Consider the following 55,694-nt stretch of genomic DNA (forward strand, 5'->3'; position numbering starts at 1 on the left):
CGATGACCGAAGTGCTGTCGGGCAATCTTCAGCCCGGTGCGCAGGTCATCACCGGCCAGTTGGCGCGCGGCGGCGACGACGCCAAGCGCAGCGGCGGTGCACGTCGCGCAGGGAGCGCCAGCAAGGGTGGGGGCGGTGGCCAGTAACGCGCCGCTCATCGCCGAGCCGCTCATCTCCTTGCGCGGCGTCACCAAGACGTACGGGCAGGGCGCGACGATGTTCCAGGCGCTCAAGGGCGTCGACCTCGACATCGCGGCGGGCGATTTCGTCGCGGTGATGGGGCCGTCGGGCTCGGGCAAATCGACGACGATGAACATCCTCGGCTGTCTCGACGTGCCGAGCGACGGCACCTTCCTGTTCCGCGGCCACCACGTCGAAACGCTCGACCGGGACCAGCGCGCGCTGCTGCGGCGAAAATATCTCGGCTTCGTGTTCCAGGGCTTCAATCTCCTCTCGCGCACATCTGCGCTGGAGAATGTCGAACTCCCCTTGCTCTACCGCGGCGACGAAAAGCGCGCGCGCCGGGACGCAGCGATGGCGAGCCTCGACACGGTCGGACTCGCGGACTGGTGGGATCACACCCCGGCGGAACTGTCCGGCGGCCAGCAACAGCGCGTCGCCATCGCCCGCGCGCTGGTCACGAGTCCCGACGTGCTGCTCGCCGACGAACCCACCGGCAACCTCGACAGCGAACGCTCCGTCGAGATCATGCAACTCCTCACGCGGCTGAACGCGGAAAAGAACATCACGGTATTGATGGTCACGCACGAACCCGACATGGCCGCCTTCGCCAGGACGGTGGTCCACTTCAAGGACGGCCTCGTGGAACGCATCGAAAGCCAGCACCGCCAAGGTGAAAAGGTGGACTCGTGAGCGCCCTTTCTTCCCCCCTCCCGCAAGCGGGAGGGGCCGGGGGTGGGCACGCGCTCACCTCGAACGCAACGCCAGCCGTAGCTCCAGCGCGCATCGCGACGGCAGCAACCATCAGTAGCGCGAGCCCACCCCCCAACCCCCTCCCGCAAGCGGGCGGGGGGGCAGAAAAGTAATGTTCGGCACAACCCTCGTCCTCGCGCTCCGCTCGATCCGCCGCCACCTCCTGCGGTCGTTCCTCACCATCCTCGGCATCGTCATCGGTGTCGGCGCGGTCGTGACGATGGTCACGCTCGGCAAGGCCACCACCGCCGCCGTGCAGCAGTCGATCTCCGCGCTCGGCACCAACATCCTCCAGGTCCGCCCCGGCCAGGGCTTCGGTCGCGGCGGCGGCGGCCCGCGCCCGCCCGACTTCAAGCCCGAGGACGTCGCCGCGATCGCCAACCAGATCGCCGGCGTCACCGCGGTCGCGCCGCAAGCCAGCGCCACCGCCACCGCGATCTACGAAGGCGCCAACTGGTCGACCACGATCAACGGCACCACCGACGCCATCTTCCAGGTCCAGCCATGGCCGCTCGCCTCGGGCCGCCGCTGGACGCCGGTCGAGGAAAGCGCCGGTGCCGCGGTCTGCATCATCGGCAATACCGTCTCTAAAAACCTGTTCCCCGGCGGCGATCCGGTCGGCCACCGTTTCCGTATCGGACCGATCAGCTGCGACGTGATCGGCGTGCTGACCACGCGCGGCCAGGCCGGGTTCGGCGGCGATCAGGACGACACCGTGGTCATGCCGATCAAGGCGGTCCAGCGGCGCTTCACGGGCAACCGCGATATCCGCCTGATGCTGGTCGGCGTCGACGAGCGCTTCTCCACCAGCACGGTGCAGGCCGGGATCACCGACCTGCTCCGCGAACGCCGTACCATCACCGGCGACAAGCCCGACGACTTCAACATCTTCGACACCAAGCAGATTTCGGACACGCTGACCGGCACCACGACGCTGCTCACCGGCATCGTCGCCGCGGTCGCCGGGATCAGCCTGGTGGTCGGCGGGATCGGCATCATGAACATCATGCTGGTGTCGGTGACCGAGCGCACGCGCGAGATCGGCATCCGTCTCGCGATCGGCGCGGTCGCGCGCGAGGTGCTGTTGCAGTTCCTCGTCGAGGCGATCGCGCTATCGTGCCTCGGCGGCGTCACCGGGCTGATCGTCGCACAGGCGGCGATCGCGATCATCGCGCCGCTGATCAAGGTTCAGTGGCTGTTCGTGCCCGAGATCAACATCTTCGCGTTCGCGATCTCCGCGGTGATCGGCGTCGTCTTCGGCTATTTCCCGGCACGGCGCGCCGCGGCGATGAACCCTATCGACGCGTTAAGGCACGAGTGATCGCGGCCTTGGGATCGCGGACCAGCGCTTGCAGCCGGTCGAGATCCTCGGGCGTATCGATGTCGATCAGCTCGGCGGGCGCAGTCACGACATGCCGCCCCGCCTTCACCAGGTCACGAGCGCCCGCATCGCCGTCCAGCGTCAGCAGGAAGTCGAACCGCTCGCGCCCGAACAGGGCAGGGGGGCTCGGCTTCTCGCCATCGCTCGACGCGACCACCGCATCCGCGCTGTCGGCGGCATCGAGCATCCGGTAGATATGCGCCGCAGTCACGCGCGGCATGTCGGCGAGCGCGATCAGCACCGCCTCCGCGCCCTCGTCCTTCGCGCACTGCACGCCGAGCTTCACGGATTGCGACATGCCGGACGACGGATCGTCGTTATGCACCACCTCGAAATGGTGGCTGATGAAGTCGAGCTTGCAGCCGTCGGTGACCACCAGCCGGCGCTTGAACGGAATGTTCTCGAATGCGGTGACGACATGCATCCCGAGTGGTTTGTTGAGGAACGGCACCTCGAGCTTGTTGGGAATGCCGAACCGCTCCGAGCGCCCGGCCGCGAGGAGGATGAGGAAGACGTTTTCAGCGGCGATCATTGAACGCTCCTATCATCGCCGCCGCGACCGACAGCGCGATTTCCGATGGTCCGATCGCGCCGATATCGAGCCCGACTGGCGCATCGATCCGGTCGATGTTCTCCGCCGTAACGCCCTCCGAAGCAAGCCGCTCGCGCCGCGCCGCATGGCTCTTGCGGCTGCCAAGCGCACCGACATAGGCGGCATCGGACGCGAGCGCCGCGATCAGCGCAGGGTCGTCGATCTTGATGTCGTGGCTCAGCGTCACGACCGCGGTCGAAGGGCCGGGGCGGAGCGCGGCGATCGCCTCGTCGGGCCAGCGATCGTCGAGCGTCACGCCCGGAAACCGCTCCTCGGTCAGGAAGCGCGCGCGGGGGTCGATCACGATCGTCTCGATCCCGAGTTCGCGCGCGAGCCCGGCCAAGGCCTGCGCGATCTGCACCGCGCCGACGATCAGCAGCCGGCGTGGCGGATCGTAGCGGTTGACGAACACCTCGCCCGTCTCCAGCGGCCGCGCATCGCTGTGCCCGGTCGCAAGGTCGGTGGTCACGGTCAGCGCATCGCCCTGGTCGCGCGCATCGGCGATCCGGTCGAACAGCTCGGGATCGAACCCTTCGGCGGACACCGGCTGCACCATCACTGCGATCTCGCCGCCGCACGGCAGCCCGACTTCCCACGCCGCCGCATCCGCCACGCCGTAGTTGCGCACCTGGAACGGCGCCCCGGCGATCACCTCTGCGGCGGTGGCCAGGATGTCGCTCTCGACGCACCCGCCCGACACCGATCCCTCGAACCGCCCATCCGCATGGACGAGCATATGGCTTCCCTTGGGTCGCGGCGCGGATCCCCAAGTCGAGACGACCGTGGCGATCGCCATCTTCTCGCCCTTCCAGGTTTTCGCAGCAGCGAGCACGCTATCGTTTTCGGCCATGTCTCGTTCTCTTTCTAATCCTCCCCGCACGCGGGGAGGGGGACCAGCGCAGCTGGTGGAGGGGGCCAGCCGCAGACGTTACGCTTGGGGTCGCCCCCCTCCACCACGCCGAGGGGCACGGTCCCCCTCCCCGTGCCGGGGAGGATCAGACCGCCGGCAAACCCTCGAGCAGCTTGTCGAGCGTCACCGGAAAGTCCCGAACCCTCACCCCCGTCGCGTTGTAGATGGCATTCGCCACCGCAGCCCCCGCGCCGGAGATCCCAAGCTCCCCAACGCCCTTCGCCCCAACCGGATTCGCGGAATCGTCGATCTCCTCGATGAAATGCACCTCAAGCTGCGGAATATCGGCATTCACCGCGACGTGATATTCGCCGAAATCGGGGTTCACGAACGCCCCCGTCCGCGTATCGACGATGCCCTCTTCGCTGAGGGCATAGGCGATCCCCCACGCCATCCCGCCGGTGATCTGGCTCGTCGCGGTCTTGCGATTTAGCACCCGCCCGACGTCAAACACGCCGAGCATCCGCCGCACGCGCGTCTCGCCCGTCACCGCGTTCACCGCGACTTCGACGAAGTGCGCGCCGTGACTCGCCTGGCTGGTGCGCTTGCTTTCGGCACCCGGCCCGGTCTTGCCCATCGCCACGATCGGTTCGCCGCGGACCAGATCGGCGAGCTTCACCGACCGACCACCAGCGCTAATGCAGCCATCGTGCAGGCTCAGATCCTCGGGCGCAGCGTTCATCCGCAACGCCAGTTCGCCGAGGATATCCTCGCACGCCAGCACCACCGCCGAACACGCGCTGCCAGCGCCGAACGACCCGCCCGACCCAGCACTCGGCGGGAAGTCGGTATCGCCGAGCCGCACATTCACCTCGGCGACCGGGAGCCCAAGCATCTCGCCCGCGGTCTGCGCCAGGATGGTGTACGTCCCCGTACCGATATCCGTCATGTCGCATTCGACCGTCGCGCGGCCATCCGCCTCCAGTCGCACGCGCGCCTGCGCCTCGACGGTGAAGTTTCCGCGCAGGCTCGCCGCCATGCCGATCCCGACCAGCCATTCGCCCTTGCGGACGGAGCCCGGCGCCGGCACCTTGGCAGGCCAGCCGAACCGCTCGGCGCCTTGCGTATAACAATCGAGCATCCGCCGCGTGGAGAACGGCTTGCCGCTCACCGGATCGGTCTCGGGCTCGTTGCGCCGCCGCAGTTCGATCGGGTCGATCCCGAGCTGCTCGGCCAGTTCGTCCATCGCGCACTCGACCCCGAACGTCCCGACCGCCTCGCCCGGCGCACGGACCGCACCGCTCGCAGGCAGGTCGACGCGCACCAAGTCGGTCTTGAACCGCCGCGCGTCGCCCCGGTACAGCGGCAGCGTCCCGAACGGCACCGGTTCGAGAAACTCGCCATCGTCGTTCTGCGCGACGACGCTCTCATGCCCCATGCCCAGGATCACGCCGTTCGCGTCGGCCGCGATCCGGATACGCTGCGTCGTGTGCGAGCGGTGATGCACCATATACGCAGTCTGGCGACGGGGCAGCGCGACCTTCACCGGCCGGCCGACGACCTCCGCCGCGATCGCCGCGAGGATCGCCTCCGCGCCGACGCCGGTCTTGCCGCCGAACCCGCCGCCGACGTACGGCGCCAGCACACGCACCTTGTCCACATCGATCTTCAGCGCCTTGGCGATCGTCTTGCGCGCGCCGCCGATCACCTGGTTGCTGGTGCGCACGGTGAGCTTGCCGCCCTCCCACCACGCGGTGGTCGCGTGCGGCTCCAGCGCGGCGGGGAAGTGCACGGGCGTCGTGTAGGTCCGGTCGAACGTCACCGCCGCATCCGCCATCACCGCGTCGAGATCGCCATTGTCGATCGGCGGCAGGAAGCCGATTTTCGGCGCGGTGTCGACTGGCTGCGCCTCGACGTCGAACCGGTCCTCGCCCGCCTGGGTGTGGACCACGACCAGCGCCGCGGCGTCGCGCGCGATGGCCTGGTCCTCTGCGACGACGATCGCGACCGGCTGTCCCAGGTGGAGAATGACGTCGGTATCGAACAGCGGCATCGCCCGGGAGTTCGACTCGCCGGCCGGCATGCGCGCGTCGTTGTGAATCACGGCGATGACACCGGGGAGAGCTTCGGCGGCGCTCACGTCGATGCCGAGGATGCGCCCGCTACCAACCGGCGTGCCGACGATCGCGGCGTAGGCGATGCCGTCGGGCGTGCCCTCATACGCATAGTCCGCAACGCCGGTGACCTTAGCCGGCCCCTCGATCCGGTCGAGCCCGAGCCCGAGAACGCCCTGCTTCGCGCGGTCGAGACCACCCGGCCGAAACGCCGCATCCATCACGTGTTCGTTCATTCTGCGGTCCTCGGGTGGAGGGAAGGATATGGGGAGGGCGGGGGCGTTTGACGAGGCGCCACGCATCCCCCAATACCCCCCCGGCGAAGGCCGGGGCCCAATTGGGGAACGAAAGTAACGGAGGACAATCTTCCGTTATCAAAGCCTTCCCAATTGGGCCCCGGCCTCCGCCGGGGGGGGGGGGTAATTGTTACAGGAGGCGAGCTTTACTCAGCTTCCCCCTCAAACAGCCGGCAACTGATCCAGCAACTTGTCCAGCGTAATCGGGAACTCGCGCACCCGAATCCCCGTCGCATTAAACACCGCGTTCGACACCGCAGCACCCGCGCCCGAAATCCCCAGCTCGCCGATCCCCTTCGCGTGGATCGGGTTCGCATGGATGTCGCGCTCGTCGACGAAGTGGACGTCCATCTGCGGAATATCCGCATTGGCCGGCACGTGATATTCCGCCAGATCGTGGTTCACCAGCTTGCCGGTCCGCGTGTCGTGGATCAGGTCCTCGGTCAGCGCCGCGCCGATCCCGAAGGTCATCCCGCCCAGGCACTGCGACCGCGCGGTCTTCGCGTTGAGCACACGCCCCGCCGCGAACGACCCGAGCATCCGCCGCACCCGCGTCTCGCCGGTAACCACATTGACCGCGACCTCGGCAAAGTGCGCACCGAACCCGGCCTGCGTCGTCTCCTTCTCCTGCTTGCCCGGCTTGATATGCCCGGTAGCCTCGAGACCCTTGCCGACCAGCTCGCCGATCGGCGTCGAGCGATTGTCGCCGATCGCCTTGCCGTCCTTCAGCGTCAAACCGTCCTCGTCGACGCCAGCCGCCTTGGCCAGCTTCCCGCGCAACATTTCGCACGCGAGATACACCGCGGTCCCCGAAGACGCCGCACCCCACGAACCGCCCGAACCCGCCGCCGGAGGATCGTTGGTATCGCCCAGCGACATCGTGATGTTCTCGACCGGAATGCCGAGAATCTCCGACGCGATCTGCGCCAGGATCGTGTAGCTTCCGGTGCCGATATCGGTCATCGCCGACGACACCGTCGCCGAGCCGTCCGGGTGGATCTCGACCTTGGCGGACGATTCCATCATCATGTTGCCGCGCACCGCCGAGGCGACGCCCATGCCGATCAGCCACTCGCCCTCGCGGCGCGTGCCGGCCTTCTGCCGCTTGTCCCAACCGAACTTCTTCGCACCCTCGTCGAGCGCACGCGTCAGATTGCGCGACGAATAGGGCACGTCCTTCTCGGGATCGATCTTCGGATCGTTGCGCTTGCGCAGCTCGATCGGATCCATCTCGAGCTTCTCGGCAAGCTCGTCCATCGCGCCTTCCAGCGCGAGCATCCCGACGGCCTCGCCCGGCGCGCGCATCGAGCCCGACAGCACGAAGTTCAGATCGACCACCTCATGCGTGATCAGCCGGTTCTCGCCGCCATACAGCATGTGCGTGCCGATCCCCGCCGGCTCGAAATAATCCTCGGTCGACTGGTTCGACGTCAGCGTCTCATGACCGATCGCCGACAGCTTGCCGTCCGTATCCGCCGCCAGCCGCACGCGCTGCTCGGTATTCGACCGCCGCACGGTCGCCTCGAACACCTGCGGCCGCGACATCACCGCCTTGACCGGACGGCCAAGCTGCTTCGCCGCGATCGCTGCCGCGACGCTCTCGGGCGCGATGCCGAGCTTCGACCCGAACCCGCCGCCGATATAGCGCGCGATGATCCGTACCTTCTTCTCCGACAGCCCCAGCGACTTCGCCAGCTGCTGCGCATCCGAGGTCGGCATCTGGTACGCGCCGTACAGCGACAGCGACCCGTCCTCTTCCCACACCGCGGTCGAAGCATGCGGCTCCATCGCCGCCGAATTCTGGCTCGGCGTGACATAGGTCGAATCGATCGTCACCGCCGCCTCGGCCATCGCCTTGTCGACGTCGCCCTGCTTGAAATGCGCGGGCGTCGCGTCGTCCGGCGGCGTCCGCGTTTCGTCGCGGTGCGCGGCGAAGTCGTACTGACCCTCGGCCTCGTCATATTCGATCGGCAGGCGAGCGGCGGCATCGCGCGCGACCTCGAAGCTCTCGGCGAGCACGATCGCGACGATCTGGCCGAAGAACGCGATGTCCTTCACGCCCTGCGTCGGTGCATCGGTCGCGCCGCCCTGCGCCGAGACGCGGATGAACTGGTCGAAGTCGGTAACAACGTCGATCACACCGGGGATCGCCTTCACCGCATCGACGTCGATCGAGACGACCTTGCCCGCCGAGATCTTCGTGCCGACCAGCACGCCATACGCCATGTTCGCGAACTGGTATTCCGCGGCATAGGTTGCCGTTCCGGTGACCTTCAGCGGCCCGTCGATCCGGTTGAGCGGCTTGCCGATGACGCCCTGGACGCCCGTATCCAGAAGACTGTCCGGATGCGGCTTGTCCATCGTCAGGCTATTCGTAGTGCCAAGACCAAACATGCTTATGCTCCCGTGACGTTGCGCAGCGTCGCGATCAGCGTGCGACGGGCGAGGGGAATCTTGAAGTCGTTCGAGCCATAGCCCTTGGCATCGGCCAGCAGCGCGGTCGCCGCAGCCTCGAACACGGCATCGGACGGCGCCTTGCCGACCAGTGCCGCCTCGACCGCCGGGTTGCGCCACGGCATCGGCCCAAGGCCACCGAACGCGAGCGAGGCCGACGCGATCACGCCGTCCTGCACGTCGACGATCGCCGCCACCGAGACGAGCGCGAAGGCATAGGACGCACGATCGCGGACCTTGCGGTATTCCTGCTTGCCCTTGACCGGTGCCGGCAGCTCGATGTGTGTGATGAGTTCACCCGCTTCGAGCGCGTTCTCGATATGCGGCGTATCGCCCGGCAGGCGATAGAAGTCGTGGATCGAGATCCGCCGACGATCGCCATCCGCCTTCAGCGTCACGATCGTCGCGTCGAGCGCACGCATCGCCACCGCCATGTCGCTTGGGTGCGTCGCGATGCAATGCTCGCTCGTCCCCAGCACGGCGAGGATGCGGTTGAACCCGCCGATCGCCGAACAGCCGCTGCCCGGCTCGCGCTTGTTGCACGCTGCTGCGGTGTCGTAGAAATAATAGCACCGCGTGCGCTGGAGCAGATTGCCCCCGGTCGACGCCTTGTTGCGCAGCTGCCCCGATGCGCCGGCGAGCAATGCGCGGCTCAGTACCTCGTATTTGGCGACGACGCGACGGTCTGCGGCGAGATCGCTGTTCGGCACCAGCGCACCGATCGTCAGCCCGCCATCCTCACGCTCCTCGATCTTCGCGAGATCGAGCCGCGAGATGTCGACCAGCTTGTCCGGCGTCTCGACCTGCAACTTCATCAGGTCGAGCAGGTTGGTGCCGCCCGCGATGAACTTCGCACCAACGGTATCGATATCCTTGACCGCGGCCTCGGGCGTCGCGGCCTTCTCATAGGTGAAGGTCTTCATGCCACCAGCTCCCCGCGCGCATTGGCTTCCATCGCGGCGTCCTTCTCGTCCGCGGTCCGGCCCGCAGGCTCGGCGCCACCGACTTCGCGGATCGCATCGACGATGTTCGGATACGCGGCGCACCGGCACAGATTGCCGCTCATCCGCTCGGAAATCTCGGCATCGTCGAACTTCGGATCGGTCAGGTCGCCCGACGCATGGCTGGCCCAGCCCTTCTTGACCTCGTCGAGCATGCCTACCGCCGAACAGATCTGCCCGGGCGTGCAGTAGCCGCACTGATACCCGTCATGCCGCACGAACGCGTCCTGCAGCGCATGGAGGTTACCCGGCTGGCCGATGCCCTCGATCGTCGTGATCTCGTCGTCCTGGTGCATCACCGCGAGCGTCAGGCAGGAATTGACCCGACGCCCGTTGATCAGCACCGTGCACGCGCCGCACTGGCCATGGTCGCAGCCCTTCTTCGAGCCCGTCAGCCCGAGATGCTCGCGGCACAGGTCGAGCACCGACGTACGAATATCGGGCTCGGCGTCATATGATTGACCATTGATCGTGAAATGCATGGCGGTGCCCCTGGTTGAATGTGCCGGGAATGTACGGATTTCGAGGACTCAACGCCGATGCGACCGATCGTTTCCTATTGCGACAAGCTCTCACACATCGGCGCGCTGGCGCTCGTCGCGGCAAGCGGGCAAGCTGCGGCGATGACGCCAGCTTCTCCCCGATTATCGCCCCTTATCGTGATCGCCCACCGTGGCGCGAGCGGGCTCCGGCCCGAGCATACGCTAGCGGCCTATTCGCTCGCGATCGACCAGGGCGCGGATTTCATCGAGCCCGATCTGGTGCCGACCAAGGACGACGTCCTCGTCGCGCGCCACGAGAACAATATCGCCGAGACGACCAACGTCGCCGATCACCCCGAGTTCGCCAGCCGGAAAACCACCAAGACGATCGACGGCCAGACGATGACCGGCTGGTTCGTCGAGGACTTCACGCTCGCCGAACTGAAGACGCTGCGCGCGAAGGAGCGCCTGCCAAAGCTCCGCCCCGCGAACACGGCGTATGACGGCCAGTTCCAGATCCCGACGCTCGCCGAGATCATCGCGCTCGCCAAACGCCGTACGGCCGAGACGGGCCGGACGATCGGCATCTATCCCGAGACCAAGCATCCGACCTATTTCGCCGAGATCGGCCACCCGACCGACGCGAAGCTGGTCGCCGAACTGCGCGAGGCCGGCTGGGATTCGGCCAAAGCGCCGGTCTTCATCCAGTCGTTCGAGGTCGCCAACCTCCAGCGCCTCCACAAGATGACGAAGGTCCGCCTGATCCAGCTCATGGACGGGGAGGGCGGTCCCGCCGACGGCGCCCAGCCGAGCTACAAGGCGATGATCACGCCCGAGGGTTTGAAGGCGGTCGCCGCCTACGCCTACGGCATCGGCCCGAACAAGAGCATGCTCTGGACCGACGCGACCCCCACCACGCTGGTCGCCGACGCGCACGCCGCGGGGCTGCGCGTCCACCCCTGGACCTACCGCGCCGAAAACTATTTCGAACCGACCCGCTTCCGCCGCGGCACCGACCCCGCCGCGCACGGCGACATCGCCGCGGAGATCGACGCCGGCCTTGCACAAGGTATCGACGGTTTCTTCACCGACTTTCCGCTATACGGAGCCCAAGCGCGCGACCGAGCCCAGGGAACCGCGCGTGCAGGAGTAAAGTAAATGCGTAAGGTTCTTCCCGTACTCGCGGTGCTGCCGTTCCTCGTAAGTGGCTGCATCAGCACCGCAACCTCGATCGTGAAGGCACCCTTCCAGGTCGCCGGCAAGGCGGTCGACTGGACCACCACCAGCCAAGAAGAGTCGGACCGCAACTACGGCAAGAAGATGCGCAAGCAGGAAGCCGAAGAAGGCAAACAGCGCAAGGAACTCGCGAAGCGCTGCAAGCGCGATCCGCAGCGTTCGGAATGCGGGCAGTACCAGGGCTATCGCGCGGGGAACTGAGCGCGCCCCAAGCACCACCCGGGCGAAGGCCGGGGCCCAGTTGGGCGAACCGAAGTAACGTCGCGCTGCCCCCTGTCAGCAACGTTCCCCAACTGGACCCCTGCCTCTGCTGGGGAGGTGGCCTAGTCCGCCAAAGCCTTCGCCACCGCGATCAGCATCGCCGGTTTCAGCTGCACGCCGAGATGCCCGCTCCGAACCTCCACGGCACGCCCCGCCGCGTCGTGGCATATGAAACCGTTGACCAACCCGTCCGACCTGCTCCAGATCGCGGTCGACCGTATCGGCAGCGGCGCGGCAATCGCTGCACTGCGGGCGATTACCGCCGGATCATCGAGCCGCTCGCCCGTCACCCATTCAAACGCTCGCCAGACGTTGGTCGCCTTGGCAGAGCCCGCAAAAGGCGAGCTGACCGTGATCACGGCCCGAACCAGATCGGGACGCCGGTGCGCGACCAGCCGCGCCATGATCCCTCCAAGGCTCACACCGACGAGCGTGACCGGCCCGGCTTGCGCTGCCAACGCCTCGATCCGCGCTATCAAATGCTCGGCCTCCACGCCGACCGTCCGGACGCCGAGATTGCGCCCCAATCCCCAGCCGGTCGCGCGGTAGCCGAGCCGTTTCAAATAGCCCCGCATCACGAAGTTCGAGCGGTCGGTGTTGAACAGCCCGGGAAGCACCATCACCGCGCTCCCGTCACCGGGAGGCACCGCAGCCAGCGCCGGACGATGGCGCCACCATGTTACAACCGTCCACGCCGCGCGCGGCAACTCTGCCGCCCAAAGCGCTTTTGACGGCGGCTTCAAAACCACCCCATCACAGTAACCGGAAACGGCGTCCAAGCTCCAACCTTCACCCCCGCAAACCGAAGCGCATCACCCGTCCAGCTGTTACACGTCCGCACCGCGCTATAGCGCCCGTTGGCATCATAAAACGCATCATACCCTGCATACCCCGGATACCGCGCACCCCCGTCGCGAAAGCTAGCCCGGATATACACCGCCAACCGCCGATACTGCGCGGGCGTCACCACGATCTCCCGAGCCCCATCCCCCGCCCGCGGCCTCGGCATATGATCGACATGCATCAACGTTCGCGTACTGCCGAACGCCGCGCCGACCACGGTCCGCAGCTTCACGTCAGCCCAGGTCGGCGTCTCCAGATAAAACGTCTTCTCCCCCCACCCGAACGCCACATGATCGAACGCCCCATACCGCGGATCGCGCAGATCCTCCGCCCGCGCCACCCCGCGCCAGTCCACCCCGGCGGCCAACTTCGGCACGATGATCCCGGTATGCACGCCGTTGCTCTCGACGAAGATATGAACCCCCTCGGCCGGCGCCCGCCAGTCGCTATTGCTCGGGATCGACCCGCCGACCAGCCCCGCCACCGTATAGCTCGCAATCACCCCAAACACCGCCGCGATCGCCCGTAAAATCCATGTAACCCAACGCGTTTCCGTCTTCATTCCGTCATGCTAGACCAGCCGCATGGCCAATGACACACATGTGCTGAGCACACCGCCCGAAGGCGCGCCCGACTGGACGATCCCGCAGAACTGGGCGGATTACACCGCGGAGGATCACGCGACCTGGGACACGCTGTTCGCGCGCCAGTCGAAGCTGCTCCCCGGCCGCGCCTCGAACGCCTGGCTGCGCGGGCTCGACGTGCTGAAGCTGTCGAAGCCCGGCATCCCCGATTTCGAGGAACTGTCCGAGCGCCTGACCAAGCTCACCGGCTGGTCGGTCGTCGCGGTGCCCGGCCTCGTCCCCGACGATGTGTTCTTCGACCACATGGCGAACCGCCGCTTCGTCGCGGGCAACTTCATCCGCCGCCCCGACCAGCTCGACTACCTTCAGGAACCCGACGTCTTCCACGACGTGTTCGGCCACGTCCCGATGCTCGCCGACCCGGTCTTCGCGGACTATCTCGCCGCCTACGGCCGCGGCGGCCAGCGCGCGCTGGGGCTCGACGCGCTGAAGTATCTAGGCCGGCTCTACTGGTACACGGTCGAGTTCGGCCTGATCGCCGAACCCGAAGGCCTGCGCATCTACGGCTCGGGGATCGTCTCCAGCTATGCGGAAACGCGGTTTGCCTTGGACGACCCAAGCCCCAACCGCATCGCGCTCGATCTCGCCCGGGTCATGCGGACCGAATACCGGATCGACGATTTCCAGCAGAACTACTTCGTCATCCCGAGCTTCGAGGAGTTGCTGCGGCTGACGGTAGAGACAGACTTCGCGCCGTTGTACGAGGAACTGAAGGCGCTTCCGGATATTCCCGTCGCGCGGATCGAGCCGGGGGATGTGGTGCTGACCGAGGGTACGCAGGACTACGCGAACGCGAAGGCGTCCGTTGAGACCGCTTAAGCATCCTCTAGAAGCCACCACCCCGGCGAAGGCCGGGGCCCAATTGGGATGGCGGAGCGATTCATCTCGAAGGTTCGCCCAATTGGGCCCCGGCCTCCGCCGGGGTGGAGCCAGAAGTGAGGTGAGGGCGGCACCCTCTTGTTCCCCCGCGAAGGCGGGGGCCCAGACTGGACCCCCGCCTTCGCGGGGGAACAACCTGCTGGGGCAGGGCAGCCCTCAGAAATCCGCAGCGCTCAAATATCCAACGCCCACCCATCACGCCCCTTGGGATCAAACGGCCCCTCCGCCACAAACCTCTCCGCCCCAGCGCGCAACCGAAGCACACTCCAATCCCCCCGCCGGTCGACCGCCTCGAGCGAACACCCGCAAGCCTCATACGCCGCGACAACCCCGGCGCGCTGCGTCTCCAGCAACCCGGCAAGAACAATCGTCGCCCCGACATCCGAAATCGAAGCAATCTCCGGCGCCATCGACACCAGCGGCCCCGCCAGAATATTCGCGATCACCAGATCATACGGCGCGCGAGCCACGATCGCATCGTCCAGCGTACCGTCCGCTACAACCAGATCGATCCCCTCGACCCCGTTGAGCGCCGTATTCTCCGCCGTCACATCGATCGAGACCGGATCGATATCCGTCCCCATCACCTTGGCCCCAGGCCAAAGATGCGCCGCCGCAAACGCCAGCAACCCGGTCCCCGTCCCGATATCGATCACGTTGGCAAACGAAGCATCCGCCAACCCGTCGAGCATCGCCAGACACCCGCTGGTCGTCTCGTGATGCCCCGTCCCGAACGCCCGGCTAGCCTCGATCAGGAACGCCCGCTTATCCGCCGGCACCGCGCCCGCATGCGCCCCGGTATGCACGAAGAATCGCCCGACCGACAAAGGCTCGAGCCCGGCCTGGCTCATCGTCACCCAGTCCGCATCGCCCAACCGCTCGACCGCGATCTCGGCCCCCGCCGCACTCGGCACCAGCGCGCGCACCGCCGCGACCGTGTCGGCCGCCGGCTCATGCTCGAAATACGCATCAAGCCGCCACGATTCGACGTCGTCCTCGATCTCCTCGGTGGTCATCAACACGCCGTCGATCGTCAGATCGTCGCTCGCATCGATCGCCTCCGCCTCCGCGCGCGTGCAGGGGAGGGTGAGCTTCCAACTATCGGACATAGCTTGCCCCGTTCACGTCGATCACCGACCCCGTCATCGAAGCCGGCGCCTCCAGCGCCAGAAACTTCGCCGCCGCCGCGATCTCTTCCGGTGCAGCAACCCGCCCAAGCGGAATATCCGCCAGCAAAGCATCGCCGCCACGGCTCGACAGATACTCCTCCGCCATCCCGGTCATCGTGAACCCGGGGCACACCGCGAATGCGAGAATTCTCTCCCGAGCATACCCCCGGGCGATCGTCTTGGTCATCGCCACCATCCCCGCCTTCGACGCGGCATAATGCCAGTGCGCCGGCGAATCCCCGCGATACGCCGCCCGGCTGGCGATATTGACGATCCGCCCACCGACACCGCGCGATTGCCAATGCAGCACCGCCAACCGGCAAAGCTCTGCCGAAGCGGTCAGGTTGATCCGCATCGTCCGCTCCCACTGCGCGGTCCAGTCGTTATCGGCGAGCGGTGCCGCCTCGAACACGCCAGCATTGTTGATCAGCACATCGATCGCGCCGCCAGCCTGCTCCAACGCAGCGTTCCACAACGCAGTCGGTCCCTTAAGATCGCTAAAGTCAGCCGGGATACCGCTGGCGGTCCCATGCCCGATCACGGAGGCGCCCGCGTCGGTCAGCGCCGCATGAATAGCTGCGCCGATACCGCGACTGGAGCCGGTTAGAAGAATAGTCATGTCAGCGCTCTAGCGCCGCAGGCCGTATCCGTCACCAAGCCGAAGAAGGATTGGTTCACGCGGAGACGCGGAGGCGCGGAGAGAGTGCGTGTCGATCAGGCGAAGCGCTCCCCAACGAAAGTTTTGAAGAACCTACGGTTCCACCAGACCCTCCGCGTCTCCGCGCCTCCGCGTGAACCACCCTACGCTTTCTCCTTAGACCGCCCTCAAGCCACGCTAGCCGAAAACCCGTCCGCCGCACCGCGCAGCACGCCCAGCTGGTCGTCCACCTCGCCGAACGCGTGACCCAGCCGGTCGATCTCGATCGCCACCGCCTCCGTATCAGCCCGGATCGTCGCGATCGTGGACGACATCGTGTCCGCTGCCAGCGCGGTCTCGTCGACGGCCGCGGTGATCGCGGTCACGGTGTGCGCCTGTGCCTCCATCGCATGGCGTATGCGGTCTGCGCTGTCCCTTACCTCGCCGACGGTCGCCTTGATCCCCGCATTGGTCGCGACCGTCGCCGCCGTTGCCGCCTGGATCGCGGCGATCTTCGCCGCAATGTCGTCGGTCGCCCGCGCGGTCTGGCTAGCGAGCGACTTCACCTCCTGCGCCACCACCGCAAACCCGCGCCCGGCATCGCCCGCGCGCGCCGCTTCGATCGTCGCGTTCAGTGCCAGAAGGTTGGTCTGCCCGGCGATGCTGCGGATAAGCCCAAGGATCGACTCGATCGACTTCGCATGCTCGCTGAGCGCCGCCGACATGCCGACCGCCTCACCGGTTTGTGCACAGGCGCGATCGGCGATCCCGGCCGCCACCTCGACTTCGCTGCGAGCGGTTTCGATGGCGTGGATCAGGCCCGCGGAGGTCTGTGCCGCCTCGCGCATCGCCAGTGCGGACTGTTCCGCCGCCGCCGCGACCTCGCTCGCCTTGCAGAGGATACCGCGGGTCGAGGACCCTGCACTCGCCGCCTGGACGTGGATGCGCGCACCCAAGAGCGCGGTATGCTCGATCGACTCGGCAATACTGCCGCGAAAGTCCGATGCGCGCGTTCGGCGCTCCGCCTGCGCCGCCGCCGCATCGGTCGCGCTCAGGTGCGAGACCATGATGTCCGCCTCGATCAGCGCGATCCGCTGCACCACGTCGGCAACAATCCGCATCGTCGCGGCATCGGTGCCGGCGCGATCGACGATCAGGTGGAGCGTCGCGCTATGCGCGAACGCCGCCGCCGACAGCAGCGCAGGCAACGGTATTCCCGACCGTCGCGATTCGTCGGCATAGGCGATCGCCATCGCTTCCCACGTCTGGTCGTAGGGCGACAGGTACCGCATCCGCGCATAGGTAGCGCTCTGGGCGATCCGACGTTCGAGCCGCTCGGGCGTGACCTGCGATGCAATGTGGCGGACCGCGTCCAGAGACAGATAGTGTCGCCAGAACATCTCGCCGATCCGCCGGTGATCGTCTTCGTCCAACAGCGCGCTCAGCGTCGCGCACGCCGGCTCGATCAACCCATCCCAGTCATAATCGCGAACCCGGTCGCGCAGCGTTCGGCCCCGCGCAGGCATGGCCACAACGTTAGTCACACTCGTCATCGCTCGATCGCCTATGCGGCGACTTTGGCGACGAAATCGCCCGCGCTGTTCTTCAAATTGCTGAGCCGCCCGTCGAGCACGTCGAACCCGCGACCCACCCCGTCGATCTCGGTCGCGACCGTCTCGGTATCCTCGCGGATCGCGGCGATCGTGTTGGACATCGAATCCGCCGCCAGCGCGGTCTCGTCCACCGCCGCGGTGATCGCGGTCACCGTCTGCGCCTGCGCTTCCATCGCATAGCGGATGCGGTCGGCGCTTTCCTGCACCTCCGCCACCGTCGACTTGATCGACGCATTCGTCTCCACGGTCGAGCGCGTCGCCGACTGGATCGCGGCGATTTTCGCGGCGATGTCGTCGGTCGCGCGTGCGGTCTGGTTGGCGAGGCTCTTCACCTCCTGTGCCACCACCGCGAAGCCGCGCCCGGCATCGCCCGCGCGCGCCGCCTCGATCGTCGCGTTCAGCGCGAGCAGGTTGGTCTGCCCGGCAATGTCGCGGATCAGCCCCAGGATCGACTCGATCGACTTCGCATGATCGCTCAGCGTTTCCGACATGCCGACCGCCTGGCCAGCCTGCGCCGATGCCCGATTGGCGATCTCGGCCGCAGCCTCCACCTCGGTCCGTGCGTCCTCGATCGCGCGGATCAGGCCGGCGGCGGTCTGTGCGGCTTCGCGCATCGCCACCGCGGACTGCTCTGCGGCGGCCGCGACTTCGCTCGCCTTGCCAAGCACCGCGCGGGTCGAGGCGGAACTCCGCAGCGCCTGTTCGCGCAGCATATGCCCCTCGTCGGTCGCGGTCTCGACCATCGCCGCGATGCCGTCGCGGAACTCAGCCGCCAGCGTATCGCGCGCGACCTGCGCGGTATGCATCTGGTAGCGGTTATAGATCGCGACCGTGATCTCGCCCTCCAGCGCCGACAGCCGCATCAGCGTGTCGATGAATACCGGCAGCTTCGGATCCGACCGATCGACCCGCCGCATCAGCACGTCCAGTGCGGCGCGGTCGCTCGCGCTGATCATCGACAGCAGCGCCATCGGCGATACGTCGGCGACATAGGCTGTCGCGACCGACCGCTCGATCGATTCGATCCAGGCGCGTCCACTCGTGTCCAGGAAGCGATTGCGCAGGAATGTGCAGCCGATCTCGATCATCTGGTCGGTTTCGTGCGGCGCCCATATCCGTTCGTCGGAAAAACACTGCAGCCATTGTTCCCAGAACGCCCTGGATACATGCGTGATCTCGGGCGCCAGCGCGGCCCAGACTTCGCGGCTCGCGCCGGTCAGCGATCCGTCGAAGTCGAACACCCGCAGCCGCGCCATCAGGTCGACGGAAGCCGCGATCGAGCCGGGGGCCGGCAGGTCGTTGGTGGTCAAGACGGTGAACTCCGGATCGAATGTACGACGCCATCGCTACACGCCATGTCTTAAGGGCTGGTTAGGGATCGACGTCACGTCACGTGCGTGGCCATCGTGTCCCGCACGGCATCACGCGCGCGGTGTCATGGGTTATCGGACCGGCCCCAATGGGTTGCATCGCAGCACGCGGTGGCTAATAGGTCGCCCAATCTCTATATTCTGGACCAAGCTGTTCTTGGTTCGTCATCTTCTGGTTCGAGGACTCCGCCCTTGGCATCGCGCAACCCGGCACGCCCGCTTTCTCCCCATCTGCAGGTCTATAAATGGGGCCCGCACATGCTGGTCTCGATCCTGCACCGCGTGACCGGCAGCGGGATGGCGACCGTCGGCAGCATCCTGCTCGTCTGGTGGCTCGCCGCGATCGCCGCGGGCGATCAGGCCTATGCGACCTTCGTCGACGTGTTCACGACCAGCACCGGCCGTCTCAACATCCTCGGCTACATCGTCGCGGTCGGGCTGACGCTGTCGCTGTTCCAGCACATGATGACTGGCATCCGCCACATGGTGCTCGATATCGGCGCCGGCTACGAACTGAAGCGGAACAAGATAGGTGCGATCGCGACGATGGTCGCCTCCGTCGCGCTGACGATCGTGTTCTGGCTCTACATGGGGATCAAGTAATGGGTTCGGGTACGGCAATCGGTCGCGTCCGCGGCCTGGGCAGCGCCAAGCACGGCGCGCATCATTGGTGGCAGCAGCGCCTGACGGCGGGCTCGAACCTGTTCCTCATGCTGTGGCTGATGATCTCGGTCGCGCGGATGCCCGGCTATGATTACGCCGCGGTCCATCTGTGGCTGCAATCGGCCTGGGTCGCGGTGCCGATGGCGCTGCTGATCCTGTCGGTGTTCTATCACTTCCGTCTCGGTCTTCAGGTCGTGATCGAGGATTACCAGCATGGCGAGAGCCGTGTCGTGACGATGATCCTCCTCAACCTGTTCACCTTCACGCTGGGCGGCATCGCCCTGTTCGCGATCCTGAAGGTCGCCTTCTCCGGAGCCCCTGCGTAATGTCAGCTGCCTACAAGATCATCGATCATACCTATGATGCGGTCGTCGTCGGTGCCGGCGGCTCCGGCCTGCGTGCTACGATGGGCATCGCCGAGAGCGGCCTGAAGACTGCGTGCATTACCAAGGTCTTCCCGACCCGCAGCCACACCGTCGCCGCACAGGGCGGCATCGCCGCCAGCCTTGGCAACAACTCGCCGGATCACTGGACCTGGCACATGTTCGACACCGTCAAGGGCTCCGACTGGCTCGGCGACCAGGACGCGATCGAGTATCTCTGCCGCGAGGCCCCGCAGGCGGTCTACGAGCTCGAACATGCCGGCATGCCGTTCAGCCGTAACGAGAACGGCACGATCTATCAGCGTCCGTTCGGCGGCCACATGCAGAACATGGGCGAGGGGCCTCCGGTCCAGCGCACCGCCGCCGCCGCCGACCGCACCGGCCACGCGATGCTCCACGCGCTGTATCAGCAGAGCCTGAAGTACAACACGGACTTCTTCGTCGAGTATTTCGCGCTCGACCTGATCATGGAGAACGGCGTCTGCCGCGGCGTCATCGCGCTGTGCATGGAAGACGGCTCGATCCACCGCTTCCGCAGCCACCAGACCGTGCTCGCCACCGGCGGCTATGGCCGTGTCTATTTCTCGGCGACCTCGGCGCACACCTGCACCGGTGACGGTAACGCGATGGTGCTCCGCGCCGGCCTGCCGCTCCAGGACATGGAGTTCGTCCAGTTCCACCCGACCGGCATCTACGGCGCGGGCGTTCTCATCACCGAGGGCGCACGCGGTGAGGGCGGGTATCTGACCAACTCCGAGGGCGAGCGCTTCATGGAGCGCTATGCCCCGTCGGCGAAGGACCTCGCCTCGCGCGACGTCGTCAGCCGCTCGATGGCGCTCGAAATGCGCGAAGGTCGCGGCGTCGGCAAGAACGGCGACCACATCTTCCTGCATCTCGATCACATCGATCCGAAGGTGCTGGCCGAGCGCCTGCCGGGCATCACCGAGACCGGCAAGGTCTTCGCCGGCGTCGACCTCACGCGCCAGCCGCTGCCCGTCACGCCGACCGTGCACTACAACATGGGCGGCATCCCGACCAACTTCCACGGCGAGGTCGTCAACCTCGTCGACGGCAACCCCGATGCGGTCGTCCCCGGCCTGTTCGCGGTCGGCGAGGCTGCGTGCGTCTCGGTCCACGGCGCCAACCGCCTCGGCTCGAACAGCCTGATCGATCTCGTGGTGTTCGGCCGCGCGACCGGCCTGCGGATCAAGGACACGCTGAAGCCTGGCACCGCACACGCGCCGCTGCCCAAGGGTTCGGAAGACTTGGCCCTCACGCGTCTCGACCATTTCCGCAACGCAAGCGGCGGTTCGCCGACCGCGCAGATCCGTCTCGACATGCAGCAGACCATGCAGAAGCATTGCGCGGTGTTCCGCGACACCGAGCTGCTGAACCAGGGCGTCGAGAAGATGGCCGGGATCTATAGCCGGATGACCGACGTCGCCGTGAAGGATCGCAGCATGATCTGGAACACCGATCTGGTCGAGACGATGGAGCTCGACAATTTGATCGGCCAGGCGGTCGTGACGATGAACTCGGCGGCGAACCGCACCGAGTCGCGTGGCGCACACATGCACGAGGATTTCCCCGAGCGCGACGACGCGAACTGGATGAAGCACACCATCACCACCTTCAACGGCTGGGGCGGCAAGGGCGGCGAGACCAAGATCGATTTCCGCCCGGTCCACGACTACACGCTCACCGACGACATCGACTACATCAAGCCCAAGAAGCGGGTATACTAATGACCTGGGCCATCATCGCGATCGGGTTCCTGGTGCCCGTCGCGGTGGGGCTGCTGACGCGCTTCCAACCGATGATCGCCGGCTTCCTGTGGCCGGTGGTCGTCGCGCTACTGACCGCGATCTACGTCTTCGCCATCGAGCCCCGTGGCGTGGGCGAAGAACCCCAGAAGATAGCGATCACCTTCTACGCGCTCTTCTCGCTAGTAGGCGGCGTCCCCGGCGGCTTGGTAGGCTGGATCCTCCAGTACAAGCGCTCGACTAACGCTAGTTGAACCCACGCCCGTTCTCCTGCGAACGCAGGAGTCCAGGATCACAAATGCCGCGTTCCGTAACCCTGGACTCCTGCGTTCGCAGGAGAACGGGCGTGGACACTTCAGACCGCGAACATCTCCCCAAGCACCTCCAGCACCGCGCGCAGAGTCTGCGCATCGATCCGCCCCATCCGCTTGATCAACCGCCCCCGATCGATCGTCCGCATCTGATCCGGAAGTACCAGCCCGCTCGTCCCCTTGAACGTCACCGCGACCCGAAACAGCGCCGGATGGCTCCCCGTCGTCAACGGCGCGACGATCGCGGTCCGCAGATGATCGTTCATCTCGTCCGGTGAAACGACAAGGCACGGTCGTGTCTTCTGGATCTCGCTCCCCACCGTGGGATCGAGCGCCGCCAGCCAGATCTCACCCCGCTTCATGCGTCCCTCACCACGTCAGTGTCGCGTCATCAGCCACGCCCGCGCCAAGCCACTCTTGTTCCTCACCTGTCATGGCAAGCCCCGCCGCAGCCTCCGCCCAACCGCCCCGAGGGACACGCTCGGCTGGAGTCGCGATCAGCTTCCCATCTTCTACGCGCAGATCCATTGCCGCGCCGGTGGTCACGCCGATCGCCCCCAGGATCGACCGCGGTACGATCATCCCCGTCGAATTGCCCATTTTCCGTAACGACGTCCGCATCGCACATCCTCTTCGCCACACCGATACCACCGATGATGTGTACTAACAATGTTACCACGAAACCGCGAGTATGCTGATATGCCGCAACCCATCCGGAACCCACTCCTCCCGAAAAAGTTTGCCGCGGCATGACCGACACATCCCCCGCCTCGAACGCCCGCAACTACCCCTTGCTGGCCGCCCCCCATATCCACCTCCATGGCCCCGTCGACGACGCGATGTACGACAATTTCAAGTCGCAACTCGTCGCAGCCCCCACCGAAGGCCCGCTGGTCGTCTCCATCACCACGCTCGGCGGCGACCCCGAAGTCGCGCGTGCGATGGGCGACAACATCCGCCTCCTCCGCGAATATACCGGCCGCGAGACGCTCTTCCTCGGCAAGGTCGCGGTCTACTCAGCCGGCGCGACCTTCATGTCCGCCTTCCCGGTCGACAGCCGCTTCCTCACGCGCAACAGCCGCATCATGATCCACGAGCGCCAGATGCAGAGCACGATCGAACTCAACGGCCCGCTCAACACGCTCTCCTATACGCTGAAGGCGAAGCTCCACGAGATCGAGGACTCGATCAAGATCCAGGAGGAAGGCTTCCGCGCGATCGTCGAGGGTTCGAAAGTATCGCTCGATGAGTTGAAGAAGAGGGCGCCCTCCAACTGGTACATCGAAGCCGAGGAAGCGCGCGACCTGGGGCTCGTCCTCGACATCATCTGACCCGGCACCTGCCGCTAACGCGACAGCGGGTGTGACGCATGTTGCACCCGCGAAGCTAAGGATTTGCGGGGAGGGCCCCTGTCATGTATCGGCTCTGACAACCTATAATCACACCACGGACGGACCGCTCGCAATGGCCGAATTCTCGCTCCCGAAAAACAGCGTCGTCAAGAAGGGCGTCAAGCACGCCTCGACCAGCCAGGGTTCGGGGGACAGCAAGCGTCTGAAATCGTTCAAGGTCTACCGCTACGATCCCGACAGCGGCGAGAACCCGCGCTACGACACGTTTGCGCTCGATCTCGACGACACCGGCCCGATGGTGCTCGACGCGCTGATCAAGATGAAGAGCGAGCAGGATTCCTCGCTCACCTTCCGCCGCTCGTGCCGCGAGGGCATTTGCGGCTCGTGCTCGATGAACATCAACGGCAAGAACGGCCTCGCATGCACGACCGCGATCGAGGATTGCAAGGGCGAGGTCCAGATCACGCCGCTGCCGCACATGGACGTGATCAAGGACCTGGTCCCCGACTTCACGCATTTCTACGCGCAATATTCGTCGATCAAGCCGTGGCTGCAGACCGTCACCCCGCCGCCCTCGGGCAAGGAGCGCCTCCAGTCGCCGGAAGACCGCTCGAAGCTCGACGGCCTGTACGAGTGCATCCTGTGCGCCTGCTGCTCGACCTCGTGCCCGAGCTACTGGTGGAACGCGGACAAGTTCCTCGGCCCCGCAATCCTGTTGCAGGCCTATCGCTGGCTCGCCGACAGCCGCGACGAGATGACCGGCGAGCGTCTCGACGAACTCGAGGATCCGTTCCGCCTGTACCGCTGCCACACCATCATGAACTGCGCGAACGCGTGCCCGAAGGGCTTGAACCCCGCCAAGGCGATCGCCGAGATCAAGAAAATGGAAGCCGAACGGATCGTCTGATCCCTTCGATACGGGCCTTCGACTTCGCTCAGTCCCTACTCAGCACGAACGGGGGGTATAAATTTCCGTTCGTCCTGAGTAGCTGCTGAGCTTGTCGAAGCGGCGTATCGAAGGACAGGTTGTTGACTACCCCCCATTTCATCGAAGCCGAAGACCCCTCCAACCCAGGCTGGCGCAGCTGGTCACTCTCCGACCCTACCCGCTTCAACACCCTGCTCGGCCCCATGCTCTACCGCGTCGACGGCCACACCGTCCGCGTCCGCATCACCCCCGAGCATCGCCACTCCAACCTCCAGAACAACGTCCACGGCGGCGCGCTCCTCGCGTTCATCGACGTCGCGCTGTTCGCAGCCGCCAGAGGCTTCGGTCTGATCACCGCCGGCACCGCGGTGACGCTCGATCTCAACACGCAGTTCATCGGCGGCGGCCGCGTTGGCGAGCCGATCGAGGCGCAGGTCGAAGTCCTCAAGGAAACCGGCCGCCTCTTGTTCCTGCGGGGCCTCGTGGTGCAAGGGGACGACGAAACCAAGATCGCCGCCTTCTCGGCCACGATCCGCAAGCCGTCGCCTAAGCCGCCAAAGGGCTGACCCCGGCCGCTATCACCACCCCGGCGAAGGCCGGGGCCCAATTGGGAAACGATCAGTGTTGAAGCGCCCCGCTCCGTTATCGAAACCTTTCATATTCGGCTCCGGCCTCTGCCGGGGTGGCGGAGAGGTGGCGGCGTGACCGTCCTCAAGGCCTATGAGGCGCTGGTCGCATCCGGCGAACTCCGACACGACCACGAACAGGCCGCCGCCGCCGCGCGCCTCAACACCCTCGCCACCGAACTCGCCACCCCCAAATCCACCGGCTTCTTCGCCCGCTTCTCCAAGAAACCGGACCCCCGCGGCGTCTACCTCTGGGGCGGTGTCGGCCGCGGCAAGTCGATGCTGATGGACCTGTTCTTCGCCAACGCCCCAGTCGACAAAAAACGCCGCGTCCACTTCGGCGAGTTCATGCTCGAGGTCCACGCGCGCATCGCCGCCGAGCGTCGCAAGGAAGTCGGCGACCCGATCGTCCCCGTCGCCACCGCGATCGCCGACGAGACGCGGTTGCTCGCGTTCGACGAGATGATGGTCACCAACAGCCCCGACGCGATGATCCTGTCGCGGCTGGTGACCTCGCTGCTCGATTCCGGCGTGACGATCGTCACCACCTCGAACCGCCCGCCCGCCGATCTCTACAAGAACGGCCTCAACCGCGAGCATTTCCTGCCCTTCATCGCGACCATCGAGCACCGCCTTGACGTCCTCCCGCTCAACGGCCCGGTCGACTATCGCCGCGACCGGCTCGGCAGCCAGGATACGTGGCTCGTCCCCAACGGCCCCGAGGCCACCGCTCAATTGTCGGCCGCATTCTTCCGCCTCACCGACTTCTCGACCGACGACAGCGAGCACGTTCCCGCCGAAGACCTGATCGTCCAGGGCCGCACGCTGCGGGTGCCCAAATCGCTCAAGGGCGTCGCCGTGTTCAGCTTCAAGAAGCTGTGCGGAGAGGCGAGGGGCGTGGCCGACTACCTCGCCATCGCGCGGAAATTTCACACCGTCATCCTCGTCGGCATCCCCAAGCTCGGCCCCGAGAACCGCAACGAGGCGGCGCGCTTCGTCGCGCTGATCGACGCGCTGTACGAGCACAAGGTGAAGCTCCTCGCCGCCGCCGATGCGCAGCCGAGTGACCTCTACGAAAGCGGCGACGGCAGGTTCGAATTCGACCGCACGATCAGCCGCCTCGAAGAGATGCGGTCCGAGGACTATCTCGCCGAGGGTCACCTTTGACCGTCCAAAATACCACGCCGGCGAAGGCCGGGGCCCAATTGGAAAGGTCGCAGTAACAGCGTCCAGTGCTCAGTTAGCAGCGTTCCCCAATTGGGCCCCGGCCTTCGCCGGGGTGGTTCGGTTTAAGTGACCACACCTTATTGCGCATGCGAACCACTCGCAATAACAACCCGCTTTTGTCCTTTTAGCGGTTGCCGTAGCGGGATAATGCGCGTAACCGGCGTCACCAATCACCCCGCACATCAGACGGAGACGGATTGGAATGGCTCGCAAGAAGATCGCGCTGATCGGCGCCGGTAACATCGGCGGTACGCTCGCGCACCTCGCAGCACTCAAGGGCCTTGGCGATATCGTCCTGTTCGACGTCGCCGAGGGCATCCCCCAGGGCAAGGCACTTGACCTGTCGCAGTGCGGCCCGGTCGAAGGCTTCGACTCGCAGATCACCGGCTCGAACGACTATGCCGACATCGCCGGCGCGGACGTCATCATCGTCACCGCCGGTGTCGCGCGCAAGCCCGGCATGAGCCGCGACGACCTGCTCGGCATCAACCTGAAGGTCATGAAGGCCGTTGGCGAGGGCATCAAGGCCAACGCCCCCGACGCATTCGTGATCTGCATCACCAACCCGCTCGACGCCATGGTGTGGGCGCTCCGCGAATTCTCGGGCCTGCCGCACCACATGGTCGTCGGCATGGCCGGCGTACTCGACTCGGCACGCTTCAGCCACTTCCTTGCCGACGAGTTCAAGGTCTCGGTCAAGGACGTCACCAGCTTCGTGCTCGGCGGCCACGGCGACACGATGGTCCCGGTCATCAGCTACTCGACCGTGTCGGGCATCCCGGTTCCCGACCTCATCGCGATGGGCATGTCGAGCCAGGAAAAGATCGACGCGATCGTCAAGCGCACGCGCGGCGGCGGCGGCGAGATCGTCGCGCTGCTGAAGACCGGCTCGGCATACTACGCGCCGGCGACCAGCGGCATCGCGATGGCCGAGGCGTATCTGTACGACCAGAAGCGCGTGCTGCCGGCGGCGGCGTATGTTTCGGGCGAGTACGGCCTTACCGATCTGTACGTCGGCGTGCCGGTGGTGATCGGGGCTGGCGGCGTCGAGAAGATCGTCGAGATCAAGCTGGACGACGAAGCCAAGCAGAACCTCACCGTGTCGGTCGATGCGGTGAAGGAGTTGATCGTGGCCTGCAAGGGCATCGACGGTTCGCTGAGCTGATTTGAGGTGAGGTAAGGATCGCACCACCCCGGCGAAGGCCGGGGCCCATTGGGAAGGCCCCGCTGATGGAAGAACAAGCGTTCGTCTACATCATGGCAAGTGGGTTTAACGGTACGATCTACCTCGGCTCGACGCTGAACCTGGCGAAGCGCGTGTGGGAACACCGCAACGCCGTCGTCGCCGGGTTCACGAAGAAATACGACTGCAAGCTGCTCGTCTGGTATGAGTTAGCCGGTAGTTGGGAAGCCGCCCGGCAGCGCGAGCTGCACATGAAGGAGTGGAAGCGAGGCTGGAAACTGCGTGAGATCAACGGTTTCAATCCCCCTTGGGACGACCTTTACGATCGCATCGCACGACCATGACCGCTTTCCCAATTGGGCCCCGGCCTTCGCCGGGGTGGTAAGGAACGAGACAAGATGAGCATCCTCGTCGACAAGAACACCAAGGTCATCACCCAGGGCATGACCGGCGAAACCGGCAGCTTCCACACCAAGATGGCGCTGGAATACGGCACGCAGATGGTTGGCGGCGTCACGCCCGGCAAGGGTGGTACGACCCACCTCGACCTGCCCGTCTACAACACCGTCGCCGAAGCCAAGGCGATGACCGGCGCGACCGCGTCGGTCATCTACGTGCCGCCCCCCTTCGCCGCCGATTCGATCCTCGAGGCGATCGATGCCGAGATCGAGCTTATCGTCGCGATCACCGAGGGCATTCCCGTGCTCGACATGGTCAAGGTCAAGCGCGCGCTGTCGGGCTCCAAGTCGCGCCTGATCGGCCCGAACTGCCCCGGCGTGCTGACCCCCGGCGAGTGCAAGATCGGCATTATGCCCGGCTCGATCTTCAAGAAGGGCTCGGTCGGCGTTGTCAGCCGTTCAGGCACGCTCACCTATGAGGCGGTGTTCCAGACGTCGAACGCAGGCCTTGGTCAGACGACCGCGGTCGGCATCGGTGGCGATCCGGTCAACGGCACGAACTTCATCGACGTGCTCGAGCTGTTCCTCGCCGACGACGAGACCCAGTCGATCATCATGATCGGCGAAATCGGCGGCGACGCCGAGGAGCAGGCGGCACAGTTCCTCCGCGACGAAGCCAAGCGCGGTCGGTCGAAGCCTATGGCAGGCTTCATCGCCGGTCGTACGGCGCCTCCGGGCCGTCGCATGGGCCATGCCGGCGCGATCGTGTCGGGCGGCAAGGGCGACGCGGAGAGCAAGATCGCGGCGATGGAAGCTGCCGGGATCCGCGTTTCGGAAAGCCCCAGCCTGCTCGGCGAGACGCTGCTGAGCGTGTTGAAGGGTTGAACGAACTACCCCTCTCCCTTCGGGGAGAGGGAAGGAGCTGCCTCTTGGCAGCGGAAGGGTGAGGGCACGTGACCGCCCGTGCCCTCACCCTCCCACCCGCAAGTGCGGGCGGGCCCCTCCCTCTCCCTCGCGGGGAGAGGGACACTGAGGACGAGAACGATGGGCTACGAAGGCCAGGATTTCAGCGATATCGCAGCCGGCGTCAGCCCGGCGTTCGTGGAGACGCTCTACGCCAAGTTCAACGCGGACCCGGCTTCGGTCGAGTCCGGTTGGCGTGCGTTCTTCGAGGGTCTCGAAGGCTCCGCGCAGGGCCCGAGCTGGGAGAGCGCCCGCTGGCCGCTCACCACCACGGACGACCTGACCGCAGCGCTCGATCCGACCCAGATGGAGCCCGCGCCCAAGCCCGCCAAGGGCGGCAAGCCCGCCCCCGCCGCAGCAGCGCCCGCCCCCGTCTCGAAGGAAGAGATCGCCAAGGCCGCCGCCGACGCGATCCGCGCGCAGCTGCTCGTCCGCACCTACCGCGTCCGCGGTCACCTCGCCGCGAACCTCGATCCGCTCGGCCTGTCGAAGCGCGAGATGCCCGAGGACCTGAAGACCGAATATCACGGCTTCTCCGACGGCGACATCGACCGGAAGGTCTATCTCGGTGGCACGATGGGCTTCGAATGGGTCTCGATCCGCGAGCTCGTCGACACGTTGCGCAAGAATTACTGCGGCAATGTCGGCCTCGAATACATGCACATCTCCGACGTCGAGGAGCGCCGCTTCCTCCAGGAGCGCATGGAGGGCCAGGACAAGGCGATCGAATTCTCCACCGACGGCAAGAAGGCGATCCTTACCAAGGTGATCCAGGCCGAGCAGTGGGAGAAATTCCTCGGCAAGAAGTATGTCGGCACGAAGCGCTTCGGGCTCGACGGCGGCGAATCGATGATCCCCGCGCTTGAGAGCGTCATCAAATATGGCGGCCAGATGGGCGTGCGCGAGCTCGTCATCGGCATGGCGCATCGTGGTCGTCTCAACGTGCTGGCGAACGTGATGGCGAAGCCGTTGCGCGTCATCTTCCACGAATTCGCCGGCGGTTCGGCCAACCCCGACGACATCGGCGGTTCGGGCGATGTGAAGTATCACCTCGGCACCAGCACCGATCGCGAGTTCGACGGCCACAAGGTTCACATGAGCCTCGTCGCCAACCCGTCGCATCTCGAAGCGGCCGATCCGGTCGTGCTCGGCAAGACGCGCGCGATCCAGACGCTCAACAACGATCTCAAGGACCACGTCGCCTCGCTCCCCGTGCTGATCCACGGCGACGCGGCGTTCGCGGGGCAGGGGATCGTCTGGGAGTGTCTCGGCTTCTCCGGCATCCGCGGCTACAACACCGGCGGCTGCGTCCACTTCATCATCAACAACCAGGTCGGCTTCACGACCTCGCCGCAGTTCGCGCGCTCGTCGCCTTACCCGTCTGACGTCGCCAAGGGCGTCCAGGCGCCGGTCTTCCACGTCAATGGCGACGATCCCGAGGCGGTCACCTTCGCCACCAAGATGGCGATGGAATTCCGCCAGAAGTTCCACCGCGACATCGTCATCGACATGTGGTGCTATCGCCGCTTCGGTCACAACGAAGGCGACGAGCCGTCCTTCACGCAGCCGCTGATGTACGACATCATCCGCAAGCACCCCGGCGTCTCGTCGGTGTACGGCGATCGCCTGATCCAGGAAGGCGTGATCGACCAGCCCTGGATCGACGAGAACGTGAAGCAGTTCACGCTCCGTCTCGAGGGTGAGTTCGAAGCCGGGTCGTCGTACAAGCCGAACAAGGCCGACTGGTTCGGTGGTCGCTGGACCGGCCTCAGCGCGCCGACGGATGGCGGTTCCGCCCGTCGCAACGTCGAGACGGGTCTCAGCACGAAGCTGTTCGATTCGCTCGGCCGCACGCTGACGACGATCCCGGACAGCGTGAAGATCCACAAGACGCTCAACCGCGTGATCGATGCCAAGCGCGAGATGTTCAAGTCGGGCAAGGGCTTCGACTGGGCGACCGGCGAAGCGCTAGCGTTCGGCGGCCTGCTCTCGGAAGGCTATGGCGTCCGCCTGTCCGGCCAGGATTCGGGCCGCGGCACCTTCTCGCAGCGCCACGCCGTCTGGGTCGACCAGACCGACGAGCACAAGTACGTGCCGTTGCAGGAAATCGAACACGGCCGCTTTGAAGTGCTCGACAGCCCGCTCAGCGAATACGGCGTGCTCGGGTTCGAATATGGCTACGCGCTCGCCGACCCGAAGACTTTGGTCCTCTGGGAGGCGCAGTTCGGCGATTTCGTCAACGGCGCGCAGATCATGATCGATCAGTTCATTACGTCGGGCGAGTCGAAGTGGCTTCGCGCCAACGGCCTCGTGATGCTGCTCCCGCATGGTTACGAAGGGCAGGGGCCTGAGCATAGCTCGGCACGTCCCGAGCGCTTCCTGCAATCGTGCGCGGACGACAACATCCAGGTCGCGAACTGCACCAGCCCGGCGAACTATTTCCACCTGTTGCGCCGGCAGATGCACCGCAACTTCCGCAAGCCGTTGATCGTGATGACGCCGAAGTCGTTGCTGCGGCACAAGCTGGCGGTGTCGAACGCCGAGGATTTCCAGGGCGACAGCCACTTCCGCCGCCTGCTGTCGGATACCAATCCGGCCGCCGACGTCGACACGAAGCGTCTGGTCCTGTGCACTGGCAAGGTCGCGTACGACCTGATCGAGGCACGCGACGCGGCGGGCGACACCGACACGCAGATCGTCCGCGTCGAACAGCTCTATCCCTTCCCCGGCAACCCGATCGCCGAGCGCGTCGCGCGGATGCCGAACCTGGAAGAGATCGTCTGGGCGCAGGAAGAGCCGAAGAACAACGGCTATTGGTTCTTCGTCGAGCCGCTGATCGAGGAGGCGCTGGCAACGGTCGATTCCCGCGTGAAGCGCGCGCGCTATGCGGGCCGCAACGCCTCGGCATCGCCCGCGACCGGCCTGATGAAGCGTCACCAGGCCGAACAGGGCGCGCTCGTCGCCGACGCGCTCGGCCACTCCGTCCGCGACGAAATCCGCCGCACCCGCGCAAACTGATTGAACCCGCTCCCTGTTTTCCTGCGAAAGCAGGAAGCCAGGGTCCGGCAGAGTAACCCTAGGCCCCTGCGTCCGCAGGAGCACAAAAGGTAGAAGCAAACATGGCAACCGAAGTCACCGTCCCCGTCCTGGGTGAATCGATCACCGAAGCCACCCTCGGCGAGTGGCTGAAGCAGCCCGGCGACCCCGTCGCGGTCGACGAGCCGATCGCCAGCCTCGAGACCGACAAGGTCTCGGTCGAGGTCCCGTCGCCGGTCGCCGGCGTCATGGGCCAGCACGCCGTCGCCGTCGGCGACACCGTGCAGGTCGGCGCGATGCTCGCCACGATCGACTCGGGTGACGGCGCCGCCGCTGCTCCGGCCAAGGCTCCCGAGCCCGCCGCGACCGCAACGCCGTCCGCACCCGCCAAGGACGAGTCTGGCGCAGGCTATGGCGACCAGCCCGGTGCCGGCACCAGCGATTCCCCCGCCGCGCTCTCCCCGTCGGTCCGCCGCGCGGTACTCGAGCACGGCGTCGATCCCGGCACCGTCAAGGGCACTGGCCGCGACGGTCGCATCACCAAGGAAGACGTGACCGCCGCCGCGTCGAGCAAGCCAGCGCCTGCGCCCGCCGCAGCGCCCGCTCCGGCCGCAGCCCCCGCCGCCGCTTCGGGTCGCGGCGAGGAGCGCGTGCGCATGACGCGCCTCCGCCAGACGATCGCCAAGCGCCTCAAGGAAGCACAGAACACCGCCGCGATGCTGACGACGTTCAACGACGTCGACATGACCGCGGTGATCGAGGCACGCGCCAAGTACAAGGACCTGTTCGAGAAGAAGCACGGCGTCCGGTTGGGCTTCATGGGCTTCTTCGTGAAGGCCGCGACGATGGCATTGCGCGACATCCCGTCGGTCAACGCATCGATCGACGGCGACGACATCGTCTATCACGACTATGCCGACATCTCGGTCGCGGTCTCGTCGCCGGGCGGCCTCGTCGTCCCCGTGATCCGCGATGCCGACCAGATGTCCGTCGCGACGATCGAGAAGACGATCGGCGACTTCGGCAAGCGTGCCAAGGAAGGCGCGCTCAAGATGGACGAGATGAAGGGCGGCACCTTCACGATCTCGAACGGCGGCGTGTTCGGCTCGCTGATGTCGACCCCGATCATCAACCCGCCGCAGTCCGCCGTGCTCGGTCTTCACCGCATCGAGGAACGCCCGGTCGTCGTCAACGGCCAGATCGTCATCCGCCCGATGATGTACCTCGCGCTCAGCTACGACCACCGCCTGATCGACGGCCGCGAAGCCGTGACGTTCCTGGTGGCGCTGAAAAATGCTATCGAGGATCCGACGCGGATTCTTATCGACCTGTGAGGTAGCAATGGACTGGCGCGACCATATTCATTCGGACCCTGAAATTCTGGGCGGCAAGCCCGTGGTGAAGGGTACGCGGATATCGGTCGAGCTGATCCTCGAATATTTCGAAGACGGTGCGAGCATCACCGATGTTCTCGCCGCCTTTGACCATATCACCGAGGAAGATGTCCGTGCGGCAATCGCGTTCGCGCGAGACCTGCTGGTCGACTCGACGGTCGCGGCGCAGCGCAAAGGGGCCTGACGGGTGCATCTGCTCGCCGACGAAAACCAGCATCCGGTTGTCGTCGCGCGGTTGCGCAGTGCTGGTCACGCCGTCGAATGGATCCGGGAAACATCGCGCGGCGCCAAGGACCCGGAGATACTGGCGCGCGACGACATCGGGGCACTGATATTGGTCACCGACGACCGTGACTTCGTCGACCTGATCTTCAACCGTGGTTACCCCGCGCCCCGCGCGATACTATATAACCGACTGAACCGCGTGCATCCGGATGCCATCGCCGACCGCCTGATCGCAGTATTGGCCGGTGGTGGCTTCGAAGGCCACATCACAACCATAACCAAGGACGGCGAACGCAGTAAGCCGTTCCCCGCTGGAGCATAACATGGCTGACTACGACTATGACGTCCTCGTGATCGGTGCGGGCCCCGGCGGTTACGTCGCGGCAATCCGTGCAGCGCAGCTCGGCCTGCGCACCGCTTGCGCCGAGTCCCGCGAGACGCTCGGCGGCACCTGCCTCAACGTCGGCTGCATCCCGTCGAAGGCGCTGCTCCATGCGTCGGAAATCTACGAGGAGGCCAAGGGCGGTCACCTCACCAAGTTCGGCATCGACTTCCAGGGCGTCACCCTGAACCTCGACCAGATGCACGCCGAGAAGGCCAAGGCCGTCAAGGAACTGACCGGCGGCGTCGAATTCCTGTTCAAGAAGAACAAGGTGACCTGGCTCAAGGGCAAGGCCGCGTTCCAGGACGCGCACACGGTCGACGTAGCGGGCCAGAAGGTCACCGCGAAGAACATCGTCATCGCCACCGGCTCGTCGGTGATGCCGCTCCCCGGCGTCGAGGTCGACCAGAAGACCGTCGTCGACAGCACCGGCGCGCTCGCATTGCCGAAGGTCCCCGAGCACATGGTCGTCATCGGCGGCGGCGTGATCGGCCTCGAACTCGGCTCCGTCTGGCGTCGTCTCGGTGCGAAGGTCACGGTCGTCGAGTTCGTCGACCAGATCCTCCCCGGCTTCGACGGCGAAGTCCGCCGCGAGACCGCCAAGCTCTTCAAGAAGCAGGGCATGGAGCTGAAGCTCTCGACCAAGGTCACCGGCGTGACGGTTGCCGACGGCGTCGCGACCGTCACCGTCGAGCCCGCCGCGGGTGGCGCATCCGAGACGCTGACCGCCGATGCGGTGCTCGTCTCGATCGGGCGGAAAGCGAACGTCGACGGCCTCAACCTCGAAGCCATCGGCCTTGAGCTCAACAAGCGCGGCCAGATCGAAACCGACCACTCGTTCCGCACCAAGGTCGACGGCGTCTGGGCGATCGGCGACTGCATCCCCGGCCTGATGCTCGCGCACAAGGCCGAGGACGAGGGCGTCGCGGTCGCGGAAAACATCGCCGGCCAGACCGGTATCGTCAACGAGGACGTCATCCCGAGCGTCGTCTACACGATGCCCGAGATCGCCGGCGTCGGCCTCACGGAAGAGGCGGCGCGCGACAAGACCGAGATCAAGGTCGGCAAGTTCCCGTTCGCCGCGAACAGCCGCGCCAAGACCAACCGCGACACCGACGGCTTCGTGAAGATCATCGCCGACGCCAAGACCGACCGCGTCCTCGGCGTCTGGATCGTTTCTTCGCTGGCGGGAACGCTGATCGCCGAAGCCGCCATTGCAATGGAATTCGGCGCGACCAGCGAGGACATCGCCTACACCTGCCATGCGCATCCCACGCATGCCGAGGCGATCAAGGAAGCCGCGATGGCGGTGCAAGGCAAGCCCATCCATATCTAGCAATTGCTAGATATGGATCGAAAGGGCTTGCCCGGCCGGCGGCGCTCCAGCGCCGTCCGACGACAGGGGCTTTGCCCCTGTCCGGCCAAGCAAGGCGCAGCTTCCGCGAGTGAAGTAAGTTCGAGAGGGCGTCGGTGGCAATCCACCGGCGCCCTCTCTGCGTTTGCAGCGCGAGAGTTGAAGGTGCAGCGCGAGGGCGGCGAAGGCGAAGGCAAGGGGGCAAAGGTTGAGTTCGATCGGGGGGATGGATGTTGCCGCAGTTCGCCAGTTCGCCAGTTCGCCAGTTCGCCAGTTCGCCAGTTCGCCAGTTCGCCAGTTCGCCAGTTCGCCCACGCCCCGTCCACCCGCAAACCCCAACTCACCCCCTCCCGTCATCCCGGCGAACGCCGGGACCCACGGTTACGGTGGACCCAATGATATCCCCCCATCACTATCCGGTCCGCGACCATGGGTCCCGGCGTCCGCCGGGATGACGGGGGGTAGGAGGGGTAGGGGAAGGAGGTTAGGGGGCAGGGGCGCGATCAAGTGGCAACGTTAACCGCCGCAAGCTCACGATCTGCAAGGTCTTTGACGGCATCACCCACACCAGGCCCTAAGCTCCGGTTTCCTTTAAAACTCACCCACCTACACCCCCTTCCGTCATCCCGGCGAACGCCGGGACCCACGGTTACGGCGGACCCAGCGATATCGCCCCACCATCGCCCGGTCCGCGACCATGGGTCCCGGCGTCCGCCGGGATGACGGGGAAGAGGAACGCAATAACCGAGCGCGATCAGAGTGGCGCGCAACGCGCGGCGAGGCCCGTCAAGGCAAACCCACCCCAAACCCAAAACCCGCAAACTTCAGCCCGCCCCCCCCAACCGGAACCAATCCTTAGCAAAGCCAACCTATTAGTCGGCGCAACGAACGAACAAGCAGGTCTCCGTGGCGCTCGATCTCTCCACTCTTTACGTCGTCGCAGGCCTCGGCATGCTGGTCGCCGGGTTCATCCACCTTATCCCCCTCGCGACCGGCCGGTTCGGATCATGGGCAGGGCTATGGGGCGCCGGCCACCTGATCGCGGGTTGCGGCGCGCTGATGGCGGTGCTCAACGATCGGATCGGCCTCCCCTGGGCGCCCAGCATCGGCAACCCCGCGGTGGTGATGGGCTATGCGCTGATCGCCGGCGCGGTCGTGAAGTTCAGCCGTCCCGACGCGCGCCTGACGTCGTTGCTCGCGATCGCCGCGATCCTTGGCCTGCCCCTCTGGTTCACGCACGACCCGGCGCATTTCCACCTCCGCGTCGCCTATCTCAGCGTCATCCGCGCCGGGTTCGACCTCGTCGTGGTGATCGTCGCCATTCGTCTCGCGCGCCGTGACTCGCTACAGACCGGCTGGATCGTCGCCGCGCTGTTCGCGGTCACCATACCGATGTTCCTCGGCCGCGCCTGGCTCGCTTACGGCGACCGCATCGGCACGCAGCTGACCGGTCGTCACGACGACTTCGGCGCATGGCTCGCGGCCGGCCAGATCGCCTTCATCATCTTCCGCGCCTTCTCGCTGCTGATCCTCCAGGCCGAGCGTGGCCAGAACCTGCTGCTAGATCAGATGGAGCGCGACTGGCTCACCGGCGCGTTCAACCGCGCTGGCCTGGACCGCATCGCGCAGACCTTCGCCGGTCGCCATGCGCCGCGCACGCTGACGGTGATGATGCTCGATCTCGATCGCTTCAAGACGCTCAACGACACGCTCGGCCACGCCGCCGGCGACGCCGCACTCCGCAGCTTTGCAGAGATCGCCCACGACGCCGTCGGCCGACAAGGTCACCTGATCCGTTGGGGCGGCGACGAGTTCGTCTGCGTGCTGCCCGACATCCCGGCGGCGCAGGCCAGCATGATCGGCAACCGTATCGCCACCCGGTTCGCGCAGGCCATGGAACCGCGCATGGCCACGCATGGCACGCTCGGCGTCAGCATCGGTGTCGTCGAGGGCGACCCCGACACGCCGATCGTCGACCTCATCGCCGGCGCCGACCGCGCGATGTACCTCGCAAAGGGCGACCGCCGCCAACCGGCCATCTACATAAAGGCAGCCTGAGCCGCAGGACCGCAACGCCACGCACGGCGTCGCGGCCCTGCACACTTAAGCGGCAGGCGGGTCCTTCTTCGCGGTCGGCTTGCCGAACCCTACGAACAACCGCTCCAGCCCTACCGTGACCGAGTCCAGCACCTTCGCGAACTCCGGCGGCAGCGCGTTCGTCTCGCTCCGCGGTGGCTCCGGCGTCTCCCCGGCAAACGGACCCTTGCCGTGCGGCTTGGTCGACTCCGTCGCCACGTCCGGCTCGACCTTCGACGCTGCAGGCTCAGCCTGCGCCGAGGACGAGGCAGGGGAAGGCGGGGCAGGGGGCGTCGGCGGCGTAGGCCGGGCGCTCGACTTCGCGTCATGCTTCGAGATCGCCGTCGCCGCGGCCATCAGCCCCGCCGCGATCATCTGCCGCCCGACCGGCGTCCCCATCTGCCGCGCGATGGTAGCAGCGATCCCCGCGAACGGCGCGCCGCCTTCATGCCTGCGACCCTCGTGCTTCCGGCCCTCATGCCTGTGCGCGTCATGCTTGTGCGCGTCATGCGCATGGCCCTCATGGCCCTCATGCCGATCACCCGAGTGCCCCTGAGCCGCCGCCATCTCGGCCTCGCGCTCGCGCCGCTTCCGCTCGTCCTTCTTCTTGCCCATGTCGTCCTCTGTGCCATTCCGCGTCTGTGTGTACGAACAAGATAATACACCGATACCGGAGTGCAACCCCGGCGCCTTCGCCCCGTCCAGCCGTGACGGTCGCTCAGCTGCCGGACCACGCGCCCGGCAATCGCCACGTCACCTTTTGCGTCGCGTGGCTGACCATCGGCTTGCCGTCGAAGCCAAGCGCGGGCGTATAGCGTGCATGCCGCATGATCGCGCTGCAGGCCGCCTTGTCGAGTTCGACCTCACCGCTCGTCATCACGGGCCGGCAATCGGCAACCCGCCCATCGAGGCCGATCGTCCACAGGACCGTCGACGTCCCTTGCGCACCCTTGCCGACGATCGTCCTCGGGTAATCGTCGGGCCCGATCCAGTATTCGGGCCGCGTCGTCGCCTTGGCAGGCTGGGCGATCTTCGCGCGCTCGGTCGGGTCGATCCCCCACTGCTTGGCCGTCGAATCATTGCATTTGGCCAGGGCCTCGAACGCCGCCTTGGCATTCGGCATCGCGAACGCCCAGCCCGACATCTTGTCCGGGGTGATGCGCAGCACGGCATCGGCGGGCAGCGTTTCGAACAGCGTGGCATCGACCTGCATGCGCGTCATCCGCTTGTCCGAAGCCTGCGTCGGATAACTCTCGTACCGGCTGTCATCCGATCCCCCTCCGACTATGCCGATCTTCGCCTGCCCCAGCCGCATCGTTACGCTACGATCATTGGTGTAGACCATCAGCTCGAGCGTCGACGCCAGCGGCAGCCGACGCAGCGCGAGAATCGTCTCCGCCTTGCCGGTGCCATAGGTGCGGCCGAGCATGCAGGCGGTCGCGCCATAATCGACGTTCCACTTGCCCGCCGGCGTCAGCGGCGCGGCCGCGGTCGGCTCGGCCAGCGCCGCGGCGGCGGCCAGCGCCAGCATCAGCGGCATCCAAAAATACTCGTCATCGCACCATCCCCTTGCACCCCGTCACGTCCGCCGGTTCTCCAAAATACGCCGCCGGGTTGCAAGCCGCGTCGACGCCTCGATCGCCCGTCGCGCAATCGGTCGCGCAATCGATCATCGCCGATGAACTGGCACCCGGCCTCATGCATTCCTATCTCTCCCACTAGTCTCCCGATCAGAACAGAAGTAGAACCAGCCTCATGCTGACAAAGATTTCCGTACGCGGCGCGCGCGAGCACAACCTCAAGGACGTCGACATCGACATCCCCCGCGACACGCTCACGGTGATCACCGGCCTCTCCGGCTCGGGCAAGTCGAGCTTGGCGTTCGACACGATCTACGCCGAGGGCCAGCGCCGCTACGTCGAGAGCCTGTCCGCCTACGCCCGCCAGTTCCTCGAACTGATGCAGAAGCCCGACGTCGACCACATCGAGGGCCTCAGCCCCGCAATCTCGATCGAGCAGAAGACGACGTCGCGCAACCCGCGCTCGACCGTCGCCACCGTCACCGAGATCTACGATTACATGCGCCTGCTTTGGGCGCGCGTCGGCATCCCGTACTCGCCCGCGACCGGCGAGCCCATTGCGGCGCAGACCGTCAGCCAGATGGTCGACCGCGTCATGGCGCTCCCCGAGGGTACGCGCCTGTACCTGCTCGCCCCCGTCGTCCGCGGCCGCAAGGGTGAGTACCGCAAGGAACTCGCCGAGTGGCAGAAGGCCGGCTTCGCGCGCGTGCGCATCGACGGCACGATCCACGACATCGACGAAGCCCCCGCGCTCGACAAGAAGTACAAGCACGACATCGAAGTCGTCGTCGACCGTTTGGTGGTAGGCGGCGAGATCGCCACGCGCCTCGCGGAGTCGTTCGAAACCGCGCTGAAACTCGCCGACGGCCTCGCCTATGTCGACCCCGCCGACCCGGTCGAGCCGCACACCCCCAAGTCGGAGATCCTCGGCAACAACGCCCCCGATGGTCGCATCGTCTTCTCCGAGAAATTCGCCTGCCCGGTCAGCGGCTTCACCATCTCCGAGATCGAGCCACGCCTGTTCTCGTTCAACGCCCCGCAAGGCGCATGCCCGGCCTGCGACGGCCTCGGCGAGAAACTGCTGTTCGACGAAGACCTCGTCGTCCCCAACCACATGCTCAGCATCAAGAAGGGCGCGGTCGTCCCCTGGGCGAAATCCAACCCGCCGTCGCCCTATTACATGCAGGTCCTCGGCAGCCTCGCGCGCGAATTCAAGTTCGACATCGAGACCCCCTGGTCCGACCTCCCGCCGGAGGTCCAGAGCACCATCCTGCACGGCTCGAAGGGCAAGCCCGTCACGCTCACCTTCATCGACGGCAAGAAGAAATACGACGTCTCCAAGCCGTTCGAGGGCGTCATCGGCAACCTCAACCGCCGCATGCTCCAGACCGATTCCGCCTGGATGCGCGAGGAGCTGAGCAAGTACCAGTCCGCCGCCCCCTGCGAAGTCTGCGGCGGCGCGCGCCTGAAGCCCGAGGCGCTCGCGGTCAAGATCGCGATGAAGGACATCTCCTACGCCACGCATCTCTCGGTGGTCGACGCGCTCCAGTTCTTCACCGACATGCCGCAGCATCTCGGCGACCAGCAGAACGCGATCGCCGAACGCATCCTCAAGGAGATCGTCGAGCGGTTGGGCTTCCTCAACAATGTCGGCCTCGACTACCTCAACCTCGACCGCACCAGCGGCACGCTCAGCGGCGGCGAAAGCCAGCGCATCCGCCTCGCGTCGCAGATCGGCAGCGGCCTGTCCGGCGTGCTCTACGTCCTCGACGAGCCCTCGATCGGCCTGCACCAGCGCGACAACGACATGCTCCTCAAGACGCTCCGCCGTCTGCGCGATCTCGGCAACACCGTGCTCGTCGTCGAGCATGACGAGGACGCGATCCGCACCGCCGACTACATCATCGACATGGGCCCCGGCGCCGGCGTCCGCGGCGGTCAGGTCGTCGCGCAGGGCACGCTGAAGCAGATCCTCAAGTCGAAGGGCAGCATCACCGCCGACTATCTCAACGGCACGCGCGAGGTGCCGGTCCCAACCACGCGACGGAAAGGCAACGGCAAGAAGCTCACCGTCCACAACGCGGTCGCCAACAATCTGCGCGGCGTCACCGCCAGCCTCCCGCTCGGCACCTTCACCTGCATCACCGGCGTCTCCGGCTCGGGCAAGTCGAGCTTCACGATCGACACGCTCTACGCCGCCGCCGCACGCGAGCTGAACGGCGCGCGCATCGTCCAGGGCAAGCACGACAAGATCACCGGCCTCCAGTATCTCGACAAGGTCATCGACATCGACCAGTCGCCGATCGGCCGCACCCCGCGCAGCAACCCCGCCACCTACACCGGCAGCTTCACGCAGATCCGCGACTGGTTCGCCGGCCTGCCGGAATCGCAGGCGCGCGGCTACAAGCCTGGCCGCTTCAGCTTCAACGTCAAGGGCGGCCGCTGCGAGGCGTGCCAGGGCGACGGCGTGCTCAAGATCGAGATGCACTTCCTCCCCGACGTCTACGTCACCTGCGACGTCTGCCACGGCGCGCGCTACAATCGCGAGACGCTCGAGGTGAAGTTCAAGGGCCATTCGATCGCCGACGTGCTCGACATGACGGTCGAGGACGCCGCCGAGTTCTTCAAGGCGGTCCCCCCGATCCGCGACAAGATGGCGATGCTGGTCGAGGTCGGCCTCGGCTACGTCAAGGTCGGCCAGCAGGCGACGACGCTCTCGGGCGGCGAAGCGCAACGCGTCAAGCTCGCCAAGGAACTCTCGCGCCGCGCCACCGGCAACACGCTGTATATTCTAGACGAACCCACCACCGGCCTCCATTTCGAGGACGTGCGGAAATTGTTGGAAGTCCTCCACGCGCTGGTCGAGCAAGGCAACACGGTCGTCGTGATCGAACACAATCTGGACGTCATCAAGACCGCCGACTGGGTGCTCGACCTGGGGCCAGAGGGCGGGGTCAAGGGCGGCGAGATCGTCGCCGAAGGCACGCCGGAGAAGGTCGCGAAGGCCAAGGGCAGCTTCACGGGGAAGTATTTGGCGCCGTTGCTGGAGAAGCGGGTGCCCGAAAAGGTGCAAAAGGCTTCGGCGGGGTGAGCCCCTATCGCCCGGAATTTATCGCCGCTCTGGAGCTTTTCGCTATCGTCAGCGAGGTTGTGGAGCGGAGAGGGTTCTTGCGGCCTGTCCTAGTGGGTGGCGCAGCAGTGGAACTCTACTCGGCCAGTGACATCGCGACGGGCGATTTTGACCTTGTCACCGCTCGGCAGGATATTTTTGAGCAGGCATTACAGGCTAATGGTTTCGTCAAGCCACCTGGTCCCGGTAAGCTGACGCGCGGCTGGATACATCCCGAGTTGAAGCTTGGCTTCGAGGTCGTTGGCTCGGTTCTGATGGATGGCAGGGCGGAACGGGATCGCGTGAAGCTTATCGACACCTCAGCAGGCGATCAGTTCGCCGTGATTTCGGTTGAGGACTTGATTGCCGATCGGATGGGGCAATATGCTTCTGGGTCAGCCCCTGACATGCTGGGACAGGCACAAGTGTTATTCAGCCTTTATCAAGGCGAAGATAGTAGCTATCTGGATCGTAGGATTCGCGAGGAAACCGATACCAAATATGGCGTTGCAGACCTCCAATAGCCCTCGAGGCATGTCGCTCGCCAGTTTTGGGCAGAGCGTGGCACGTCGGCGCGAGATGCTCGGTGATATCGCGATGCCGCGCAATTCCGGTCTACGCCGTACGGACAGCAAGATCGCGTTGCTCGCTGCGATTGAGAATGTTGGTGGCTCTTGGTAACTGTCAGCCGAATTCGCTGAGCAACAGGCGCCATTCTCGTAGGACGCTTGAATAGCGGTGACGGAAAATCGCTTCCTCGTCTCCTTGTAGAGGATGCCGATCGACAGAAAAGGTTTCTCCTCGAATGACATCGAGAATTCGCATGTCATCGATGCCGTGATTTGGCAGTGCTCTACTCATAGCCCACAGGCCTATCCGCGCAGCTTCCTCGGACAAGGTAGGTCTGTCGGAAAAATAGGGATAGATCAGCCGCGTCTTGTCGGTTCCGACTTTTAACGACATGAGATTGTCGACCCGGACTATTCCTTCGATGTCTGCAAAACCGCACGTCCCGCTGATCGAATTCGGGAACTCCTCAATATCCTCATTGATCCAGCGCCGTGTTTCGTTCCACCAGTGTAGAAATCCGTCACGCAGTTTAGGGTACAGGTTTTTCCGATGCCAATCTCGTTCGATTTGCCGGTCGGTCGACTCGGTGAGATCGCTCTTTCCTGCCGTATGACTTTTTGCATCCGCCCAGAACGGGTAGTGAAAATGCCGGGCTAGTGACTTCTGCCCGGATCGCCTTGCAAGTTCGTCCTTCGCCTCACGCTTTAGTTTGGTAGAACGGATCGAATCCTTCAAATAGAACAGATGTAGCGCTTTCCTGAGGGCGATGGTGTCAATCGACATTCGGTTCCCTTGATGGATATGCTGGGAGAATCATTGCAGGTGCCCGACCCAATGCTCTTCCGACACGATCGTGATCGGTACGCCTTCGGCTCGCATATCGGCTGCTTTGAGGATTTTGTTGCCGAACGAAGAATGCTTCCAGGATTCAGTCGCGTACAAACCGATGACCAGTACGTCGGTCTTCTGCGTCAAGCTGCCGCACCGGCCCCCGCGCTCGCTTACGGCGGCTTCGCAGGCTTTGCGCTGTCCGAAATTAAACGTGCCCGTGAAGCAATAGCTGCGGCCACCGAAGGTTAGATTCGGCGCGGGGTCACATAGCGGCAACGTAGTTGCCTTGAGTACCTCGCCTAGCTCAAAGTCACGGCTTGAAAATGCATTTAGAGTTTCCAGCAGGTCACGGCATTCCTCCTCGTCGGCTATGCCGTCTGCCAACACCGCGTTCACGCGATCGTACAGTGTTTGGATAACTGGCTGACCACTGATGCCCACGCTGGCAGCCAGCCACTTTTGCAAAAATTCGACTTCGCTTTGATTGAGCGTGCCATCAGCGGCGATGCCACGCGTGATGCCGATCAACTCGTCTATCTGTCGCGATGAAATGCGATCATTATTCACTAGTGCCAAGAAAGTCTCATTATTCATCTTCGTCTCCGACTAAATTTATGCTGGCTCAAATGGATGATGCAAAGCAAGGGGGTCGCTGTCCGAATTGTAGCGATCTCCTCAAAGCTGGAACATGGCAGCAGGCCAATTCGTTCAACTGTGCAAATCAACAGCATTGGACGATTGTTATGACCAAACCCGACCACCGCCCGCATAAGCCAGCCAAGCCCAAAACGTTCGGCATCAACGCGCTGTCGATCGGGGCCGCGGCGATCGGTCTCGGGGGTGCGTTGCTGGCCGTGTTCCTGCGATCGAAGGCCAACCCCGCCGAGCATGCCGCGCCCGATCTCGCGCTCGACAAGCCCCGCCCGGGCGCGACCGATCGCGCGCCAGACGCCTTCCGCCCCGATCCCACCGCGGTCCCCACCAAGGCCGAGCGCGAGTCGCTCCGCCCCGCCACCGGCCCGGCCCCGTCGTTCGCCGCGGATCGCGGTTCGACGCTCGGCTGACGCGCCTTCCTGATCCTCCCCCGCTAGGGGGAGGTGGCTGGCGCTTGCCAGACGGAGGGGGAGGGGGCGATTACCCCTGTTGCGTGTCCTCCCCCTCCGTCACCTACCGTGCCACCTCCCCCTGGCGGGGAGGATCAAAAAGCTTGACGATCGATGCTGATCCGACGGTGCCACCCCCGCTCCGTCACCCCGGACCGGTTCCGGGGTCCACGGTCCCACGAACTCGATAGCGGCGGTGTGCGGAACGGTGGATACCGGAACAAGTCCGGTATGACGGGAGAGGGGCCATCATTTCCCAAGTGTTCTCCTGCGGACGCAGGAGCCCAGGACCAGGCAGGACAGCACTCGTGGCTCCTGGACCCCCGCGTGCGGGGGGGAACAAGGCAGCAGCTCCAACCCGCCACGTCATCCCGCACCCACCCCATAAAACCGCTGTCCTACACACCCCGATCCGGCATACCTGATCGGTCCTCTCCGCAACGAGGATCGATCATGGCGAACGCACCCACCCCGGCCGACCCGCCCCCGTGCTACATCGCAACGCGCGCTCTCCCCGCCCCCAGGCCGCGCTACGAACCGCCGATCCCCGATCATCTCCCCGACGCGGTCCGCCACGTCATGGCCTGGCAAGCGCATGTCGACGCCGGCCGGATCGGCACCCGCATCCCCGTCTCGCCAGACATCGCCGCCAACCGCGATCGCTGGACCGCGCTCGCCCGGACCATGCGCAAGTGACCGCCGCTCTCCATGAACAGGATGTCGAGGCGCGGCCCATCGACTCCTTAACGCAGCAAAATCGCCAGCGCATCGACGGCTGGTCCCCCGAGCGCCAACGCGGTTTTCTCGAACGCATCGCCGAGGGTGCCACCGTCGACGAGGCGACCGCCAGCGTCGGCCTGTCGCCCCGCGCCGCGTACAGCCTGCGCCGCCGCGCAGCGGGCGCGGCGTTCGCGCTCGGCTGGGACGCCGCCAAGCTCGTCGCGCGGCCGATCGTCGCCGAGGCGCTGTTCTGTCGCGCGATGGTCGGACAGATCGAGCGTCTCACGAAGCCCGACGGCGACGTGATCGAACGCCACCGCTTCGACAACCGCCTCGCCATGTCGCTGCTCGCCCGGCTCGATCGCCATGCCGAGGAAAGCGAGACCACCAACGCCGCCGCGCGCCTGATCGCGACCGAGTTCGACGCATTCCTCGACCTCGTCGAGCGCGATGCCGGCCCGGCGCGCGCCGGCCTGTTCCTCGGCGAGCGTGTCCGATCTTCCGACGCAGGGGAGGGGATGGCGCCGATCGTGGCGCTGGCCCGCGCGGACCGCTGGCTTCGCAGCAACGCCGGCCTCGCGTCGGAGATCGACGTTGCCGATCTCGATCCCGCCGCCCGCGCAGGCTGGACCGCCGAGCAATGGGCGCGCGCCGAGGCCGCCGGGCTGCTCAGTCTCGCACCCGAACCCGCCCCGAAGCCCGTGCCCCCGAAACCTGCGCCCGCAAATCCTGCGCCAGCGTCTGCACTTTCTGCACTTCCGGCCGTCAAACCGGGCGGACCCGACGGCGAATGCCCGGTCTGGTGGGACGAGTTCACCAGTGCCTGGCGCACCCGCTTCCCGCCGCTGAGCGACTTCGACGAAGGCAATGGCGGCACTTTCGGCGACGACGGTTACAGCCGCGAATGTTCCCGGGAGGAGGCGATCATCCTCGATGCGCCGTACGACCGCGAGACCGCCGAGCGCGTCGTCGTCGAGGGCGCCGACCGCGACAGCTGGTTCATCGGCTATGCGGTGAGCTGCGGGCTTATCGAGGATGACGCGGTCGATGCGGTCGCCGCGACCGATATCGCGCGCGTCGCTGCGCTGGCCCGTGATTTCGATCCGGATCGCCCGAGAAAGCCTGACCCCGAACCCGGTAACGCCGCTTCGTCCGGCGCCGGTCCCGGCCAGTCGCCCGGCCAGTCGCCCGGCCAGCCACCCGGCCAATCGCACGCAGCACCCAATCCGGCGCCGACGCCTGCGGACGCTGCACCCAAATCCGCCACCGGGCGTTCTCCCGCCATACGCATAATCAACGGAGTACCCCCATGAGCATCTTCAGCAAGATCAAGTCCGCCATCTTCGGTGAGCACGGCCCGCTCGGCAGCGGCCATTTCGGCACGCCCAAGGCTGCGCCCGCCCCGGTGCCCGCGCCGCAGACCACGACCGCCCAGCCCGCACCGACGCCCGCCGCCCCGACTCCGCAGGCCGCGCCTGCCGCGCCCGCCCAGGCCGTCGATGTCGAGGCCGTCCTCTCGGGCATCGCGTCGAAGAAGGGTTCCGACCTCAACTGGCGCACCTCGATCGTCGACCTGATGAAGCTGCTCGACCTCGATTCGAGCCTCGACAACCGCAAGGAGCTTGCCACCGAGCTCGGCTATACCGGTGCGAAGGACGGCAGCGCGGAGATGAACATGTGGCTGATCAAGGCCGTGATGCGCGAGCTTGAGAAGAACGGCGGCACCGTGCCCGCCAACCTCAAGGATTGATGTAAGATAGGCGCCGGCAACCAAATGTCGGCGCCGATCATTACGCCTTCAGTATCAACCCACTGAAAGGACACGAAATGCGCGTTGCGATGCTGGGCCTGTTGGCCGCCTCCACCATGGTCGCCGGTTGCGTTGGCGACGGGGGCAGCCGCTACGGCGTCGACCCGCGCTATCGTTCCTACGACTATAACCGCGTCGATCCCGCATACGGCGGCTACGATGCCGGTCGCTATTACCGCGACGATGCGCGGTATCGCGAGCGTCGCCTGTCGCGCAACGACCGCGTCTATCGTGGCAATGACGGCCGATATTATTGCCGCCGCAACGACGGCACCACCGGCCTGATCGTTGGCGGAGTCGCTGGCGGCGTGCTCGGCAACGTCATCGCCCCAGGCGGCTCGGGCCTGCTCGGTACCGTCCTCGGTGCGGCCGGCGGCGCGCTCGCAGGGCGTGCGGTAGATCGCTCCAGCAACGACACGCGCTGCCGTTAAATCCCTCGACCGGCGTCGAAATATCGGCGCCGGTCGTTTTAAATCATCGTCGTGGATGGCGGGCCGCGCGAAAATAAAATCTGCGTAAATCGACGCAGTTCTTGACCCATTTTACCGGCAAGATTTGCAATTCGGGCGGTCTTGGCCCATATAGCGCTCAGCTACAGTCGCATATCGACGGTTCTTGGCGCTTTGCGGCACCTTTCTCCTTCTTTCCCTGCTCCGCGGCACGGGTCGCCCGAACGTCGGGTTACTCTCTACTAAGAAGGAGCCACTTCATGGCTATCACCGGAACCGTCAAGTTTTTCAACGCCGACAAGGGCTATGGCTTCATCGCGCCGGATGGCGGCGGCAACGATGCATTCGTGCACATCACCGCGGTTGAGCGCGCCGGCATGCCGACGCTGAACCAGAACCAGCGCGTCACCTACGAGCTCGAGCCCGACAAGCGTGGCAAGCAGTCGGCCGTGAACCTCCAGCCAGCCGATTGATCTCGCTGGCGGATTACGGTCCGCCAACCTGATCTCGGTTGCGATGCGGCGGCCATCATGGTCGCCGCATCACCCCTTTGAAATTTCCCGCAGGAGCGCACCAGCATGGCCGATAATCCAGAATTTTACCGGGCCCGCGCTGATGAAGAGCGTCGCAATGGCGATGCCGCCCTCCTCGACAACGTCCGCGATCGCTGCCGCCGCGCCGAAAAGGCCTGGGACGACATGGCCTCACGCGCCGAACGCACCCAGATCCTCCGCGCCGCCCGCGAAGCCGCCCCTCCCGGCGGCGAACGCATGATGATCGGCACCCCGTCGATGGTCCCCGCCGAATAGGCCGGATCTCCGAGGTTCGATTTGTTTGAAGAAAATCCAGATGCAGCGATGCACCCGGGTTTTTCTTTGTGTCTTTGTGCGAAACAACTTCTGAGGAACGTCAACTCCGAGGCCGCTTACGCAGCACCGTGGAAGGTTGCCGCAACTTACTTCAGTGGCTTACCCGAATCCTTCCACCGGTCGAGGATCTGCGACTCTGGCGGTAGCATGTCGGAAGCAGCCGGTATTGCGGGTGTCTGAGTAGCAGGCTTGGCCTGCGCAACAGTCGCTACCACCGTAGCCGGCACTGGGACGGAGACAGCTCCAGCCGTGGCAGCTGCGATCATCTGCGGTGTGGGCGGCGCAATCGGTTGCACTGACATATGTGGCCCAGGCACCGGTTCACCACCGGCGTAACGCTGGCTAAACGCGGCCGAAGTACCCCAATACCCCTTCCACCGATGAAAGAAATGCGCACCGACGACATCGGTCATCACCATGCTCCGGTTCCACGCAGGCGTCACAGCATAGGTATGATAGTGCGTCGCCAACCCAATCGGTGCGTAGACATAGCCGGCCAGCGCCATACCTGCCGCGCGCGCTGCGCGGACCCACGCCCCGCGCGCCGGCACCCGAGTCATCGCGCCGTCGCACGCGAAGCTAAACTGGCACCCTGCGTGTTCGGAGCCTTGGTAAACCACGCCGCACACCGTTCCCGGGAAGGCAGGATGCCGCGCACGATTGAGGACGACTTGCGCGACCGCCTGCTGGCCCACATCGGGTTCCGACGCCGCTTCGTAATAGATCGCCGCGGTGAGGCATTGCAGCGCGCGGTCGCGGTCCAGCGCCGATGCGCCTGCCATCGAGAAAGGCCGTGCGGGGACGATGCCCGCGTCGAGCGTCGCACCGGCCGGGATTGGCAAATCCGGGAGGTCGATGGTCCCCGTAACACCAGCCGCAGGAGCGGCGATCTCCTGCTCGGCCAGCGTAGCGGCGGGGGCCGTGACCTGTACCGGAGAGGCGACGCTGGCGCGGTCGTTCGCCGCGTTCCGGGCCGATATCGCCCGGAGTGCGGCGTGGGCAGAGATTCCGGCACCTATGATCAACAACGTGACGACCATCGCCGCCCAGATGCGTTTCATCAACCGAACCGTCTGCAACCGAACGCGCAATCGCTTTCCTCGTACTTGCCTGTCGAGCCGGGCATAGCCGATTTGGCCGGACCGATCGCGCACGGATTCAGTCCGTCCCACCGCGGGACGGACGGTCACCGTAGCAGCAAGCGCTTACCGTAAGGTTGCGGTGTCGAGCTTGAGCGCGGCTTCGGGGATGACCTCGACGTTCGGATAGGCTTTGCGCAGCGGTTCGATGAACTGCTTGGCATCGCCGACCACGACGATGCTCGCTGCCTTCGGGTCGAGCAGCGCGACCGCCGCGGCTTGTACCGCCGCCGGATCGACGGCACCCACCGCGCCGGTGTAGCGCTGGAGTTCGCCGAGCGGCACGCCGTTCTGGACATAGGCGCCCAAAATCCCGGCAACCCCCGACGTCGTCTCGATCCCGCGCCCGAAATTGCCGACGAGTACGGCCTTGCGCGTGTCGAGTTCCGCGGCGGGCACGGGTGACGCCCCCATCCGCGTCATCTCGGCAGCGATCAGCGTAACCACCTCGGCAGCGGTCGGGTTCTTGGTCTGCGTCCGCGCCGCGACCGTGCCCTGCGTCTTCCCCGCGTCGAGCCCGCTGCCCGCGCCGTACGCAAGCCCGCGCTTGATCCGAATTTCCTGGTTCAACCGCGACGAGAAGCCGCCGCCAAGGACGGTATTGCCAACTGCTAACGGATAATAGCGTGCATCCGACCGCGCGATCGCAGGACGTGCAACCACGACGCCCGCCTGACCCGCTTCCGGCATGTCGACGACGATGACACGAGGTTTCGGGTACGTGACCTGCGGCGCGCTCGCGGTTGCCGTGCTGGTCGATTTCCAAGAACCGAACTGCGCCTCCGCCAAAGCCTTGGCACGCGCCGCGGTGACGTCGCCGACCATGATCAGCGTTGCCTGGCCCGGCTGGAAACTCCGCGCATACGCCGCCGTGATATCGGCGCGCGTGATCGCCTTCAACGACAGCGGCGTGCCCCCGTTAGGCGCACCATAGGGCGATGCCCCCAGCACCGCGCGATCCGCAACTAGACCTGCGACCTGCGCCGGATCCTTCAACGCCAGCGTCACCGCGTCGACCTGCTGCGTTCGCGCGCGCTCGATCTCCTCGGGCGCAAACGCCGGGTTGATCGCGACATCCGCGAGGATCGCCATCGCCGGCGCGAGCTGGTCCGACTTCACCGTCACATCGACCGCTGCGCCATCGCTGCCAGCCGAGCTGCCGATCGACCCGCCGAGCCCCTCGACCGCGCGCGCGATCTGTGTCGCCGACCGCGTTTTCGTGCCCTTGGTGAGCAGGTCCGCCGACAGGCTGCTGACACCCGCACGATTTGCCGGATCGGTCGCTGCACCACCGGCGGTCACCAGATACGCCGTGACGATCGGCAGGTCGTGCCGCTCCGCCGTCACCAGTCGCATGCCGTTCGCTAGACGCGTTTCGACCGGCTGAGGGATCGTCGGCGATACCGGTGCGCTCGGCGCAGGTGGCTGGACCCGCTGCCCTTCCGGCGCAGGCGTTACGATCTCGATATTCGCCGGCGCCTTCAGGTCGGCAACCTGCACCGTCGGCGCAACCGTGATCGTATCCGCGACACCGCCCGCAGGCTTGGCCGAAAGCGGCATGTACCGGATCGTCGCCGACTGGGTGTCGCCGAGGTATTTCCGCGCAACCCGCTGGATATCCGCCGCCGTCACCCGCGCGATGGCCGCCAATTGCTTGTCAGCCGCCTGCGGGTCGCCGTCGACCAGCACCGCCGACGCCAGCGTGCTCGCCTTGCCCTCGGCAGTCTCGCGCGACTGGATCGACTGGGTCAGAATCTCGTTCTTCGCCTCCGCCAGTTCGGCGGTGGTCACCGGCGCATCGCGGAACCGGGCGACCTCGCGCTTCAGTGCAGCCTCGCCCGCCTCGACTGTCTTGCCGCCCGCCAGGATCGCATAGACGACCATGTTGCCGGTCGCCTGCTTGGTATCGAGGAACGCCTCGGCCGACTGCGCAAGCTGGTCACGGTACACGACGCTCTCGTACAGCCGCGAACTCTCGCCGGTCGCCAGCACCGCCTTCAGCACCGTCAACGCGGCGATATCCGCATCGCGGTCCGCCGGCACATGATAGCTGACCAGCACCGCAGGCAGCGGCGTGTTCGGCTCGTACACCGTGCGCGTCACGGCTTGGGTTCGCGCAGGCTCGGGCACCGTCACGCGCGGGATCGCTGCGCTCGGCTTCTTGATGCCTGCGAAATACTGGTCGACCCAGCCGTTCAACTGCGCCGGATCGAAGTTGCCCGACACGACTAGGATCGCGTTGTCCGGCCGATAATAGGTCGCATGGAACGCCCGGACGTCGTCGATCCCGGCGGCTTCCAGATTTTCCAGGCTGCCGATCGTCCCGCGGGCATAGGGGTGCGTCGTATAGGCAAGTGCCGGATAATAGAGCGAGAACAGCTTGCCGTACGGCCGCGATAGCGTGCTCTGGCGCAGTTCCTCCTTCACCACGTCGCGCTCAGAGCCGAAGCTCTTGGGCTCGACGACGAGGCTCGCCATCCGGTCGGCTTCCGCGAACAGCAGCCGCTGGAGGTGGTTCGCCGGGATCACCTCGTAATAATTGGTATAGTCGTCGTTGGTCGACGCATTGTTGTAGCCGCCGACATCCTCGGTCAGCCGGTCCATCTGCTCCGACACCAGGTTACGCGTCGACTTGAACATGAGGTGCTCGAACATGTGCGCGAACCCGGACTTGCCCTTGGGGTCGTCCTTCGAGCCGACGTCGTACCAGACCTGCACCGACACGTTCGGCGTGCCGGTGTCGCGGATCGCATACACGCGCAGGCCATTCGGCAAGGTGCGTTCGGTATAGGCGATCGGCTTCACCGAAACCTGCGTCGGGGCAGGTGCGGTCTGCGCCCCCACCGCTACCGGGAAAGAAGCTGCGGTCAGCAGCAAAGCGGAGCGGAGGAGGCGCATGGAAATCCTTACTTGTTGCGGTTCGCGAACAGCACCGCGCCCGCGATCGCCGCCGAGCCGATGCCGACGCCCAGGCCGATCTTCGCGAGCGGCCAGCTTTTGGCCTTCTCCGCGGCGTTGTGCGCGGCGGCTTCGGCCTGCAGCTTCGCCTCCTTCGCGGCGGCGAGGATTTCGTTCGGGGTATCGCTGTCGATCTTGATGGTCACTTGGGCTCTCCTTCACTCTTCCGGGCATACATCGCCCGGAAATCATTCGCGAACTGCGTCAGCGTGCCCGAGGCGATCGCCGCCCGCAGATCCGCCATCAGCGTTTCGTAGAACCAGATGTTATGCTCCGTCATCAGCATTGCGCCAAGCATTTCGCCCGACCGTACCAGATGATGCAGATACGCGCGGCCCCAGGTCGCGCAGACCGGGCAGGGGCAGGCGGGATCGAGTGGCCCCATATCCTCGGCGAACTTCGCGTTGCGGATGTTGATCGGGCCGGTTCGCGTGAAGGCCTGGCCGGTGCGCCCCGACCTGGTCGGCATTACGCAATCGAACATGTCGATCCCGCGCTCGACCGCACCGACGATGTCGTCGGGCTTGCCGACCCCCATCAGATAGCGCGGCTTGTCGACCGGCAACTGGTCCGGCGCGAAATCGAGGCAGCCGAACATCGCCTCCTGGCCTTCGCCGACCGCCAGCCCGCCGACCGCATACCCGTCGAAGCCGATATCGATCAGCGCATCCGCGGAAGACTTCCGGAAGCCCTCGTTCAGCGCGCCCTGCTGGATCCCGAAGATCGCATTGTTCTCGGCATGCTCTTCGCCTGCATCGAACGCGGCGCGCGACCGCTTCGCCCAGCGCATCGATCGCTCCATCGCCGCCGCTTGGACTTCCCGCGTGGACGTCGTCGGCACCAGTTCGTCGAACGCCATGACGATGTTCGAACCGAGCAGCCGCTGGATCTCGATCGACCGCTCGGGGCTCAGCAGATGCCGCGTGCCGTCGAGATGCGACTTGAACGACACGCCCTCCTCGGACCGCTTGGTCAGGTCCGCGAGGCTCATTACCTGATAGCCGCCGGAGTCAGTCAGGATCGGCTTCGACCAGCCCGAGAACGCGTGCAGCCCACCAAGCCGCGCGACTCGCTCGGCGCCCGGCCGCAACATCAAATGATAGGTGTTGCCGAGGATGATGTCGGCACCCGCGCCGACCACGTCGGCGGGCTTCATCCCCTTGACGGTGGCGGCGGTGCCGACCGGCATGAACGCGGGTGTGCGGATGTCGCCGCGCTGCATCGCGATGACGCCCGTGCGCGCCTTGCCGTCGGTGGCGGAGATGGTGAAGTCGAAGCGGGGACGGGTGGTCATGTTACTTTTTCTTGCGAATGCCGTAGCGATCGCCGGCCGGCGCGCCGCGGATGGTGATGAGTTCGGCGCGGGTCAGCACGCCATCCTTGTCGCGGTCGAACCGCGCGAAGAACTGCGAGAACCGCGCCTGGAGTTCGACCAGCGTGATCCGGTTGTCGCCATCGCGATCGACCTCGAACGGGCTCGGCAATGCGTTGCGATCGCCGAGCCACGCCTGCGCCCAGTCGGCAAAGGCAATGTAGCCGATGGAGCCCGACGCGGCGCCTTCAGCCGTGGCGTAACTCCGCACGATGCCCGCGGTCAGTTCGGCCTGCGTCACGCGACCATCACCGTTCGCATCGCACGCGGCGATGAACAGCGCGGCGGGCTCGGCGAATATCGTCGCGGGCGGTTGCGGCGTGCCAGCGGGCGGCGGCGCGGCAACTATGGCCTGGAGTAGAGCAAGAGCGAGCAGCATGCCGCCCGTCATGGCAGCAGAAGCGAGGCGTCGCCATAGCTGTAAAAGCGATACTTCCCGGCGATCGCATGCGCATACGCCGCCTGCATCCGCTCGCGCCCCATCAGCGCCGACACGAGCATGAACAACGTCGAGCGCGGCAGATGGAAATTGGTCATCAAGCCGTCGATCCCGCGGAACCGGTATCCCGGCGTGATGAAGATCGCGGTGTCGCCGTCGAACGGGCGGATCACGTCGTCCTCGCCGGTCGCGCTCTCGATCAGCCGCAGCGACGTCGTCCCGACCGCGATCACGCGACCATTGTTCGCGCGAACCGCATTAAGCCGATCGGCGGTGGCGGCGTCGATCCGGCCCCACTCGGCGTGCATCTTGTGCTCGGTCGTGTCGGTCGCCTTTACGGGAAGGAACGTCCCTGCGCCGACATGCAGCGTCAGCGTCGCATGCTCGATCCCCGCCGCCTCGAGCGCCGCCATCAACCCTGGTGTGAAGTGCAGTGCCGCGGTCGGCGCTGCGACCGCACCCGGCTCGGACGCGAACATCGTCTGGTAATCGTCCGCATCGCGTTCGTCGGTCGGCCGCTTGCCGGCGATATACGGGGGCAGGGGCATGTGGCCCGCGCGCTCCAGCAACAACTCGACCGGCTCGTCGCCCGCGAAGACCAGCGCGTAGCTGCCGTCATCCTCGCGATCGACCGCCGCCGCGCTGACGCCGTTGCCGAACTCGATCACGTCGCCATCGCGCAGCCGCCGCGCGTTGCGAATGAACGCGCGCCACCGCCGCGGCCCCTCGCGCTTGTGCAGCGTCGCGCCGATCTTCGCATCGCCTCTTCGCCCGTCGAGCTGCGCGGGGATCACGCGCGTATCGTTGAACACGAGCATGTCGCCACGCCGCAGCAACGACGGCAGGTCCACAACGCTCGCATCCCTGGTGGCGTCACCTTCGAGCACCAGCATCCGCGCAGCATCGCGCGGCGCCGCAGGGCGGAGCGCGATGTTGTCGGTCGGCAGGTCGAAGTCGAAAAGGTCGACGTTCAACGTGGAATCACTTCTTTGCAGGAGCCTTCTTTACCGGCGCCTTGCGAGCGGCCGGCGCGAGCTTTGGCTTGGCCGCGTTCGGCCCCGAAGCCGTGCCCGGCAACGTCACCGGTGCACCGAGCGCGGGGGCAGGCGGCCCAGCCATGTACGCCGGAGGATTGTCGGCCGCGATATACGCATGGACGATCCGCGACGGGTTCGCCGGCGGCTCGCCGCGCTCGATCGCGTCAACATACTGCATTCCGTCGAGCACGCGACCGAACACGGTATATTTCTTGTCGAGGCTCAGTCGCGGCTGGAAGACGATGAAGAACTGGCTGTTCGCGCTGTCCTCCTTGTCCGAGCGTGCCGCCGAGACGGCACCACGAACATGCGGCAGGTAATTGAACTCCGCCTTCACGTCGGGGAGCGTCGAGCCACCGGTGCCGTCGCCCTTGGGATCGCCGCCCTGCGCCATGAAGCCATCGATCACGCGGTGGAACGCGAGGCCGTCATAGAAATGCTGGCGGGTGAGCGTCTTGATCCGCTCGACCATCAGCGGCGCGACGTCCGGGCGCAGCCAGATCGTCACGCGCCCGCCGGTCGACAGGTCGAGCAGCAGCAGGTTCTGCGTATCCGTGGTCAGGGGCGGGGTCGCGCGAACGGCAGGCGCCACGACTTCCTTCTTCTGCGCTGCACCAGCCGGTACCGTGACCAGGCACCCGAGCAACGCGAACATTCCGACGAAAAAGCGCATCAAATTCCCACTCGAA

The 55,694-nt window shown here is 65.7% G+C and carries 57 protein-coding genes (1 of these 57 only partly in view); 32 read left to right on the top strand and 25 right to left on the bottom strand.

Annotated features, from left to right (window positions below):
- The 3 genes from C8J42_RS01385 to C8J42_RS01395 all read left to right on the top strand — a co-directional run.
- On the top strand, window positions 1-146 hold the end of the coding sequence (locus C8J42_RS01385; protein ID WP_133018658.1) for an efflux RND transporter periplasmic adaptor subunit. 1,237 nt of this gene lie to the left of the window's left edge; only the last 146 of its 1,383 coding nucleotides appear in the window; its start codon lies off the left edge, out of view; its stop codon occupies window positions 144-146.
- A 10-nt stretch (window positions 147-156) separates the two neighbouring features.
- A complete protein-coding gene (locus C8J42_RS01390) occupies window positions 157-873 on the top strand; it encodes an ABC transporter ATP-binding protein (RefSeq protein ID WP_133019184.1) in 717 nt (238 codons plus the stop codon).
- A 172-nt stretch (window positions 874-1,045) separates the two neighbouring features.
- Window positions 1,046-2,254, top strand: a complete 1,209-nt coding sequence (locus C8J42_RS01395) for an ABC transporter permease (RefSeq protein ID WP_133018659.1) — start codon at window positions 1,046-1,048, stop codon at window positions 2,252-2,254.
- Here C8J42_RS01395 and C8J42_RS01400 read toward each other — a convergent pair.
- The 6 genes from C8J42_RS01400 to C8J42_RS01425 form a co-directional block, all read right to left on the bottom strand.
- Window positions 2,229-2,846 carry a nucleotidyltransferase family protein gene (locus C8J42_RS01400; protein ID WP_093396750.1) on the bottom strand — a complete coding sequence of 206 codons (618 nt, stop codon included), beginning with the start codon at window positions 2,844-2,846 and terminating at the stop codon, window positions 2,229-2,231. The genes C8J42_RS01395 and C8J42_RS01400 overlap by 26 nt on opposite strands.
- Complete coding sequence (locus C8J42_RS01405; protein ID WP_093396751.1) at window positions 2,833-3,756, bottom strand: XdhC family protein; 924 nt, start codon at window positions 3,754-3,756, stop codon at window positions 2,833-2,835. Before C8J42_RS01405 ends, C8J42_RS01400 begins: the two co-directional genes overlap by 14 nt.
- A 145-nt stretch (window positions 3,757-3,901) precedes the next feature.
- Entirely contained in the window at window positions 3,902-6,106 is a 2,205-nt protein-coding gene (locus tag C8J42_RS01410) for a xanthine dehydrogenase family protein molybdopterin-binding subunit (protein ID WP_133018660.1), read from the bottom strand.
- Window positions 6,107-6,328: 222 nt separating this feature from the next.
- Complete coding sequence (locus tag C8J42_RS01415) at window positions 6,329-8,560, bottom strand: xanthine dehydrogenase family protein molybdopterin-binding subunit (protein WP_133018661.1); 2,232 nt, start codon at window positions 8,558-8,560, stop codon at window positions 6,329-6,331.
- Between the two features lie 2 nt (window positions 8,561-8,562).
- The gene (locus tag C8J42_RS01420) at window positions 8,563-9,543 is read right to left on the bottom strand and encodes a xanthine dehydrogenase family protein subunit M (RefSeq protein WP_133018662.1); all 981 of its coding nucleotides are present in this window, start codon (window positions 9,541-9,543) and stop codon (window positions 8,563-8,565) included.
- The gene (locus C8J42_RS01425) at window positions 9,540-10,103 is read right to left on the bottom strand and encodes a 2Fe-2S iron-sulfur cluster-binding protein (protein ID WP_082441359.1); all 564 of its coding nucleotides are present in this window, start codon (window positions 10,101-10,103) and stop codon (window positions 9,540-9,542) included. Before C8J42_RS01425 ends, C8J42_RS01420 begins: the two co-directional genes overlap by 4 nt.
- A gap of 141 nt (window positions 10,104-10,244) precedes the next feature.
- Between C8J42_RS01425 and C8J42_RS01430 the strand changes: the two genes are divergently transcribed.
- Both C8J42_RS01430 and C8J42_RS01435 read left to right on the top strand, forming a co-directional pair.
- Window positions 10,245-11,261: a glycerophosphodiester phosphodiesterase gene (locus C8J42_RS01430; RefSeq protein ID WP_133019185.1), complete on the top strand. Its 1,017-nt coding sequence runs from the start codon at window positions 10,245-10,247 to the stop codon at window positions 11,259-11,261.
- Window positions 11,262-11,540 carry a hypothetical protein gene (locus tag C8J42_RS01435; RefSeq protein ID WP_056060708.1) on the top strand — a complete coding sequence of 93 codons (279 nt, stop codon included), beginning with the start codon at window positions 11,262-11,264 and terminating at the stop codon, window positions 11,538-11,540.
- A 122-nt stretch (window positions 11,541-11,662) separates the two neighbouring features.
- On the opposite strand, the gene C8J42_RS01440 is transcribed toward C8J42_RS01435, so the two are convergent.
- A complete protein-coding gene (locus tag C8J42_RS01440; protein ID WP_243643998.1) occupies window positions 11,663-12,220 on the bottom strand; it encodes an alpha/beta fold hydrolase in 558 nt (185 codons plus the stop codon).
- A gap of 119 nt (window positions 12,221-12,339) precedes the next feature.
- A complete protein-coding gene (locus tag C8J42_RS01445; RefSeq protein WP_133018664.1) occupies window positions 12,340-13,005 on the bottom strand; it encodes a TIGR02117 family protein in 666 nt (221 codons plus the stop codon).
- Between the two features lie 22 nt (window positions 13,006-13,027).
- Between C8J42_RS01445 and phhA the strand changes: the two genes are divergently transcribed.
- A complete protein-coding gene (phhA, locus tag C8J42_RS01450) occupies window positions 13,028-13,906 on the top strand; it encodes a phenylalanine 4-monooxygenase (protein ID WP_133018665.1) in 879 nt (292 codons plus the stop codon).
- 233 nt (window positions 13,907-14,139) lie between these two features.
- On the opposite strand, the gene C8J42_RS01455 is transcribed toward phhA, so the two are convergent.
- The 4 genes from C8J42_RS01455 to C8J42_RS01470 all read right to left on the bottom strand — a co-directional run bounded on the left by C8J42_RS01455 (window position 14,140) and on the right by C8J42_RS01470 (window position 18,680).
- Window positions 14,140-15,075: a 50S ribosomal protein L11 methyltransferase gene (locus C8J42_RS01455; RefSeq protein WP_133018666.1), complete on the bottom strand. Its 936-nt coding sequence runs from the start codon at window positions 15,073-15,075 to the stop codon at window positions 14,140-14,142.
- Complete coding sequence (locus C8J42_RS01460) at window positions 15,065-15,754, bottom strand: SDR family oxidoreductase (RefSeq protein WP_133018667.1); 690 nt, start codon at window positions 15,752-15,754, stop codon at window positions 15,065-15,067. Before C8J42_RS01460 ends, C8J42_RS01455 begins: the two co-directional genes overlap by 11 nt.
- A gap of 206 nt (window positions 15,755-15,960) precedes the next feature.
- Window positions 15,961-17,325 (bottom strand): methyl-accepting chemotaxis protein, encoded by a 1,365-nt coding sequence (locus C8J42_RS01465; RefSeq protein ID WP_243643999.1) that lies wholly within the window; start codon window positions 17,323-17,325, stop codon window positions 15,961-15,963.
- A gap of 11 nt (window positions 17,326-17,336) precedes the next feature.
- The gene (locus C8J42_RS01470; protein ID WP_056061736.1) at window positions 17,337-18,680 is read right to left on the bottom strand and encodes a methyl-accepting chemotaxis protein; all 1,344 of its coding nucleotides are present in this window, start codon (window positions 18,678-18,680) and stop codon (window positions 17,337-17,339) included.
- A 267-nt stretch (window positions 18,681-18,947) separates the two neighbouring features.
- On the opposite strand from C8J42_RS01470, the gene sdhC reads away from it, so the two are divergent.
- Genes sdhC through C8J42_RS01490 form a run of 4 tightly spaced genes read left to right on the top strand, consistent with a single transcriptional unit; the run spans window position 18,948 to window position 21,818 of the window.
- The gene (sdhC, locus tag C8J42_RS01475; RefSeq protein WP_133018669.1) at window positions 18,948-19,358 is read left to right on the top strand and encodes a succinate dehydrogenase, cytochrome b556 subunit; all 411 of its coding nucleotides are present in this window, start codon (window positions 18,948-18,950) and stop codon (window positions 19,356-19,358) included.
- Window positions 19,358-19,744 carry a succinate dehydrogenase, hydrophobic membrane anchor protein gene (sdhD, locus tag C8J42_RS01480; protein WP_120299369.1) on the top strand — a complete coding sequence of 129 codons (387 nt, stop codon included), beginning with the start codon at window positions 19,358-19,360 and terminating at the stop codon, window positions 19,742-19,744. The genes sdhC and sdhD overlap by 1 nt, the downstream gene beginning before the upstream one ends.
- A complete protein-coding gene (sdhA, locus tag C8J42_RS01485; protein WP_056047438.1) occupies window positions 19,744-21,546 on the top strand; it encodes a succinate dehydrogenase flavoprotein subunit in 1,803 nt (600 codons plus the stop codon). The genes sdhD and sdhA overlap by 1 nt, the downstream gene beginning before the upstream one ends.
- Window positions 21,546-21,818 carry a hypothetical protein gene (locus C8J42_RS01490; protein ID WP_133018670.1) on the top strand — a complete coding sequence of 91 codons (273 nt, stop codon included), beginning with the start codon at window positions 21,546-21,548 and terminating at the stop codon, window positions 21,816-21,818. The genes sdhA and C8J42_RS01490 overlap by 1 nt, the downstream gene beginning before the upstream one ends.
- Window positions 21,819-21,919: 101 nt before the next feature.
- Here C8J42_RS01490 and C8J42_RS01495 read toward each other — a convergent pair whose 3' ends face one another.
- Entirely contained in the window at window positions 21,920-22,237 is a 318-nt protein-coding gene (locus C8J42_RS01495; protein ID WP_133018671.1) for a type II toxin-antitoxin system PemK/MazF family toxin, read from the bottom strand.
- 7 nt (window positions 22,238-22,244) lie between these two features.
- A complete protein-coding gene (locus tag C8J42_RS01500; protein ID WP_120299365.1) occupies window positions 22,245-22,496 on the bottom strand; it encodes a hypothetical protein in 252 nt (83 codons plus the stop codon).
- 128 nt (window positions 22,497-22,624) lie between these two features.
- Here C8J42_RS01500 and C8J42_RS01505 point away from each other — a divergent pair, with 128 nt between their 5' ends.
- From C8J42_RS01505 to C8J42_RS01570, 13 genes are all read left to right on the top strand, one after another.
- On the top strand, window positions 22,625-23,206 hold the full coding sequence (locus C8J42_RS01505; protein ID WP_133018672.1) for an ATP-dependent Clp protease proteolytic subunit: 582 nt from the start codon (window positions 22,625-22,627) through the stop codon (window positions 23,204-23,206).
- A gap of 133 nt (window positions 23,207-23,339) precedes the next feature.
- A complete protein-coding gene (locus C8J42_RS01510) occupies window positions 23,340-24,134 on the top strand; it encodes a succinate dehydrogenase iron-sulfur subunit (protein ID WP_056484561.1) in 795 nt (264 codons plus the stop codon).
- 122 nt (window positions 24,135-24,256) lie between these two features.
- Entirely contained in the window at window positions 24,257-24,721 is a 465-nt protein-coding gene (locus tag C8J42_RS01515; RefSeq protein WP_133018673.1) for a PaaI family thioesterase, read from the top strand.
- Window positions 24,722-24,856: 135 nt separating this feature from the next.
- Entirely contained in the window at window positions 24,857-25,948 is a 1,092-nt protein-coding gene (zapE, locus tag C8J42_RS01520) for a cell division protein ZapE (protein ID WP_133018674.1), read from the top strand.
- Between the two features lie 262 nt (window positions 25,949-26,210).
- Entirely contained in the window at window positions 26,211-27,173 is a 963-nt protein-coding gene (gene mdh / locus C8J42_RS01525) for a malate dehydrogenase (RefSeq protein ID WP_133018675.1), read from the top strand.
- Window positions 27,174-27,238: 65 nt separating this feature from the next.
- Window positions 27,239-27,535, top strand: a complete 297-nt coding sequence (locus C8J42_RS01530) for a GIY-YIG nuclease family protein (RefSeq protein WP_133018676.1) — start codon at window positions 27,239-27,241, stop codon at window positions 27,533-27,535.
- A gap of 54 nt (window positions 27,536-27,589) precedes the next feature.
- Window positions 27,590-28,474, top strand: coding sequence for a succinate--CoA ligase subunit alpha (sucD, locus tag C8J42_RS01535; RefSeq protein WP_132896083.1), 885 nt, complete (start codon window positions 27,590-27,592; stop codon window positions 28,472-28,474).
- 159 nt (window positions 28,475-28,633) lie between these two features.
- Window positions 28,634-31,570, top strand: coding sequence for a 2-oxoglutarate dehydrogenase E1 component (locus C8J42_RS01540; RefSeq protein ID WP_133018677.1), 2,937 nt, complete (start codon window positions 28,634-28,636; stop codon window positions 31,568-31,570).
- A gap of 101 nt (window positions 31,571-31,671) precedes the next feature.
- The gene (odhB, locus tag C8J42_RS01545) at window positions 31,672-32,922 is read left to right on the top strand and encodes a 2-oxoglutarate dehydrogenase complex dihydrolipoyllysine-residue succinyltransferase (protein WP_121903545.1); all 1,251 of its coding nucleotides are present in this window, start codon (window positions 31,672-31,674) and stop codon (window positions 32,920-32,922) included.
- Window positions 32,923-32,929: 7 nt separating this feature from the next.
- Window positions 32,930-33,166: a DUF433 domain-containing protein gene (locus C8J42_RS01550; protein WP_133018678.1), complete on the top strand. Its 237-nt coding sequence runs from the start codon at window positions 32,930-32,932 to the stop codon at window positions 33,164-33,166.
- Window positions 33,167-33,169: 3 nt separating this feature from the next.
- Entirely contained in the window at window positions 33,170-33,529 is a 360-nt protein-coding gene (locus C8J42_RS01555; protein ID WP_133018679.1) for a DUF5615 family PIN-like protein, read from the top strand.
- A gap of 1 nt (window position 33,530) precedes the next feature.
- Complete coding sequence (gene lpdA / locus C8J42_RS01560; RefSeq protein ID WP_133018680.1) at window positions 33,531-34,925, top strand: dihydrolipoyl dehydrogenase; 1,395 nt, start codon at window positions 33,531-33,533, stop codon at window positions 34,923-34,925.
- A 924-nt stretch (window positions 34,926-35,849) separates the two neighbouring features.
- Window positions 35,850-37,001 carry a GGDEF domain-containing protein gene (locus tag C8J42_RS01570; RefSeq protein ID WP_133018681.1) on the top strand — a complete coding sequence of 384 codons (1,152 nt, stop codon included), beginning with the start codon at window positions 35,850-35,852 and terminating at the stop codon, window positions 36,999-37,001.
- A gap of 45 nt (window positions 37,002-37,046) precedes the next feature.
- Here C8J42_RS01570 and C8J42_RS01575 read toward each other — a convergent pair whose 3' ends face one another.
- Both C8J42_RS01575 and C8J42_RS01580 read right to left on the bottom strand, forming a co-directional pair.
- Window positions 37,047-37,634 (bottom strand): hypothetical protein, encoded by a 588-nt coding sequence (locus tag C8J42_RS01575; RefSeq protein ID WP_133018682.1) that lies wholly within the window; start codon window positions 37,632-37,634, stop codon window positions 37,047-37,049.
- 103 nt (window positions 37,635-37,737) lie between these two features.
- The gene (locus C8J42_RS01580) at window positions 37,738-38,559 is read right to left on the bottom strand and encodes an energy transducer TonB (RefSeq protein ID WP_133018683.1); all 822 of its coding nucleotides are present in this window, start codon (window positions 38,557-38,559) and stop codon (window positions 37,738-37,740) included.
- A gap of 215 nt (window positions 38,560-38,774) precedes the next feature.
- On the opposite strand from C8J42_RS01580, the gene uvrA reads away from it, so the two are divergent.
- Together uvrA and C8J42_RS01590 are read left to right on the top strand one after the other, a co-directional pair.
- Complete coding sequence (uvrA, locus tag C8J42_RS01585) at window positions 38,775-41,690, top strand: excinuclease ABC subunit UvrA (RefSeq protein WP_133018684.1); 2,916 nt, start codon at window positions 38,775-38,777, stop codon at window positions 41,688-41,690.
- Window positions 41,687-42,232 carry a hypothetical protein gene (locus tag C8J42_RS01590; RefSeq protein ID WP_133018685.1) on the top strand — a complete coding sequence of 182 codons (546 nt, stop codon included), beginning with the start codon at window positions 41,687-41,689 and terminating at the stop codon, window positions 42,230-42,232. The genes uvrA and C8J42_RS01590 overlap by 4 nt, the downstream gene beginning before the upstream one ends.
- Before the next feature lie 160 nt (window positions 42,233-42,392).
- Here the strand turns inward: C8J42_RS01590 and C8J42_RS01600 are convergent, their stop codons facing one another.
- A complete protein-coding gene (locus C8J42_RS01600; protein WP_133018686.1) occupies window positions 42,393-43,061 on the bottom strand; it encodes a hypothetical protein in 669 nt (222 codons plus the stop codon).
- 30 nt (window positions 43,062-43,091) lie between these two features.
- Window positions 43,092-43,703: a BRCT domain-containing protein gene (locus C8J42_RS01605; RefSeq protein ID WP_133018687.1), complete on the bottom strand. Its 612-nt coding sequence runs from the start codon at window positions 43,701-43,703 to the stop codon at window positions 43,092-43,094.
- Window positions 43,704-43,852: 149 nt separating this feature from the next.
- Here C8J42_RS01605 and C8J42_RS01610 point away from each other — a divergent pair, with 149 nt between their 5' ends.
- The 7 genes from C8J42_RS01610 to C8J42_RS01645 all read left to right on the top strand — a co-directional run bounded on the left by C8J42_RS01610 (window position 43,853) and on the right by C8J42_RS01645 (window position 48,000).
- Window positions 43,853-44,173 (top strand): hypothetical protein, encoded by a 321-nt coding sequence (locus C8J42_RS01610; protein ID WP_133018688.1) that lies wholly within the window; start codon window positions 43,853-43,855, stop codon window positions 44,171-44,173.
- Window positions 44,174-44,665: 492 nt separating this feature from the next.
- Window positions 44,666-44,908, top strand: a complete 243-nt coding sequence (locus C8J42_RS01615; protein WP_133018689.1) for a hypothetical protein — start codon at window positions 44,666-44,668, stop codon at window positions 44,906-44,908.
- Window positions 44,905-46,245 carry a hypothetical protein gene (locus tag C8J42_RS19975; protein WP_165895401.1) on the top strand — a complete coding sequence of 447 codons (1,341 nt, stop codon included), beginning with the start codon at window positions 44,905-44,907 and terminating at the stop codon, window positions 46,243-46,245. The genes C8J42_RS01615 and C8J42_RS19975 overlap by 4 nt, the downstream gene beginning before the upstream one ends.
- Window positions 46,242-46,682, top strand: coding sequence for a DUF3597 domain-containing protein (locus C8J42_RS01630; protein ID WP_133018692.1), 441 nt, complete (start codon window positions 46,242-46,244; stop codon window positions 46,680-46,682). The genes C8J42_RS19975 and C8J42_RS01630 overlap by 4 nt, the downstream gene beginning before the upstream one ends.
- A gap of 77 nt (window positions 46,683-46,759) precedes the next feature.
- Complete coding sequence (locus C8J42_RS01635) at window positions 46,760-47,173, top strand: glycine zipper 2TM domain-containing protein (RefSeq protein ID WP_156362209.1); 414 nt, start codon at window positions 46,760-46,762, stop codon at window positions 47,171-47,173.
- A gap of 278 nt (window positions 47,174-47,451) precedes the next feature.
- Window positions 47,452-47,664: a cold-shock protein gene (locus C8J42_RS01640; RefSeq protein ID WP_031394996.1), complete on the top strand. Its 213-nt coding sequence runs from the start codon at window positions 47,452-47,454 to the stop codon at window positions 47,662-47,664.
- A 105-nt stretch (window positions 47,665-47,769) separates the two neighbouring features.
- Window positions 47,770-48,000, top strand: coding sequence for a hypothetical protein (locus C8J42_RS01645; protein ID WP_056060610.1), 231 nt, complete (start codon window positions 47,770-47,772; stop codon window positions 47,998-48,000).
- A gap of 146 nt (window positions 48,001-48,146) precedes the next feature.
- Here the strand turns inward: C8J42_RS01645 and C8J42_RS01650 are convergent, their stop codons facing one another.
- From C8J42_RS01650 to C8J42_RS01680, 7 genes are all read right to left on the bottom strand, one after another.
- Window positions 48,147-49,121, bottom strand: a complete 975-nt coding sequence (locus C8J42_RS01650; RefSeq protein WP_120299348.1) for a cell wall hydrolase — start codon at window positions 49,119-49,121, stop codon at window positions 48,147-48,149.
- Window positions 49,122-49,265: 144 nt separating this feature from the next.
- Window positions 49,266-52,097, bottom strand: coding sequence for a pitrilysin family protein (locus C8J42_RS01655; protein WP_133018693.1), 2,832 nt, complete (start codon window positions 52,095-52,097; stop codon window positions 49,266-49,268).
- An 8-nt stretch (window positions 52,098-52,105) separates the two neighbouring features.
- Complete coding sequence (locus C8J42_RS01660) at window positions 52,106-52,303, bottom strand: hypothetical protein (protein ID WP_197978314.1); 198 nt, start codon at window positions 52,301-52,303, stop codon at window positions 52,106-52,108.
- Window positions 52,300-53,451 (bottom strand): tRNA guanosine(34) transglycosylase Tgt, encoded by a 1,152-nt coding sequence (gene tgt / locus C8J42_RS01665; protein ID WP_133018694.1) that lies wholly within the window; start codon window positions 53,449-53,451, stop codon window positions 52,300-52,302. Before tgt ends, C8J42_RS01660 begins: the two co-directional genes overlap by 4 nt.
- 1 nt (window position 53,452) lies before the next feature.
- Window positions 53,453-53,908, bottom strand: coding sequence for an EF-hand domain-containing protein (locus C8J42_RS01670; protein WP_243644001.1), 456 nt, complete (start codon window positions 53,906-53,908; stop codon window positions 53,453-53,455).
- An 8-nt stretch (window positions 53,909-53,916) separates the two neighbouring features.
- Window positions 53,917-54,942: a tRNA preQ1(34) S-adenosylmethionine ribosyltransferase-isomerase QueA gene (gene queA / locus C8J42_RS01675; protein ID WP_133018696.1), complete on the bottom strand. Its 1,026-nt coding sequence runs from the start codon at window positions 54,940-54,942 to the stop codon at window positions 53,917-53,919.
- Window positions 54,943-54,949: 7 nt separating this feature from the next.
- A complete protein-coding gene (locus tag C8J42_RS01680; RefSeq protein ID WP_133018697.1) occupies window positions 54,950-55,678 on the bottom strand; it encodes a peptidylprolyl isomerase in 729 nt (242 codons plus the stop codon).
- Window positions 55,679-55,694: the final 16 nt, after the last annotated feature.

This window comes from Sphingomonas sp. PP-CE-1A-559 (assembly GCF_004340965.1).
In the GTDB taxonomy this organism is placed as follows: Bacteria; Pseudomonadota; Alphaproteobacteria; order Sphingomonadales; family Sphingomonadaceae; genus Sphingomonas.

What these genes read in the sequence shown, in the direction of transcription:
- C8J42_RS01650 (WP_120299348.1), bottom strand. Translation starts at nt 49,121, where the DNA reads ATGAAACGCATCTGGGCGGCGATGGTCGTCACGTTGTTGATCATAGGT.
- C8J42_RS01460 (WP_133018667.1), bottom strand. Translation starts at nt 15,754, where the DNA reads ATGACTATTCTTCTAACCGGCTCCAGTCGCGGTATCGGCGCAGCTATT.
- C8J42_RS01430 (WP_133019185.1), top strand. Translation starts at nt 10,245, where the DNA reads ATGACGCCAGCTTCTCCCCGATTATCGCCCCTTATCGTGATCGCCCAC.
- C8J42_RS01615 (WP_133018689.1), top strand. Translation starts at nt 44,666, where the DNA reads ATGGCGAACGCACCCACCCCGGCCGACCCGCCCCCGTGCTACATCGCA.
- sucD (WP_132896083.1), top strand. Translation starts at nt 27,590, where the DNA reads ATGAGCATCCTCGTCGACAAGAACACCAAGGTCATCACCCAGGGCATG.
- C8J42_RS01655 (WP_133018693.1), bottom strand. Translation starts at nt 52,097, where the DNA reads ATGCGCCTCCTCCGCTCCGCTTTGCTGCTGACCGCAGCTTCTTTCCCG.
- C8J42_RS01425 (WP_082441359.1), bottom strand. Translation starts at nt 10,103, where the DNA reads ATGCATTTCACGATCAATGGTCAATCATATGACGCCGAGCCCGATATT.
- C8J42_RS01580 (WP_133018683.1), bottom strand. Translation starts at nt 38,559, where the DNA reads ATGCCGCTGATGCTGGCGCTGGCCGCCGCCGCGGCGCTGGCCGAGCCG.
- C8J42_RS01645 (WP_056060610.1), top strand. Translation starts at nt 47,770, where the DNA reads ATGGCCGATAATCCAGAATTTTACCGGGCCCGCGCTGATGAAGAGCGT.
- C8J42_RS01455 (WP_133018666.1), bottom strand. Translation starts at nt 15,075, where the DNA reads ATGTCCGATAGTTGGAAGCTCACCCTCCCCTGCACGCGCGCGGAGGCG.
- C8J42_RS01440 (WP_243643998.1), bottom strand. Translation starts at nt 12,220, where the DNA reads ATGGTGCTTCCCGGGCTGTTCAACACCGACCGCTCGAACTTCGTGATG.
- sdhA (WP_056047438.1), top strand. Translation starts at nt 19,744, where the DNA reads ATGTCAGCTGCCTACAAGATCATCGATCATACCTATGATGCGGTCGTC.
- C8J42_RS01495 (WP_133018671.1), bottom strand. Translation starts at nt 22,237, where the DNA reads ATGAAGCGGGGTGAGATCTGGCTGGCGGCGCTCGATCCCACGGTGGGG.
- C8J42_RS01635 (WP_156362209.1), top strand. Translation starts at nt 46,760, where the DNA reads ATGCGCGTTGCGATGCTGGGCCTGTTGGCCGCCTCCACCATGGTCGCC.
- sdhD (WP_120299369.1), top strand. Translation starts at nt 19,358, where the DNA reads ATGGGTTCGGGTACGGCAATCGGTCGCGTCCGCGGCCTGGGCAGCGCC.
- C8J42_RS01630 (WP_133018692.1), top strand. Translation starts at nt 46,242, where the DNA reads ATGAGCATCTTCAGCAAGATCAAGTCCGCCATCTTCGGTGAGCACGGC.
- C8J42_RS01640 (WP_031394996.1), top strand. Translation starts at nt 47,452, where the DNA reads ATGGCTATCACCGGAACCGTCAAGTTTTTCAACGCCGACAAGGGCTAT.
- mdh (WP_133018675.1), top strand. Translation starts at nt 26,211, where the DNA reads ATGGCTCGCAAGAAGATCGCGCTGATCGGCGCCGGTAACATCGGCGGT.
- C8J42_RS01415 (WP_133018661.1), bottom strand. Translation starts at nt 8,560, where the DNA reads ATGTTTGGTCTTGGCACTACGAATAGCCTGACGATGGACAAGCCGCAT.
- C8J42_RS01530 (WP_133018676.1), top strand. Translation starts at nt 27,239, where the DNA reads ATGGAAGAACAAGCGTTCGTCTACATCATGGCAAGTGGGTTTAACGGT.
- uvrA (WP_133018684.1), top strand. Translation starts at nt 38,775, where the DNA reads ATGCTGACAAAGATTTCCGTACGCGGCGCGCGCGAGCACAACCTCAAG.
- C8J42_RS01680 (WP_133018697.1), bottom strand. Translation starts at nt 55,678, where the DNA reads ATGCGCTTTTTCGTCGGAATGTTCGCGTTGCTCGGGTGCCTGGTCACG.
- C8J42_RS01445 (WP_133018664.1), bottom strand. Translation starts at nt 13,005, where the DNA reads ATGAAGACGGAAACGCGTTGGGTTACATGGATTTTACGGGCGATCGCG.
- C8J42_RS01540 (WP_133018677.1), top strand. Translation starts at nt 28,634, where the DNA reads ATGGGCTACGAAGGCCAGGATTTCAGCGATATCGCAGCCGGCGTCAGC.
- C8J42_RS01490 (WP_133018670.1), top strand. Translation starts at nt 21,546, where the DNA reads ATGACCTGGGCCATCATCGCGATCGGGTTCCTGGTGCCCGTCGCGGTG.
- C8J42_RS01510 (WP_056484561.1), top strand. Translation starts at nt 23,340, where the DNA reads ATGGCCGAATTCTCGCTCCCGAAAAACAGCGTCGTCAAGAAGGGCGTC.
- C8J42_RS01605 (WP_133018687.1), bottom strand. Translation starts at nt 43,703, where the DNA reads ATGAATAATGAGACTTTCTTGGCACTAGTGAATAATGATCGCATTTCA.
- C8J42_RS01410 (WP_133018660.1), bottom strand. Translation starts at nt 6,106, where the DNA reads ATGAACGAACACGTGATGGATGCGGCGTTTCGGCCGGGTGGTCTCGAC.
- C8J42_RS01435 (WP_056060708.1), top strand. Translation starts at nt 11,262, where the DNA reads ATGCGTAAGGTTCTTCCCGTACTCGCGGTGCTGCCGTTCCTCGTAAGT.
- C8J42_RS01465 (WP_243643999.1), bottom strand. Translation starts at nt 17,325, where the DNA reads ATGACGAGTGTGACTAACGTTGTGGCCATGCCTGCGCGGGGCCGAACG.
- C8J42_RS01600 (WP_133018686.1), bottom strand. Translation starts at nt 43,061, where the DNA reads ATGTCGATTGACACCATCGCCCTCAGGAAAGCGCTACATCTGTTCTAT.
- C8J42_RS01395 (WP_133018659.1), top strand. Translation starts at nt 1,046, where the DNA reads ATGTTCGGCACAACCCTCGTCCTCGCGCTCCGCTCGATCCGCCGCCAC.
- C8J42_RS01500 (WP_120299365.1), bottom strand. Translation starts at nt 22,496, where the DNA reads ATGCGGACGTCGTTACGGAAAATGGGCAATTCGACGGGGATGATCGTA.
- C8J42_RS01420 (WP_133018662.1), bottom strand. Translation starts at nt 9,543, where the DNA reads ATGAAGACCTTCACCTATGAGAAGGCCGCGACGCCCGAGGCCGCGGTC.
- C8J42_RS01550 (WP_133018678.1), top strand. Translation starts at nt 32,930, where the DNA reads ATGGACTGGCGCGACCATATTCATTCGGACCCTGAAATTCTGGGCGGC.
- lpdA (WP_133018680.1), top strand. Translation starts at nt 33,531, where the DNA reads ATGGCTGACTACGACTATGACGTCCTCGTGATCGGTGCGGGCCCCGGC.
- C8J42_RS01505 (WP_133018672.1), top strand. Translation starts at nt 22,625, where the DNA reads ATGACCGACACATCCCCCGCCTCGAACGCCCGCAACTACCCCTTGCTG.
- phhA (WP_133018665.1), top strand. Translation starts at nt 13,028, where the DNA reads ATGGCCAATGACACACATGTGCTGAGCACACCGCCCGAAGGCGCGCCC.
- C8J42_RS01400 (WP_093396750.1), bottom strand. Translation starts at nt 2,846, where the DNA reads ATGATCGCCGCTGAAAACGTCTTCCTCATCCTCCTCGCGGCCGGGCGC.
- C8J42_RS01610 (WP_133018688.1), top strand. Translation starts at nt 43,853, where the DNA reads ATGACCAAACCCGACCACCGCCCGCATAAGCCAGCCAAGCCCAAAACG.
- odhB (WP_121903545.1), top strand. Translation starts at nt 31,672, where the DNA reads ATGGCAACCGAAGTCACCGTCCCCGTCCTGGGTGAATCGATCACCGAA.
- tgt (WP_133018694.1), bottom strand. Translation starts at nt 53,451, where the DNA reads ATGACCACCCGTCCCCGCTTCGACTTCACCATCTCCGCCACCGACGGC.
- C8J42_RS01575 (WP_133018682.1), bottom strand. Translation starts at nt 37,634, where the DNA reads ATGGGCAAGAAGAAGGACGAGCGGAAGCGGCGCGAGCGCGAGGCCGAG.
- C8J42_RS01670 (WP_243644001.1), bottom strand. Translation starts at nt 53,908, where the DNA reads ATGCTGCTCGCTCTTGCTCTACTCCAGGCCATAGTTGCCGCGCCGCCG.
- C8J42_RS01405 (WP_093396751.1), bottom strand. Translation starts at nt 3,756, where the DNA reads ATGGCCGAAAACGATAGCGTGCTCGCTGCTGCGAAAACCTGGAAGGGC.